General features: G+C 64.1%; 42 protein-coding genes and 1 pseudogene. 25 read left to right on the forward strand and 18 right to left on the reverse strand.

The window, feature by feature from the left end:
- The 6 genes and pseudogenes from H926_RS0118095 to H926_RS0118120 form a co-directional block, all read left to right on the forward strand.
- A pseudogene (locus H926_RS0118095) lies at positions 1–238 on the forward strand (hypothetical protein); the annotation flags it as partial.
- 10 nt (positions 239–248) lie between these two features.
- Positions 249–1,004: a hypothetical protein gene (locus tag H926_RS32645; RefSeq protein ID WP_022677556.1), complete on the forward strand. Its 756-nt coding sequence runs from the start codon at positions 249–251 to the stop codon at positions 1,002–1,004.
- Positions 1,005–1,011: 7 nt separating this feature from the next.
- Entirely contained in the window at positions 1,012–1,143 is a 132-nt protein-coding gene (locus H926_RS34305) for a hypothetical protein (RefSeq protein WP_022677557.1), read from the forward strand.
- A gap of 4 nt (positions 1,144–1,147) precedes the next feature.
- Positions 1,148–2,158 (forward strand): dihydrodipicolinate synthase family protein, encoded by a 1,011-nt coding sequence (locus H926_RS0118110; RefSeq protein ID WP_022677558.1) that lies wholly within the window; start codon positions 1,148–1,150, stop codon positions 2,156–2,158.
- 11 nt (positions 2,159–2,169) lie between these two features.
- The gene (locus H926_RS0118115; RefSeq protein ID WP_022677559.1) at positions 2,170–3,639 is read left to right on the forward strand and encodes an NAD-dependent succinate-semialdehyde dehydrogenase; all 1,470 of its coding nucleotides are present in this window, start codon (positions 2,170–2,172) and stop codon (positions 3,637–3,639) included.
- A gap of 105 nt (positions 3,640–3,744) precedes the next feature.
- A complete protein-coding gene (locus H926_RS0118120) occupies positions 3,745–4,401 on the forward strand; it encodes a FadR/GntR family transcriptional regulator (protein ID WP_022677560.1) in 657 nt (218 codons plus the stop codon).
- 36 nt (positions 4,402–4,437) lie between these two features.
- Here H926_RS0118120 and H926_RS0118125 read toward each other — a convergent pair whose 3' ends face one another.
- From H926_RS0118125 to H926_RS31045, 4 genes are all read right to left on the reverse strand, one after another.
- Complete coding sequence (locus H926_RS0118125; RefSeq protein WP_022677561.1) at positions 4,438–5,988, reverse strand: FAD-binding oxidoreductase; 1,551 nt, start codon at positions 5,986–5,988, stop codon at positions 4,438–4,440.
- Positions 5,985–6,476: a hypothetical protein gene (locus H926_RS0118130; RefSeq protein ID WP_022677562.1), complete on the reverse strand. Its 492-nt coding sequence runs from the start codon at positions 6,474–6,476 to the stop codon at positions 5,985–5,987. The genes H926_RS0118125 and H926_RS0118130 overlap by 4 nt, the downstream gene beginning before the upstream one ends.
- Entirely contained in the window at positions 6,473–6,871 is a 399-nt protein-coding gene (locus H926_RS31040) for a cytochrome c (RefSeq protein ID WP_197279190.1), read from the reverse strand. Before H926_RS31040 ends, H926_RS0118130 begins: the two co-directional genes overlap by 4 nt.
- Positions 6,872–7,028: 157 nt before the next feature.
- Positions 7,029–8,117: an aromatic ring-hydroxylating dioxygenase subunit alpha gene (locus tag H926_RS31045; RefSeq protein WP_022677564.1), complete on the reverse strand. Its 1,089-nt coding sequence runs from the start codon at positions 8,115–8,117 to the stop codon at positions 7,029–7,031.
- Positions 8,118–8,218: 101 nt separating this feature from the next.
- Between H926_RS31045 and H926_RS0118145 the strand changes: the two genes are divergently transcribed.
- Positions 8,219–9,148 carry a LysR family transcriptional regulator gene (locus H926_RS0118145; RefSeq protein WP_022677565.1) on the forward strand — a complete coding sequence of 310 codons (930 nt, stop codon included), beginning with the start codon at positions 8,219–8,221 and terminating at the stop codon, positions 9,146–9,148.
- A gap of 26 nt (positions 9,149–9,174) precedes the next feature.
- On the opposite strand, the gene H926_RS31050 is transcribed toward H926_RS0118145, so the two are convergent.
- Positions 9,175–10,206: a helix-turn-helix domain-containing protein gene (locus H926_RS31050; protein WP_022677566.1), complete on the reverse strand. Its 1,032-nt coding sequence runs from the start codon at positions 10,204–10,206 to the stop codon at positions 9,175–9,177.
- 82 nt (positions 10,207–10,288) lie between these two features.
- Between H926_RS31050 and H926_RS28700 the strand changes: the two genes are divergently transcribed.
- Complete coding sequence (locus H926_RS28700; protein ID WP_022677567.1) at positions 10,289–11,308, forward strand: aromatic ring-hydroxylating dioxygenase subunit alpha; 1,020 nt, start codon at positions 10,289–10,291, stop codon at positions 11,306–11,308.
- Positions 11,309–11,334: 26 nt separating this feature from the next.
- Here the strand turns inward: H926_RS28700 and H926_RS0118160 are convergent, their stop codons facing one another.
- Entirely contained in the window at positions 11,335–12,279 is a 945-nt protein-coding gene (locus H926_RS0118160; protein WP_022677568.1) for a LysR family transcriptional regulator, read from the reverse strand.
- 99 nt (positions 12,280–12,378) lie between these two features.
- Here H926_RS0118160 and H926_RS0118165 point away from each other — a divergent pair, with 99 nt between their 5' ends.
- Positions 12,379–13,428: an aromatic ring-hydroxylating dioxygenase subunit alpha gene (locus H926_RS0118165; protein ID WP_022677569.1), complete on the forward strand. Its 1,050-nt coding sequence runs from the start codon at positions 12,379–12,381 to the stop codon at positions 13,426–13,428.
- 72 nt (positions 13,429–13,500) lie between these two features.
- On the opposite strand, the gene H926_RS0118170 is transcribed toward H926_RS0118165, so the two are convergent.
- Both H926_RS0118170 and H926_RS0118175 read right to left on the reverse strand, forming a co-directional pair.
- The gene (locus tag H926_RS0118170) at positions 13,501–13,950 is read right to left on the reverse strand and encodes a DoxX family membrane protein (RefSeq protein ID WP_022677570.1); all 450 of its coding nucleotides are present in this window, start codon (positions 13,948–13,950) and stop codon (positions 13,501–13,503) included.
- Positions 13,950–16,049 carry a TonB-dependent receptor gene (locus tag H926_RS0118175; protein WP_022677571.1) on the reverse strand — a complete coding sequence of 700 codons (2,100 nt, stop codon included), beginning with the start codon at positions 16,047–16,049 and terminating at the stop codon, positions 13,950–13,952. Before H926_RS0118175 ends, H926_RS0118170 begins: the two co-directional genes overlap by 1 nt.
- Positions 16,050–16,497: 448 nt before the next feature.
- On the opposite strand from H926_RS0118175, the gene H926_RS28705 reads away from it, so the two are divergent.
- The 3 genes from H926_RS28705 to H926_RS28715 all read left to right on the forward strand — a co-directional run bounded on the left by H926_RS28705 (position 16,498) and on the right by H926_RS28715 (position 21,124).
- Positions 16,498–17,520: an aromatic ring-hydroxylating dioxygenase subunit alpha gene (locus H926_RS28705; RefSeq protein ID WP_237741093.1), complete on the forward strand. Its 1,023-nt coding sequence runs from the start codon at positions 16,498–16,500 to the stop codon at positions 17,518–17,520.
- A complete protein-coding gene (locus H926_RS28710) occupies positions 17,517–18,599 on the forward strand; it encodes an amidohydrolase family protein (RefSeq protein WP_043610369.1) in 1,083 nt (360 codons plus the stop codon). Before H926_RS28705 ends, H926_RS28710 begins: the two co-directional genes overlap by 4 nt.
- 128 nt (positions 18,600–18,727) lie before the next feature.
- Positions 18,728–21,124, forward strand: a complete 2,397-nt coding sequence (locus H926_RS28715; protein WP_022677574.1) for a TonB-dependent receptor — start codon at positions 18,728–18,730, stop codon at positions 21,122–21,124.
- A gap of 52 nt (positions 21,125–21,176) precedes the next feature.
- On the opposite strand, the gene H926_RS0118195 is transcribed toward H926_RS28715, so the two are convergent.
- Positions 21,177–22,082: a LysR family transcriptional regulator gene (locus H926_RS0118195; RefSeq protein WP_022677575.1), complete on the reverse strand. Its 906-nt coding sequence runs from the start codon at positions 22,080–22,082 to the stop codon at positions 21,177–21,179.
- Between the two features lie 146 nt (positions 22,083–22,228).
- Here H926_RS0118195 and H926_RS28720 point away from each other — a divergent pair, with 146 nt between their 5' ends.
- From H926_RS28720 to H926_RS0118210, 3 genes are all read left to right on the forward strand, one after another.
- A complete protein-coding gene (locus H926_RS28720) occupies positions 22,229–23,167 on the forward strand; it encodes a VOC family protein (protein WP_082209229.1) in 939 nt (312 codons plus the stop codon).
- A gap of 38 nt (positions 23,168–23,205) precedes the next feature.
- Positions 23,206–24,282, forward strand: a complete 1,077-nt coding sequence (locus H926_RS0118205) for a fumarylacetoacetate hydrolase family protein (protein ID WP_022677577.1) — start codon at positions 23,206–23,208, stop codon at positions 24,280–24,282.
- Positions 24,283–24,526: 244 nt separating this feature from the next.
- The gene (locus tag H926_RS0118210; RefSeq protein WP_051146429.1) at positions 24,527–24,988 is read left to right on the forward strand and encodes an Lrp/AsnC family transcriptional regulator; all 462 of its coding nucleotides are present in this window, start codon (positions 24,527–24,529) and stop codon (positions 24,986–24,988) included.
- Positions 24,989–25,022: 34 nt separating this feature from the next.
- On the opposite strand, the gene H926_RS0118215 is transcribed toward H926_RS0118210, so the two are convergent.
- Entirely contained in the window at positions 25,023–27,362 is a 2,340-nt protein-coding gene (locus tag H926_RS0118215; protein ID WP_022677579.1) for a transketolase, read from the reverse strand.
- A 342-nt stretch (positions 27,363–27,704) separates the two neighbouring features.
- On the opposite strand from H926_RS0118215, the gene H926_RS0118220 reads away from it, so the two are divergent.
- Both H926_RS0118220 and sigJ read left to right on the forward strand, forming a co-directional pair.
- Complete coding sequence (locus H926_RS0118220) at positions 27,705–28,157, forward strand: carboxymuconolactone decarboxylase family protein (protein WP_028658206.1); 453 nt, start codon at positions 27,705–27,707, stop codon at positions 28,155–28,157.
- Positions 28,154–28,996 (forward strand): RNA polymerase sigma factor SigJ, encoded by an 843-nt coding sequence (gene sigJ / locus H926_RS0118225; RefSeq protein WP_022677581.1) that lies wholly within the window; start codon positions 28,154–28,156, stop codon positions 28,994–28,996. The genes H926_RS0118220 and sigJ overlap by 4 nt, the downstream gene beginning before the upstream one ends.
- A gap of 66 nt (positions 28,997–29,062) precedes the next feature.
- On the opposite strand, the gene H926_RS0118230 is transcribed toward sigJ, so the two are convergent.
- Positions 29,063–29,818, reverse strand: a complete 756-nt coding sequence (locus H926_RS0118230) for an SDR family NAD(P)-dependent oxidoreductase (protein ID WP_022677582.1) — start codon at positions 29,816–29,818, stop codon at positions 29,063–29,065.
- A 121-nt stretch (positions 29,819–29,939) separates the two neighbouring features.
- On the opposite strand from H926_RS0118230, the gene H926_RS0118235 reads away from it, so the two are divergent.
- The 7 genes from H926_RS0118235 to H926_RS0118265 all read left to right on the forward strand — a co-directional run bounded on the left by H926_RS0118235 (position 29,940) and on the right by H926_RS0118265 (position 41,196).
- On the forward strand, positions 29,940–30,827 hold the full coding sequence (locus H926_RS0118235) for a LysR substrate-binding domain-containing protein (RefSeq protein WP_022677583.1): 888 nt from the start codon (positions 29,940–29,942) through the stop codon (positions 30,825–30,827).
- 93 nt (positions 30,828–30,920) lie between these two features.
- Complete coding sequence (locus tag H926_RS0118240) at positions 30,921–31,817, forward strand: ABC transporter ATP-binding protein (RefSeq protein ID WP_022677584.1); 897 nt, start codon at positions 30,921–30,923, stop codon at positions 31,815–31,817.
- Between the two features lie 20 nt (positions 31,818–31,837).
- Complete coding sequence (locus tag H926_RS0118245; protein WP_022677585.1) at positions 31,838–35,431, forward strand: aminopeptidase N; 3,594 nt, start codon at positions 31,838–31,840, stop codon at positions 35,429–35,431.
- Between the two features lie 147 nt (positions 35,432–35,578).
- A complete protein-coding gene (locus H926_RS0118250) occupies positions 35,579–36,193 on the forward strand; it encodes a hypothetical protein (RefSeq protein WP_022677586.1) in 615 nt (204 codons plus the stop codon).
- 87 nt (positions 36,194–36,280) lie between these two features.
- Positions 36,281–36,493 (forward strand): hypothetical protein, encoded by a 213-nt coding sequence (locus H926_RS0118255; protein WP_022677587.1) that lies wholly within the window; start codon positions 36,281–36,283, stop codon positions 36,491–36,493.
- Between the two features lie 157 nt (positions 36,494–36,650).
- Positions 36,651–38,795, forward strand: a complete 2,145-nt coding sequence (locus tag H926_RS0118260) for a catalase (RefSeq protein WP_028658208.1) — start codon at positions 36,651–36,653, stop codon at positions 38,793–38,795.
- A gap of 121 nt (positions 38,796–38,916) precedes the next feature.
- On the forward strand, positions 38,917–41,196 hold the full coding sequence (locus H926_RS0118265) for an FdhF/YdeP family oxidoreductase (protein ID WP_022677589.1): 2,280 nt from the start codon (positions 38,917–38,919) through the stop codon (positions 41,194–41,196).
- Between the two features lie 21 nt (positions 41,197–41,217).
- Here the strand turns inward: H926_RS0118265 and H926_RS28725 are convergent, their stop codons facing one another.
- From H926_RS28725 to H926_RS28730, 4 genes are read right to left on the reverse strand one after another with little or no spacing between them, the layout of a single operon-like run.
- On the reverse strand, positions 41,218–42,315 hold the full coding sequence (locus H926_RS28725) for a catalase family protein (protein WP_022677590.1): 1,098 nt from the start codon (positions 42,313–42,315) through the stop codon (positions 41,218–41,220).
- A gap of 14 nt (positions 42,316–42,329) precedes the next feature.
- On the reverse strand, positions 42,330–44,582 hold the full coding sequence (locus tag H926_RS0118275; RefSeq protein WP_028658210.1) for a xanthine dehydrogenase family protein molybdopterin-binding subunit: 2,253 nt from the start codon (positions 44,580–44,582) through the stop codon (positions 42,330–42,332).
- Positions 44,583–44,587: 5 nt separating this feature from the next.
- Positions 44,588–45,559 carry a xanthine dehydrogenase family protein subunit M gene (locus H926_RS0118280; RefSeq protein WP_022677592.1) on the reverse strand — a complete coding sequence of 324 codons (972 nt, stop codon included), beginning with the start codon at positions 45,557–45,559 and terminating at the stop codon, positions 44,588–44,590.
- A complete protein-coding gene (locus H926_RS28730) occupies positions 45,556–46,077 on the reverse strand; it encodes a 2Fe-2S iron-sulfur cluster-binding protein (protein WP_022677593.1) in 522 nt (173 codons plus the stop codon). The genes H926_RS0118280 and H926_RS28730 overlap by 4 nt, the downstream gene beginning before the upstream one ends.
- A gap of 149 nt (positions 46,078–46,226) precedes the next feature.
- Between H926_RS28730 and H926_RS28735 the strand changes: the two genes are divergently transcribed.
- Positions 46,227–47,621: a nicotinate phosphoribosyltransferase gene (locus H926_RS28735; RefSeq protein ID WP_022677594.1), complete on the forward strand. Its 1,395-nt coding sequence runs from the start codon at positions 46,227–46,229 to the stop codon at positions 47,619–47,621.
- Positions 47,622–47,735: 114 nt separating this feature from the next.
- On the opposite strand, the gene H926_RS32650 is transcribed toward H926_RS28735, so the two are convergent.
- The 3 genes from H926_RS32650 to H926_RS0118305 form a co-directional block, all read right to left on the reverse strand.
- Complete coding sequence (locus H926_RS32650) at positions 47,736–48,020, reverse strand: hypothetical protein (RefSeq protein WP_133726790.1); 285 nt, start codon at positions 48,018–48,020, stop codon at positions 47,736–47,738.
- Positions 48,021–48,112: 92 nt separating this feature from the next.
- Positions 48,113–49,417 (reverse strand): nicotinate phosphoribosyltransferase, encoded by a 1,305-nt coding sequence (pncB, locus tag H926_RS0118300; protein WP_022677596.1) that lies wholly within the window; start codon positions 49,415–49,417, stop codon positions 48,113–48,115.
- Positions 49,418–49,495: 78 nt separating this feature from the next.
- Positions 49,496–50,447, reverse strand: a 952-nt coding sequence (locus H926_RS0118305; RefSeq protein WP_022677597.1) for an aldehyde dehydrogenase family protein, incomplete at its 5' end; no start/stop codon positions are given.

The raw sequence follows: 50,447 nt of genomic DNA on the forward strand, positions 1-50,447 counted from the left end.
GTGGTTTCCGCCGCTGGTCCTGGTCCTGATCCTCTGGCTGTTTCCGGTGGTGCTGCGCGATTTCCGCTGGACGGCATGGTTGTGCGACCGCCTGCTGGTGGCGCTGACGCTGCTCGTGGTGGGGCTGTTCATGCCGCTGGAAACGGGCCTGCGGGTGATCGTCGTCGTGCTGCTTGCCACGGCCTTGGCACAGGCGCATGGTCTGTTTCCTAACCGCTTGCTAACCAATGGAACCTAGAACCACGGGCATGCAGCACCCCGCGCCCCTTTCGCACGAAGACGATGCCTGGCTTGCCGCTGGCCTGGCGCGTGCCGGTGCCGCGCTCGACAGCACGGCCCCGATTCTGCGCCATCTGGTCTTGCAGGAAGAGCGCGCGGTGTTCGGCGATACGGTGATCGCCCATGTGCGCGGCATGATCGATGATGTCGCCCGGCAACTGGCGGTGGCCCAGGCTCAGGCCGGTGGCGCAGGCGAAGGGGTTGAGCCCGACATTGACGAGGTGGCCGGGTTTGCCAGCCTGCTCAGTGCCAATGGAGCGTTCCTGGCCGCCGTGCATGGCCAGGCATTGGAATGGCAGCTTGCCTGCCGGCTTGAGCAGGATCACGGCGTGGACATGGTGGTCGCGCCCTTGGTTGAAGCGGCGATTGCGGCGCAGGACGGGGATCGCTCCGCCGCAGCCATGGCGGCCCTGGTGGCGCAGGCCCGGTTCTGCCAGGCACAGCGGCGCATGCAGCTTCCGCTGGGTGAACTGCCGCAAGACTTGCTGCGTATTGCCCTGGTCACGCTGCACGCCCGCGCACAAGACGATGCCGAGGCGCAAAGCCGTGCAATCATTGCCGAACGGTCGTTGCGCCTGCGTTTCGATGCCGAGCGCGGGCGCCTCGCGCTGCTGCGCCGCCTGGTCGATACGCTGCCCGATCTGGCGCTGGCGCTCGACCCGCTGCACGCTGGACCGGCGCTGTTCCTCACCGCGCTCCCCCCGCCCCGGGCGCACGTCACCTGATCAGATCATGCTCTACAAGTCGGTCGGCGCGGCGATCCAGGACCTGACCGTTGCCGCCATGTGCGTCGAACGCGCGCGGGCGCTGAGCCTTGGCACCGAAATTCTGGCTCCTATTCAACCCGTTAACAAGGGGAAGTGAGATCATGCCCAGCTACACCAAGAGCGAAGCCCGCGCCTGGGCGCGCGAAAAGATGCTTGGCGTTGCCAACGTCACCATCCCGACGATGACCAACGACTTTGCCGGCCTGAATGAAAAGGCCGCGCGCCACGATATCGAGACGACCATTGCGCATGGCTTTGTCGGCACGCTGGCCTGTTCGGAAGTGGCCGTGACCATGGCCGAATACCAGCGCTTTGTCGAAGTGATGGTAGAGCAGTCCGCCGGGCGGATCTTCGTGGTCCACCACGCCGTGTTCAACACGCTGGAGGACAACATTGCGGCGGCAAAGCTGGCCCAGGCCGCGGGGGCGGAGCTGATCCTGCTGGGCTATCCGCCCTATTTCTTCCCCAAATCGCTCGACGATATCTATGCCTATACCAAGGCGTTCTGCGATGCGACCGACCTGGCGGTCATGCTCTTCCCGATCCCGACCTGGGGTTTTTCGCGCCTGAGCCCGACTGACATGCCGATCGAACTGCTGCGCCGCCTGGTCGACGATTGCCCCAACGTGGTATCGATCAAGGCCGAGGGTGGGGCGCCGTTCATCATGGGCGCGATCGAGGCGCAGCGCGCGTTCGGCAACGAAGTGGTGATCTCCTATCCGCTTGAGCATGAGTTCGTGCCGCTGGCCCAACTGATCGACGTGCCGTTCTGCGGCACCAACTTCTCGGCCTATTTCGGGCCCTGGCTGCCCAAGGTGTTCCAGCTTATCCGCGAAAAGCGCTTTGACGAGGCGACGGCCGAATTTCACCGTGTCGATCCTGCGCGTCGTGCGTTTGCCGGGGTTCCCCAGGCTGGCAATGGCCTGATCAACCGCATGATGTGGAAGTATGAAGCCTGGTTGCAGGGCTATAACGGTGGCCCGCTGCGCCATCCCACGGCGCGGGTTTACCAGCGCGACATGACCGCGCTGCGCCGTGGGCAGGAAGCCGCTGGCCTCAATCCGACTACCGATGCCGACGAGCTGTTCTTCATCGGCCGCAACCCCTGCTGAAAGGCGTAACCATGGAACAACCGACCCCGCTTGCGCTGAACGACCCGTCGCTGCTTAGGCAGGCGATGCTGATCGATGGCGAATGGGTGCAGGCAGACGATGGCGCAACGTTCGATGTGCGCAATCCGGCGACCAACGCGCTCATCGCCCGCGTGCCCAAGGCTGGCGCGCAGGAAACGCGCCGTGCCATCGCGGCCGCTGCGTCGGCCCTGCCGGCCTGGCGGGGTCTGCTGGCCAAGGAACGTGGCGCCATCCTGCGCAACCTGTTCGACCTGATGATCGAGAATATCGATGATCTTGCTCTGCTGATTACGTCCGAGCAAGGCAAACCGCTGAGCGAGGGGCGCGGCGAGGTGCTCTATGCCGCCAGCTTTATCGAGTGGTTTTCGGAAGAGGCGAAGCGCGTCAACGGCGCGATCATCCCGCAGAACATGCAGGGCCGGCGCATTCTGGTGCAAAAGGCGCCAGTGGGCGTGTTTGCCGCCATCACGCCGTGGAATTTCCCTGCGGCGATGTTGACGCGCAAAGCCGGGCCAGGCTGGGCCGCAGGCTGCACCGGGGTGATCAAGCCTGCCAGCCAGACCCCGTTGACCACGCTGGCGCTGGCCGTGCTGGCCGAGCGCGCGGGACTGCCCAAGGGTGTGTGCAACGTGGTGACCGGGTCTGCCGGGGCAATCGGGGGCGAGATCACTGCCAATCCCACCGTGCGCAAGCTGTCGTTCACCGGATCGACCGAGATCGGCGCGTTGCTGCTGGAACAATGCGCGCCGACCATCAAGCGCACCAGCATGGAACTGGGCGGAAATGCGCCGTTCATCGTGTTCGACGATGCCGACCTGGACGTGGCGGTCAAGGCGGCGCTGGTCGCCAAATATCGCAACAGTGGCCAATCGTGCATCGGCGCGAACCGCTTTCTGGTCCAGGCCGGCGTCCACGATGCGTTCGCCCGGCGTCTGGCGGAGGAGACCGCCAAGCTCAAGGTGGCGGAAGGCACCCAGCCCGATGCGGCGATCGGCCCACTGATCGACGCGGCCGCGCTCGCCAAGGTGGAGGAGCATATCGCCGACGCGGTGGCCAAGGGCGCCAGCGTGGCGGCGGGTGGCCGGCGCCACGCGCTGGGCGGCAATTTCTTCGAGCCGACGGTCCTGGTCAATGTGCCGCACGATGCGCAGATCTTTGGCGAGGAAACCTTTGGCCCGGTAGCGCCGGTGTTCCGCTTTGAAACCGAGGAACAGGCGATTGCCCTCGCCAACGATACCCCGTTCGGTCTTGCCGCCTATGTCTGTGCGCGCGATGCCGGGCGGATCTTCCGCGTGGTCGAAGGGCTGGAATTCGGGATGGTCGGGGTCAACGAAGGCCTGATCTCTACCGAGGTGGCCCCGTTCGGCGGGGTCAAGGCATCGGGGCTCGGGCGCGAGGGCTCCCAGGTCGGTATCGAGGAATACCTCGAAACCAAGTACGTGGCCCTGGGCGGGATTTGACAGCTGCCGCCCGCGCCTTTCCCGCGCCCGTGCTATTGATCGGCACGGGCGCATACCGCATGGGAGAGGCGTGGCGAAAGCAGCGACAGCGATGGGGAGTGCAGGGTGATCAAGGACGATCTGGTCCGTCTCAGGGCCCTTCTCGACCAGACGGTGGAGCGCGGCGAAGATCGCTTGCCGCCCGAGCCGAAGCTTAGCGACGAACTCGGCATCTCGCGCGGGCGGTTGCGTACCTTGCTCAAGCGGTTGGAAAGTGAAGGCGAGATCTGGCGCCATGTTGGCAAGGGCACCTTTGTTGGCCCGCGCAAGCTGATCGACAGCAATCCCGTTGCCGTCTCGTTCAGCGTCGACGATATCCTTCAGGCACGAACCGCGCTCGAGCCGCAACTCGCCGCGCTGGCCGCCATTCACAGCACCCCGGAGGACGTGGCAGAGATGGACGCCTGCCTTGCGGAGATGAAGCTCGCCCCATCCATGCTCCACTGGAAGCGACTGGACGAGCGGTTGCACCGCGCCATCGCGCAGGCGACCCGCAACAATCTGCTGCTCACGCTGTATGACACGCTGCGCACGCAAATGAAGTTCACGCTCGATAGCCGCATCGACCAGGTGTTTGGCGCCGAGCCAGGACCCAAGGCGGATACCGACAGCGAGCACGCCCAAGTGGTCGACGCGATCCGCCGGCACGACCCCGCTGGCGCCGAGACCTTGATGCGCGAGCACCTGTTCCAGCTGCGTGGCAAGCTGTTCGGTTTGCGCTGAGGGGCGATACGCCCCCCAGCGCAACGATCGATGTATTCAGAGATGGATGCCTGACTTCCCCGGGGCGATGATGCCGTTGGGATCGAGCGCGCGCTTTAGCGTGCGGTTGACGTTCATCCGCACCGGACCCTGCAGGGCCGCTGCCGCATCCATGAAGGCAATGTTGGTGCGATAGATGCCATAGCCGCGCTTGCCGAACTCGCTCATCAGGCGGGCAAAGCAATCGTGGGCGCGCTTGCGTTCATCGGGCGAAGACCTGTCGAACAGCAGGTCCATCACTGCGATCATGTTGCGCTGCTGCACCATGAAGCCGCCGAGATAATCGAAGCCGAACTCGGCAAGGATCTGCTTGCCCAGCGTGACGATCGCGGTTGCGTCGGCGCCGGTGGCGCGGGCAACCGGCGCGAACCAGGCCGATCCGCCGCCGCCGCGCCAGTTGTAGAGCCCGAATTCGTCGAGATCGAGTTCGCCGGCCATCAGCCGCTTGGCATGCTGCCAGGTGGGCTCGTCGCCCAGTTCGCGGTCTGTCAGCAGCATCGCGCCGCTCTTGGCATAGGCCTGCTCTATCAGCGCCCAGTCTGCAGCGACCTGCGCCGCGGAGCCATAGAGCGCGGCCTGCATCACCCAGATGCCGAGATGATGATCCCGCGTGAATTGCGTGATCCATTCGTCGGTGACAGAGCCTTCGCCGGGAAAGACGTCGGCGCGCCGGGCTTTCATCGCGATCATGTAGAGCACGTGACCCACGACTGGTGTGTTGCGGATCACCCCGCGCAAGCTCAGGTCACGGGCAATCTCTACCGCGCGGGGCAGATCGCCGTGGTTGGGGAACGAGACCAGGAACGGCTTGTAAACCTCGGGCCGCGGCATCAGGCCCAGGCCCATCTTGGTAACCACGCCAAAGTTCGATTGGCTGAAAATCCCGTCGAGATAGGGACCATAGCCATAGCGGTTGGTCTGCCAGCTTTTGGCGCCCGCGATCGAGCCCATGCCGGTCCGCAGGATATCACCATTGGCAAGGACGACTTCCATGCCACAGGCGTGGGCGAAATGATCGCCATAGGGGGTATAGCCGATGCCGCGTTCAAGGATCTGGCCCACAGGGCCGACGATCGGGCCGGGGGCGGGCACGTCGATCCAATAGGGCAGGTCTTGCGCCTTGAGATGATCGAGCAGCGCGCGATAGGTCACGCCCGGTTCGACCAAGGCGGTGCCCAGTTCGCCATCGACCTCGATGATGCGGTTAAACCGCCTGAGATCGAGCACAACCGTGCCGCGCATGGCCGGCGCGGCGGTGCCATAGCCGAAGTTCTTGCCGGTGGAGACCGGCCAGACCGGAATCCGGTGGCGGTTGCAGATCGCCAGAATGGCCTGGATTTCGGGAACCGATGCCGGGGCGATCGCTGCCGAGGGCGCATGGTCTGCATCCTCGCCGGGGATCATGATCTTGTTGTAGGGCGCCAGGCGTTCTTCTTCGACGAACACATTGTCCTCGCCGATCGCCTTCCGGAACTCGGCGATGCCGGCCATGAAGCTGCGGCGATCGTGCCCGGGAGGAAGGACCGGCCTGGGGGAATCGACGGTCATCGCGAAATCTCCATTGCGCCTGCCAACAGCGAGCGGCCGGCGAGCGTTGCAGGTGTGGGCAGTTGCGGCGCGAAACCCAACGCCCTGTGCAGGGGAAGTGCAGCCTGGGGCGCCTGGAGGAGATCGGCCGCCCGTTCCAGTTCCAGGTACTGGTGCGCCCCGGCATCGCGCAGGGCCACTTGCACCAGCAGGTGCGAGGAACTGGCGAGAAGGCTGAGAAACGCACCGCGCGGCCGCGCCAGCCGATCGGCGATCAGCGTCATCATGGTCTCGGGCTGCGTTGCCACCACGATTTCGGCCGGGCTGCCGGCCTGCTGGGCAAAGGCGCTGGCAAGCGATTGCAGCCAGGCCTGCGCCGCAGGTGCGTCGGTAAGGAGCAACAAGCCTGGCGTGGGCGGGGCGGCCTTGGCCAGTGCGCTAGTGCTGGCTGCTGCCATGGCCGCGCCGGTGGTAGCGAGAAAGGCGCGGCGGCCAAGCGGAAGGGTCACTTGCTTTGCTCCAGCATGGCTGAGACGGCGGCAAGCTCTGCATCGCTGATTTCGGTGGGGCGGAATGCCGGCATGGCAAGCCCGCCATGCCGCACCATCAGGCGCACCACGGCGGGATCCAACCCACGGTGCGTGATGGCCGGGCCAACCCCATGGTCGTGGCAATAGGCGCAGGTGCGCGCATAGACCTGCACGCCCACCGGATCGCCTGTGCGGACCAGGGCGGAGACCACCGGAACGCCGCGATCAGCGGGTGCGGGAACCTGGCTGTTGCCGGGCGCACCGAACAAGACCAGGCCAGCGGCAGCCCAGGCCGGTGTCCCGATCAGCGCCAGCGTGCGCGCCATGGGTAGCCGCCGCCGCGCAGGGCGAAGGCGGGTGCGGGTCTCTTTCATGCTTGGCCTCCCCCATCGGATGGTATTTCGGCCAGCGCTCCGGTGATGCAGGCGCGGCGCGATCTCGTTGTTGCGGCGTCATAACGCTGCGCCACATGCGAGGTCGAATGACTATGCGTGAGGTCGCGCTATCGACCGCGTCGATGGTCGGCGCGCTTCAGCCTGCGCGTTCGGCGTTGACCATGGCCTGCACCAGCCGGCGCCCCTGGATGGCGGCCTGATCGGCCGATACGCTGAACTCCACCGCCTGATCATGATCGATGGCACAGCGCGCCATCTGCTGGGTCGCCTCGACCATGGCGATGTCTTCGCCAAAGACGATATCGGCCATGCCCCGCGTCGCTTCCACGTCGAACGGCTCGCCATGATCGCGGGCCATCGCCCAGTAATAGTGCGAGCGGGCGATCGACACCGGGGTGGTAAGGTGAACCATGCGGAGCGAGAAATGCGCCAGCCCGCCGTCTTCGGGTGCGGGATCGTGGATCGCGACCTCGGCATGGTGCGCACCGGGTGAAAGCTGGGTGCCAAGCGTGGTGCGATTGGCCAGTTTGCCGATCGGCTTGCCTGCCGGAACGGCATAGACCGGAGCGAGCGGCTCCATGTCGTGCACCTGAACATAGCCGACGCGGCCGTCGCCCATCTCCACCTCTGGCGCGCGATCCCACCCGCTGACCTGCAGCGAGTTTTTGTGCAGGAACGCGAAATGGGTGAGATCGAGGACGTTTTCCTTGAGCTGCATATAGTTGCCGTTAACCGACTTGTAGCCCCAGACGGTGTGCCAGGCAGGATCGGAAAGGTAGGCAAGGTCTGCCGGGATAAGGTTGGGATCGGCCTTTTCCACCTCTCCGGTCCAGATCCACACAAAGCCATAGCGCTCCACCGCAGGGAACGCGCGCACGCGAATGGCCGGTGGGGTGGTGGCCTGGCTGGGCACGCGGACGCACTGTCCGGATGGCGCGAACTGAAAGCCATGGTAGGGGCAGACAAGATCCGCGCCTTCGACATGGCCAAGATGCAGCGGTGCCCAGCGATGGGGGCAGCGGTTGTGCAGTGCCGAGACCACGCCCGCCTCGCTGCGATAGAGCGCAACCGGCATTTCAAGGATCCAGCGCAGGATCGGCTTGTCCGTCACCTCGCTGCCATGCGCAGCGACCCACCAGCTGTTGTTCGGCCAATTGCGCTCTGGTCCGGTGGTGCTGATGCCGTCACGCACGGGTTCGGGTGCGGTGGCGCTCGCATCGTCCATGATCTTCTCCCGTTTTGCTGTTGCAGACATCTTGGGTGTGCGTCATGTCTCAGGCAAATCGAAAGGTTTGAGGATAAATCCTCACAAAATCAGAGGATGGCATGCGCTTCAAAGGCCTGGATCTCAACCTGCTGGTGGCCCTTGAAGTGCTGCTGACCACACGCAGCATCACCGAGACGGCAAAGCGGATGAACTTGTCGCAACCCGCTGTCAGTGCAGCGCTTGGCCGTCTGCGGGATCATTTCGGCGATCCGTTGCTGGTGTTGAATGGCAAGCGCTTCCTGCCCACCACAACCGCCGAGACACTGCTGCCCCTGGTGCGGCAATTGCTGCGCGATGCCGAGACCATGCTGCAGGCTGGCCAGCGGTTCGAACCTGCCAGCAGCCAGCGCACCTTTCGCATCATCGCGTCCGACTACATGGCCGTGGTACTGCTCACCCGCGTGGCGGCGCGATTGGGCGAGGTGGCGCCGCATGTCTGCCTTGATATCATTCCTCCCTCGCAACAATCCGGGCTGGCGCTCGACAACGGGCAGGTGGACTTACTGATCGGGCCCGATGCCTTTGTGCTGGCGCGGTTTCCGTCAGAACTGCTGTTCGAAGAGCGGCACGTGATCGTCGGCTGCGCGAATAACCCGCTGTTCTCTGGACCGATTGCGATGGTCGACTATGCCGCTGCCGGGCATGTCGTCGCCACGTTCGGACCCAACCGCGAGGCTTCGTTTGCCGATCAGGTGATCGAGAAACTGGGGATCGAGCGTCGCATCGCGGTGACGACAAGTTCGTTCGCGTCGCTGCCGTGGTTCCTGGTCGGCACGCCGCGGCTTGCGCTCATGCATGGGCGCCTGGCCGCCTTCTTTGCGCGGATCGCCCCGCTTGCCGTGGCGGAGCCACCCTTTGCCATGCCCCTGCAGCAAGTGATGATGCAGCACCATCCGGCGCGGAGGGGCGACATGGGCCTGCAATGGTTGACGGGCTTGATCCGGGACGAGGCGGCGGTCTGGACGGAGGATGGCACGCCGGCAGGATAAGCCCACCCGGCCGGGCTCGCCCCACATCACGCCCTGGCGATCGCATCATCCTTCGCCCGCTGTGCCTTGCGAAAGGCGAGTGGGCGCATGCTGTGAGCCTGGACGAACGCGTCCCGAAATGCCCGTTCCGAACGATAGCCACAGCGATCGGCCACATCGGTTATGGGCAGATCGGTATTGCGCAACAAATCGGCCGCAGCATTGATGCGACACCCGGTGAGATAGCGAAAAGGTGTCGTGCCCGTCGCGCGCGCAAACACTTCGGCAAAGGCGGTGCGAGACATACCGGCCGCCTTGGCCATGTCGGTCAGGGTCCAGGCGTTTTCGGGGTGGCGTTGCAGCCGGCGCATCAGGCTGGCGAGCGCGCTGGAGCGGCCCTTGTCGAGGATGTCGCTCAACGCCGGGGCATTGGCAGCAAGGTGGGTGCGCAGGATTTGCGCCATGAGGAACTGCGAGGTCATCGTGCTGATCGCGGCAAATCCGTCTGACGGCTTGGCGCTTTCCGCGTCGAGCATCTGCACAAGCGCCGCGGTCCAAAAACGCAGCCGCGTCTCGCTGTCGCGCGCGAGCAGCACCGCAGGGAGCGTTTTCTGCACGGGCGGTGTTCCCGCGCGGTGCGACAGGGTCATCGCGCTGCCGATGAGGACGCAGCCGACGGGGCCATCGCCCCAGGCAATATCGACCGGGCGTTCATAGCCCTCAAGCGAGGTCGGCGGTCCGGCATTGGCGTCCCAGACTTCGCCCATGTCCGCGTAGCTGGACACTCTGCCACCAACAGCCAGCTGGGTGGGGGCGCCACCCAGTGCCATCACGGCATCGCCTGGCTCCAGCTTGATGGTTCGCGCATCGGGAAGACCGACGCGGCAATGTCCTTCTGCCACGATGAACATGTAGGGCATGCCGCTCATGACAAACCCCTTTCGCGCACGCAGCGTGAACCGGGTAAGCGAGGCGCCCACCAGCCGGAAATCCGCTAGCAGGCTGCTGGTGATCGAGGGTGCTGCAAAATCCGGACGGAGCAGCCGTTTTTCCGTACGCATAACCATCACGGCCAGCATCCGAAGGATTTAGGCTCCACGCAACGAAAATCGTCTGGCGCGCGATCACGCCGTGCCCGTACAACAACAAGGGAGTGGGATAATGCCGTTCATCCGCGAGAGTTGGTATCCGGCAAGCTGGTCGTCGTCGCTTGGGGCAGAGCCGGTTGCCCGCACGTTCCTGGGCGAGGAGGTGGTGCTCTATCGCGATAGCCAGGGCACGGCGGTCGCCTTGTCCAATATCTGCCCCCACCGTTTTGCCGCCCTGGCCAAGGGCAAGCTGCATGGTGATGCCATTGCCTGCCCTTACCATGGCTTGCGGTTTGGCCCCGACGGGCGCTGCGTGCACAATCCACATGGACCGGCGACCGGCGCAATCCGGGTGCGGTCATACAGCCTGGTCGAACGCCATGGCATGGTGTGGATCTGGATGGGGCAGGCGGAAAATGCCGACCCTGCGAAAATCCCCGTGCTGTCGGCGCGCGAGGACGCGCAGTTTGACTGGGTGGAGGGCTACCTTCATGTCGAAGGCAATTACCAACTCGTCATCGACAATCTGCTGGACCTGACCCATGTCGAGTTCCTGCATCCATTCCTTGCAGACCCTTCGGACACGTTCCCCACGGAAGTGACCTGTCATGAAGAGGGAGAGCAGGTGATTTCGCAATACAACCGCCCCCAGTGCAAGCGCACGCCGCTGGTCGCAGGCCTGTGGAACGACGCCCCCGAGGTGATCAGCCTGCTGTCCGTCATGCGCTGGCAGGCACCTGCCAATCTCGTGCAACGCAATTGCTTTGACGTTGCCCGGCACGCCGACATGGCAAATGCCCATGTGCAGGTTCCGTTCTGCCACCTGCTGACGCCAGAGACCGAAACCACGACGCACTATTTCTGGGCGGGTGGCCGCAACCAGTTGCAGGGCGTGCCGGCTGTTTCCGAAGGATTCCGGCTGGGCGTCGAGGGCGCGTTCAAGAACGAGGACGAACCGATGATCGCGGATATCCAAGGGCGCATGAAGGGACGCGAACTGTTCGACATGAAGCCCCTGCTGCTGCCGATCGACAAGTCAGCCGTGCTGGCGCGCCGGCGGGTGAGCGCCCTGTTGAAGACAGAGCTGGCATAGCCCTGCGCCTGCGCGCAGCAGCGGTCTTACCGCTTGTTGCGCGCAGGTGTTGCCGGCGAAGGGTCGCGATTGAGGAACAATTCGCAGATCAGCCCTCTCAGCCACCGGTTCGACGGCTCGTCGTGGACGCGGCGGTGCCAGAATTGCTGAATGTTGATACGCGGCAGCGCGAGCGGCGGCGCGACCACCCGCAGCCGGGCCATGGTGGCGAATATCCCTGCCACTGCCGCTGGAACGGTGCTGATCAGTTCGGATTCGGCAACCAGCAGGGGCACGCTCATGAAGTGTGGCGACTGGAGCTGCACGCGCCGCTCCAGCCCCTTGCGGCGCATCTCCTGCTCCACCAGTTCCTGGCTTCGCCCCGACTGCGCCACCACGATATGGCCCAGTCTCAGGAACGTATCGAGCGTCCAGCCGGGTCTGGCATGCGGGTGGTCAGCCGCCGCGATGCAGGCAAAGTCGTGATCGAACAGCTTCTGCGTCATGAAGTTGCTGCCGTTCAGATCGGGAAAATAGCCGAGCGCGAGATCGACCTTGCCCTCGGCCATCGCGGTCTCGAGTTCGATCGGCGTCATGGAACGGGACTGGAGCGTTGCCTGCGGCGCAAGCCGCGACAGCGCCGCCATCAGCCGCGGCAGAAAGATCAATTCACCGATATCCGACGTGCTGATGACGAAGCGGCGCTGGCAACTGGCCGGCTCGAATTTCCGTTCCGCCAGGACGTCGGTTTGCACACCGTCAAGCACGCGCCGGAGCGGCTCTTGCAGCCGTTCGGCCAGCGGCGTCAACTGCATCGTATTGCCGCAGCGGAGTAGCAGTTGATCCTTGAACTGCACCCGCAATTTGTTGAGCGAAAAGCTCACGTTGGGCTGGCTGACGCCCAGCCGCCTTGCCGCGGCGCTGACGCTGCGCTCTTCGATCAGCGCATCGAGAACCACGAGCAGATTGAGGTCAAAATCGCGCACGCTCATGGGTTATAAGATATCTGGATATCGGAAATAACGCCATACAGTGATGTGGATTTCCTCTGCCCTTGCTAGAACCGCGCGCATGATCCGGGAGAGCGTGCTGTGAGCCAATCCACATTCCTGAAGAACGTTTGGTATGCTGCGGGATGGAGTGCCGATCTGGCGCCCGGCGCCCGGATCGCGCGCACCATCCTGAACCGGCCGGTCGTGCTGTGGCGATCGGAGGAAGGCACGGCCAGCGCGCTTGAAGATCGCTGTGTCCACCGCGCCATGGCCCTGTCGGCCGGTGTCGTCACCGGCTCGCATCTGCGCTGTGCCTACCATGGCCTGGAATTTGCGGCGGACGGGCGCTGCGTGCGGATTCCGACGCAGGATCGCATTCCCGAGACGGCGCGCGTGCGGCACTATCCGCTGGTCGAACGACAGGCTTTGATGTGGATTTGGATGGGCGATGCCGAACAGGCAGACCCCAGCCTGATCCCCGATTACCCTATTCACGAGGACGCCAGCTACGCCTGGCGTGGCGCGCACTTGCAGGTCAATGGCAACTGGCAGTTGCTGGTCGACAACCTGATGGACCTGTCACACTTGCCATACATTCACGCCCGCACGATCGGCGGCGATCCGGATCTCCACTTCCGCACGAAGACCAAGTCCGAGAAGCGTGGCCAGACAGTGCGGGTCACCCGGCTCATGCCCGATTCAGAGCCGCCGCCGACCTATGTCGACGCTGCCAATTTCCAGGGCAAGGTCGACCGTTGGCAGGAAGTCATCTTTGAACCCGTGTTCATTCGCATCCACACCGGCGCGTGCGACGCGGGCACGGGGGCATATGACGGGCCGGATTATGGCGCGTTGGGCACGACGCGGTTTTCCATGCGCGGCTGCCACGCGATCACGCCTGAAACGGAAACGACCACGCATTACTTCTGGTCGATGGCGACCAACATTCTCGACAATGGCGTGCCGGACGAAGTGTTTGAACAGACCGCGCGCACGTTTCGCGAAGACCAGGAGGTCCTGGAACTGCAGCAGCGCCGGATGCTCGAGTGTCCCGACGAACCGCTGATTGACATCGCCAGCGACGTGGGTGGGCGCCATACGCGCCAGCTTATCGCGAACTTGCGGCGGGAAAACAGCGGCATGGGGTGATAGCGCCGAAGCAGAACAGCCTGCACCAGGCGGGAGCGTCCCCCCCGGTGCAGGCATCCTGTGGAAAGCCTGTCAGAGCCTCGAATTGCCGGGCCATGACCCGGCGAGCAGCAGCGCCCCGGTAATCGCCAGATCCTTGTAGAAAAAGAACATGTCCGGTCCGTGCCCATAGATCGGGTTGTGCATCAACCACGATACGGCAATGCTGTAGACCGCCAGGACCAGGGCGGGCCAGCGGCCGCCCATTCGGAACACCAGGGCAAGAGAGGCGATGACGGACACGGCCATGCCGATGGCCAGGCCAAGGGCAGGGGCGGGCACGCCCCTCGCAGTCATGTCGCTCAAGGTATCGGCATAGTGGGCGCTGGAAAGGTGATAGCGCGCCGCACCGATGAAAAACCATGCGATGATCGCCCGGCCGGCCAGGGAAATGCCATTTTCAAACCATGTTCCCTGCGGGTCGAGCACCCGCGGCATCAGGGGGTGTCCGGTCGCCGGACGTGCGGTGTCAGCGTGTTGCATCAGATGTGTACTCCGAAGCGCAGACCAAAGGTGCGAGGCGGCTCGATAATGCCGGTGGTTGGCGTGGCATCGCTGGAAGGCTGCGAAATCGCGTTGTAGCGGGCAGTATTCTCGATGTTTTTGACCCATGCAGCGACGGTCCAGCGCTTGTCGGCGGTGGTATAGGTCAGCGTGGCGTTCGACCGCGTATAGGCAGGCGAAAGCGTCTGCGGGTTGTGCGTATAGACTTCCCAATAGCTGCTTGAGAAATACAGATCACCCGCCAGCGCCAGGGTCGCGCCATTGCTGAAGTCCCAGATGTGGGTGTAATCGGCGTTGAGCGTGGTGGTGGGCGCCTGGGGCAAAGCCAGGCCACTGCAGGCGCAGGCATTGCCGGCGCCAACCGCCGAGGCCGGAACATCGAAGTCCAGTCCGCGCGCGGATTCGAGGCCGAGGCCCAGGCCGAGCGTGTCGTGCACGGTCGCCTTGAAGCGCACGGTCAGGTCGTTGCCCACCATCTGTGCCGACTTGGCATTGACGATGATCAGGCCGCCGATCGCCTGGTTGAACGCGCTGACCTGGTAATCGGAAAAGGCGTAGTAATAGAGTTCGTCATTGATCTCGAGGCGGCCGCCCCAGAAGCGGTTTTTCGTGCCGACCGTGACCGCCTTGAGCGTTTGCGGCCGGAACGTCAGCGCCTTGCCGTTCGCGTCCACCGTGGGGACGAACCCGCCCTCGTTATAGCCGGTGGCAAAGTTGGCATAGACCATGTTGTCGCGCGAAATGTCATACTGCACGCCGACCCGGTAATCGACGTTGCTGGAGCTCAACGCGGTGGTAAACGTGGTGGGGAAACTCACGCCTGGCGCAGGCCCGAACCCGTTGACCCCGCCGCCGCTGCGCTTGTCGTATGAATAGCGGATGCCGCCGGTCAACTTCAGGCCGTCGTGCAGCGTGTACGTCGCCTGTCCGAACCCGGCATAGCTGACCGAATGCACGTTGAAATTCTGGGTGACCTGCGGATACCGGGCGGGGATGGGCGCCAGCGTGAGGATGCTGGTGGTTAAACCATCGTTGAGATAGGCATAGCCACCGGCAACCCAGTTCAGGTGCTCACCCTGGTGCGACAGCCGCAATTCATGGGTATATTGCGTGGCCGAGGGATCGAGTTCCAGCGTGCCCGGCCCGTTGTAGAAGTTCGAGCGGCTGCTGTAATGCAGGTAGGCCGGGATGTAGATCAGGCTGGTTCCACCGCCCAGGTCATATTCGAACTTGGCATGGACAAGATCATACCATGACTTGTTGAAGAAATTGGCCGCCGTGGGGTCGACATTGAATTGCCAGGGGCTGGCATCAGACGGAAACTGCGCGCTGGGGGTGACCGGCTTGGGCGTCAAGCCCAGCCCGCCGCTGTGATAGTATTCACCCGAAAGGGTGACGGTCAAACGCTCCGTTGGCGTCATCTTGACCTTGAGCCGGCCGGCAATGCTCTTCTGATCGTTCAAGCCATTGCTCAGGTAGCCGTCGTGATCCTGGTAATCAAAGGCGGCACGCACTGCGACATCGTCGCCGACCGGGACATTGACGGCGCCGGTGGTGTGGATGAAATTGTAATTGCCGCCTTCGGCCATCATGTTGATGCCGAAGTTATGGGTTGGGTCTTTTGTCGAGATGTTGACCGCGCCGCCCGCGGCGTTGCGACCATAGAGCGTGCCCTGTGGGCCGGAGATCACTTCAACGTCGTTGAGATCGAACAGTGCGCCACCGGTGATTTCGCGCGGTGCGTAGACTTCATCGATGTTCATCGCCACGGCCGGATCGGTGCTGTCGACGTCAAGGAAGGTGCCAACGCCGCGCAGATACACCTTGGTTGCGCCGCGTTCGGCCTGGAACTGTGCCGAAGGAACCAGGCTGGCGACGCCGCGGATATCGGTGATCCCGGCGGTGGTGAGGGCATCTTGGGAAAGCGCGGTCACGGCCGCGGGCGTGCCATGAAGCGGTTGGCTCTGCTTTTGCGCCGTCACGATGATTTCCGGCGTTGCCTGGGCAATCGGGGCGGCGCTGGTGGTGGCCTGTGGCGCCGCTTGCGCGTCATCCGCCAGGGCGGGGGTCGCCAACATGCACGCCGCATGCAAGGCCGTGGTGGTCAAAAGCAGTCGCTTCATAATGCCTCCTCTCAGATCCCCTTCTTTCGGTCGGTGCACGTCACACGGGGCACCTAGGGGGGTACGGGGCGGTTGATGACGGAGGCGGTGCATTCTCGTCAAATCAATAGATGCCGCATTAGCTATCGTTAAAAATTATACCTTGGGGTCGTGCAACGATGTGTGTCGGTGGTGCCGGTTCGCAGCATCCGCGCGCATTCTTGACGGTCGCTGGCGCTGCGCTGCCATCGACGAGCGGCGCCAGCCCAAGGCGAACACGCCGGTGGCATATCCATCATTTTGGCTGATAGAACGCCAATATATTATCGATTATATTTCCCAAACGCCTGCCTGTAGCGTCCCGCGCAAAGAATGCTGATGGGAGCGATCGAGGATGTATCCGTTTGGAAGTGATCGGCCTTTTGTGAAGAATCGCTGGTATATCGCTGCGTTCTCGGACGAGGTGAGCAGCCAGCCGCTCGCGCGCACGATCCTGGATATACCGCTCGCTCTTTATCGCACCACGCAGGGCAAGGTAGTGGCTATGTATGGCCTATGCCCGCATCGCTATTTCCCGCTGGCGAAAGGCAAGGTCGAAGGCGATGCACTGGTGTGCGGTTATCATGGCTTCGTGTTCGAGGCGGACGGCAAGTGCAGCGCCATCCCCTCGCAGGGCACCGGCGCCGGCTTTTGCCAACCGACCTACCGCATCGAGGAGCGCGGCCCGCTGTGCTGGATCTGGATGGGCGACGCCGCCGCGTGCGATCCGTCGCTGATCCCGCCCTACGCAGATTTCGGCCTTGGTGAGCCGGGGTGGCGCTACAGCTCGCAGAACCATTTCATCGTGAAGGCGCGCGCGCAGCTGATCATCGATAACCTGATGGATCTGACACATCTTCCCTACCTGCATTACCACGTCGCCGGTGGCGAGGCGATGAAGTCCATGCCCATGCGCGAGGAGCAGCGGGAGGAAAGCTATCGCCTGATCCGAACCGGCAAGCTGCCGTGGGGCGGCTTCCACGATCTGCTCTGGGGCGCGGAAAATCGCTATGAGGGCCTGGCCGACTGGGAATCGATCACTGATTTCTATGGGCCCGAGTTCATCCGCACCAACATGCCGCTGTTCACCCGAATTCCGGGGCACGAAGAGGTGCCGGCGGCGCTTGGGCATTTGCACATCTTGCACGGGATCACCCCGGAAACGGCGAACAGCACGCACTATTTCGGCTTCGCCAACCGCAATTTCCGGCTCGACGATCCGGCGCTGGACGCGTTCCAGTTGGAGTCTGACAAAAAGATCCGGCAACAGGATATCGATGCGGTGGAAGCGATCGAACCGCATGTCGATGCCGCCGCACGGGTGCAGCAGGAATTGCTGGCCAAGTCCGATGCCCCGGCGGTGAAAGTGCGCCGCCAGATCGCCCTCATGATGGAGGCCGAAGCATGAGCAACGGCACAACCTTGACGACGTGTGGGCCCGAACGTGCCCCTATTCCTGTAGCGCAGCGCGGCCAGCATCTCGTGGTCGATCTGCATTGCCATTTGAACGTGGCGTCGGCCGAAGCGCTTGTACGCCGCGAGGTTCCCGATCTGCCCAACCCGTTCGCCTTCATGTCGGACGCGTCGAAGGCAACCAATGCAAAGCTGTTTGGCGCGATCGGGCGCAAGCTCAACGGGATCGACGAGCGCCTTGAGGACATGGATCGTCTGGGCGTCGACGTGCAGGCGATCAGTCCATCGCCAGGGCAATATTACTATGCCGTACCGCCGGAAGTCGGCCGCGAGGCCTCGCGGCTGATCAACGACGGCATGGCGGACGCGGCGGCCAAGCATCCCGACCGGCTGGTCGGCATGGGCACGGTACCGCTGCAGAACGTTGGCATGGCGGTGGAGGAATTGCGGCGCTGCGTGGGCGAACTGGGCCTGCGCGGCGTGGAAATCGGCTCCAACGTGGCGGGCAAGGAACTGGCTGACGCAGAATTCCGGCCGTTCTTTGCCGCGGCCGAGGAACTGGACGTGCTGGTGTTCCTGCATCCGCTGGGCTTTACCCACGGTTCCCGGCTGGCCGAGCATTACCTCGACAACATCATCGGCAATCCCCTGGAATCGACGATAGCGTTAAGCCACTTGATCTTTGGCGGCGTACTGGAAGCGCATGCCGGCCTGAAGCTGTGCGTCGCGCATGGTGGTGGGTATCTTCCTGCCTATTGGGGGCGCATGGATCACGCCTTCCGCGCCAGGGAAGACTGCCGCCAGTTCATTTCGCGAGAGCCATCGTCCTATCTGCGCAACGTCTGGCTCGACACCCTGGTGTTCGATCGCGACCAGCTCGACAGCCTGGTGCGCACCCATGGCGCCAGTCGCCTGTGCCTGGGCACCGATTATCCGTTCGATATGGGCGAGCCGGACCCGCTGGGTTTTCACGACCATTTGCCGGACGACATCAAGGCGCGCTTGCTCGGGCTGAATGCAGCAGACCTGCTCGGCTTGTCGGCGTGCCCCCACGGCTGCGCCCATCACACCTAGCACAGTTCAATAAATTTCAGTGATATTAAACCGGCTAATTATTGATTGGACGGCGTTCTGCTGACGTGAAATTCCAGATGAAATAATCCGCCCTTGCACAAAAGGGCAGTAACATCGGAGGGGAGAAGATGAAGTCGGGATATCTCATCGCGGCCAGTTGCCTTGCGCTTGCGCTTCCAAACGTGGCACTGGCTGACGAAGCGCGCAGCGATGGCGCACAAACTGCTGCGCCCAGCGTCGAAGAGATCATTGTGACCGCCCAGCGGCGCAACGAAAACCTGCAGAAAGCGGCCATCGCGGTGTCGGCAGTGACGGGGGATGCACTGCGCGCGTCTGGGATCACCCAGCCAACCGGGCTGACCAGCGTGGTGCCGTCTCTGCAGGTTGCTCCCGCGGCTGGGCCTTATAACCTGTTTTACTTGCGCGGGGTTGGTAATTTCAACGGCAACGCGTTTTCCGATTCCGCCATCGCGTTCAATTTCGCCGGTGTCTACATCGGGCGCCCGTCTGCCACGACCGGCTTTTTCTATGACCTTGACCGGATCGAGGTGGTCAAGGGGCCGCAAGGCACGCTCTATGGCCGCAATGCCACCGGTGGCGCGATCAACGTTTTGCCCAAGAAGCCTGAACTGGGCGTCTGGAGCGGATTTGGCGCGGTCGATGTGGGCAATTATTCGGCCGTGCGGCTCGATGCCGCGCTGAATATCCCGCTGGGCGACAAGGCCGCCGCACGCTTTGCCGTCGTGCGCGTCAAGCACGATGGCTACATGAACGACGGCACTGACGATCAGGATGACGTCGGCGTGCGTGGTTCTTTGCGGTTCGAGCCGACCAGCAATCTGCATATCGGCGTGGTGGCAGACTATTTCGACCAGGGCGGGCGCGGCGTTGGCATGACCCCGCTGTTGGCGCCGCAGGGAACCCCTGCCGCCACGATGATCTCGCCCGACAGCCGCATCGGCATCTATTCACCGCAAGGCCAGGCGTTTTACTCCAGCCAGTGGGCCGGCACGCTCGGGCGGCCGTTCCAGGCTTTCGCCGCGAATTTCCAGCCTTTCCTGCGCAACCACTTCGTCGGCGTGTCAGCGACGGCGGAATGGCAAAGCGATCTGGGCACGCTGACGATTGTTCCTTCCTATCGAGAGGGGCATCTCAACTTCAACAGCTTCGTGCCCGGCTTCCAGGTCTATTCGGTGGAGCGCAACGCGCAGACGAGCGTCGAAGCACGCTTTGCCACGCCCGATGCCCTGCCGCTTCGGGCGCTGTTCGGCGCGTTTTACTACCATGATCACACCGACAGCCCCTATGGCGATTATGCGTCCAACTGGAACGCCCAGTATGACAAGAACACCTTGCTCAATACCACCAGCAAGGCGCTGTTCGGCCGGCTGACGTATGCGGTCACGCCTGCGCTGCGCCTGACCGTGGGCGGGCGGCAAACCTGGGAAGACAAGGATTTCAGCGGCTCGCGCATATCGCTGACCCGCATTTGCACCGCCGCCTCGTGCCCGACGGCGCCTTCGCTGCCCTATGGCCCCACGGCGCCGGCGCTGGGCGCGTTCCCCTCGGTCGTGGTGCCAGCACTGGGCGCTGCCCCTTATGGTGGCCTGCCCGATGTTGTCGGCAACCCCAACGTCATCCAGGCCGCCACGGTCTTTTCCAACAGCGAGAACAAATCGTTCAGCAAATTCACCTGGCGGGTCGGCGCTGACTGGGATTTGACGCCGCACAACCTGCTGTATGTCTCGTACGAAACCGGGTTCAAGGCCGGCGGCTTTTTCTACAGCCCGAACGGGGCCGGGGGGCAGTTCGCACCCGAGACGCTGGGCGCGCTGACGTTCGGATCGAAGAACCGTTTCTGGAACAACCGGATTCAGCTCAACCTGGAAGTGTTCCGCTGGAAATACAAAGACCAGCAGATCAGCCATCTGCTGACGATCGGCACCGTGCCCACTTTCGTGACCGAAAACGTCGGGCGGGCCACGTTCCAGGGCTTTGAAGTCGAGGGGCAATTCGCCGCGACCGCGTTCACCACGCTGCATGTCGACGCGCAATACCTTGATGCGAAATACGACCAGTTCACGTATCAGAGCCCGAACAGCAATGGCGGAGTCTTCAACGGCACATCCTGCCCGACGGCCGGATTTGCCAACAATGCCTACATCATCAACTGCAGCGGCATGCGGCCGGTCAATGCCCCGAAATGGACGCTTAACCTGGGTGTCGACCAGCGCGTTCCCGTCTCGGTCGGCGAATTCACGCTGAACGCCAAAGCGCATTACCAGACCGCGACGATGACCGGCATGGAATTCGCCCCGGTCGAACAGCAGGCGGCGTATTGGCTGGCCGATGCCCAGGTCAGCTTCAGCCCCAATATCCATGGGCTGACGTTTGGCGTCTACGTCAACAATATTTTCGACAAGACCCTGAAATCGCAATCATATCCAACGCCTGGCACGGCCTTTTACGCCACCACGCTGCGCCCGCCGCGCACCTATGGTGGGCGCGTGTCCTACAGCTTCTAGAAATTCGCGACCGTCATGGCGCAAGGGTGGGGGGAGCATCGCGCTTCCCCCATCATTGCGTTTTTTCCGAGCATCCGTTCTCGAGCATTTCCAGCATCCATTGCACGCCCGGATCGCTGTCGCGCACCTTGTGCCATTGCGCGATCTGGATCACGTCGGGAAACGGTGTCCAGGTCTCATGAATGGCAATGGGATAGAGCTTGGCGAAATGCTCGGCATAGCGCCGGTGCATGGTGGCCAGCCGGCGCGTTCCCACGATGCCGCGGCATAGATCGCCAAAGCTGGGCAGCAGCACTTCGACGCGGCGATCATGCGCCATTTTCGCGATATGCTGATCGGTGACGGAAGGGCGCCGGTCGGGGCCAAAAGTGGCAACCGCATGGCCCGCGGCAAAGAACACCTCTTCACTGATCGTGCCATAATTTGCGTCGCGCCAACTGATGATGACGTCGGTGTCTCGCCACAACTCGCGGGTTGGATAGCGCGAGTTGGCATAGGGCTGCACGGTGATCACGAGATCGACCTCTGCACGCTCGAGCCGTTCGGTTGCGATGCCGCTGGGCGGAATGACTTCAAAAGTCACCAGGGGCGCAATGTGCGAGGCATGGGCGATGATATCGGCCAGGCTGATCGCATAGGCATAGTCCGAGGCCACGAGCAGGAAATGGCGGTTTGATGTCGCAGGATCAAAGTTACCTGCCCTGGTAATTTCGCCGCGAATTTGCAGCAACGCCCGTTTCACCGGGCCGGCAAGCGCCTCTGCCTTGGGCGTGGGGTGCATCTTGCGCCCGTGGAGCACCAGGAGATCATCCTGGAAATAGTCCCTTAGGCGGTTGAGTGCCCCGGTCACCGCAGGCTGGGTCAAATTCAGGCGCCGGGCTGCCGCCGAGACGTTCCTTTCCTCTGACAAGGCTTCAAACGCCACGAGCAGGTTGAGATCGAGACCATCAAATCGCATCCGCGAAACCTATCAGCGCAACCTATAGCTGACAACCGCGATATTCGATTGGACGGTAATTTCCCGATCGACGAAGATGCCCTGGTAAATTTCGTCACGTCTATAGCACGCCGCGAGCGTCAGAAGAAAATCCAGGGAGAACCCTAATGATGCTGCGAAAGCTGCACCATGTTACGTTTCATGTCAGTGATCTTGACGCGACAGAGCGGTTTGCAAACGACTTTGGCCTGCTGACGGTAGAAAAAGCTGGCCAACGACTTGTTATGGCCACGCAGGGCGGCGATTCCTATTCTTATGTCGCCTACCAATCTGACGAACCCAAGTTCATCGGACTTGCTTTCGAGGTTGCCGACGAGGCCGATCTTGCCCAGGCCATTGCCGATCATGGCGCCAGCGATGTGGTCGAGATGGACCTGCCCGGTGGCGGTCGGTCCGTGTCGCTGTTTGACCCCAATGGCTTCCGGGTGGAACTGGTCCACGGAATTGCCAGCAAGCCCGCGCTGCAGTCCTATCCCGAGTGGCAGATGAACTCGCCCTTGGGCTATCCGCGCGCCGGGCGTTTCGAGCCCAAGCGCCCGCTGGCCCCGGCCAAGCTGTTTCGTCTGGGTCATATTGGCCTGTTCGTGCCGAGCTACCTGGCTACCCAGGCCTGGTACAAGGACGTGCTCGGGCTGATCCCCAGCGATGTCTATCACGTTCCGGGCCAGCCCCATGTCCAGATCGTCGGGTTCCTGCGCCTTGACCATGGCGAAGACCTGGTGGATCACCACAGCGTTGCCCTGATGCAGAGCATGGATGGGCGGGTCGACTGCCATCATATCAGCTTCGAAGCACAAGACTTCGAGGCGCAGTTCATGGCGCACCGCTACCTCGAAACCCAGGGGTACGAACTGGTCTGGGGCGTGGGGCGCCACCCCCACGGCAGCCATGTGTTCGACGTGTGGCGCGACCCTGACCGCAACCGCTTCGAGACGTTCAGCGACACCGATCGGTTGAAGAAGTCTGACGGCACGCGAATTCACAATATTCACGATGTCGAGATGGACGTGTGGCGCTCGGACCCGCCCGACCGTTATTTTGCCTGATCCCCAAAATATTCAAACGAAACGTTAGCGAGAAATCCATGTCTGATCATTCCTTCTTGAAGCCGCTGCCCGCCGCACCCCAGCCCGAGGGCATCGATGATGTTACCGGCCTCGTTTCCGGTTCTTTCGGAATTGGCACGTTCCGTGATGGTGATGGCGCCGCGTTTCCCGGTGTCGTCGTGCCGGGCGGCGGCGTGTTCAGCCTTGCCGGCGAATATGCCGATACCCATGCCGTGTTCGAGGATTGGGCGCGCGCTTCCAACCTGGCCAACGATGTTGCGGCCAAGCAGGACCGCAAGGCGCACGATTATCGCGCGCTGACCATCCTGCCCGTTCTGGCCCATCCCAACATGCTGTGTGGCGGATCAAACTATCGCCAGCACGTGGCCGAGATGATGACCTTCAACAAGTTCAACCAGGACAAGCGTGGCGAAGGCGAAAGCGACGAGCAGTTCTTCCAGCGAAATCTGGCCGAAATCGATCGCCGCAGCCGCGAAGGCATGCCGTTCTTCTGGACCGGCCTGCATTCCTCGCTGTGCGGCCCGAATGACGACGTGCCGCTGCCGCTGATCGGCGAAAATCCCGACTGGGACCTGGAGTTCGGCGCGATCGTCGGCAAGACTGGCCGCTATGTCCGCCCGGAAGACGCCCACGAACTGATCGCTGCCTATGTCATGGTCAACGACCTGGGTACGGTCGACGAATTCCGCCGCGTCGATGTGCGCTTCATGTACGATTGGGTCAGCAAGCATCAGCCCAACTTCAAGCCGTTCGGCCCGTTTGCCGTCCCCAAGGAGTTTGTCGATCGCTCGAAGGTGCAGATCCGCCTGAAGGTGAATGGCGAAATCCGGCAGGATTGGCCGATTTCCGACATGATTTTCCAGCCGGAACAGATCCTGTCCTATGCCTCGGAACGCATTCGTCTGGTGCCGGGCGATCTGCTCATCACCGGTTCGCCGCCGGGGAACGGCGCGATGTGGGGCAATGCCTGGCTCAAGCCCGGCGATGTGATGGAAAGCGAGATCACCTACCTGGGCCGCCAGACCAACCACATCGTCGCCGAAGAGGTGGGCGACCGCACGCCAACCTACGGTCCCTTCATCACGGCCTGGTGATACGGGGCGCTGGTGCCACCCTGGATTGCGTGGCTGGCTTTCATGCAGCGCGGGCCGCAAGGCGGCTTGGCTGGCCAGCCCGCAGTCCATCCCCGAACCGGTCGCGATCATCAGGACGCGCGGCCGGAAAGGGGGGAGGGCGGGGCCTTCCAGGTAATAGCCCGAAATCTCAAAAATGCGGCAGCATCTTGCCGTTCAGGTCTATTTTTGAAACATCCATGCTCAATCATGGGCTGAGCATGGAATGACAATCATGGACCAGATCGATCGCCGCATTCTGAACGCCCTGCAAAGCGACGGGCGGATGACCAACCAGGATCTTTCCGAACAGGTTGGCCTCTCGCCCTCTCCGTGCCTGCGCCGGCTGCGCGCCCTGGAAAGCGACGGCGTGATCTTCCGCTATGTCGCGCTGGTCGATCCGATCTCGGTTGGCCTGCCGGTCACCGCTTTCATTCGCGTGCGGCTGGACCGGCAGGACGATCGCCATCTGGCCCAGTTCGAAGCAGCGGTGGCCTCTTTTCCCGAAGTCATGGAATGCTACCTGATGTCGGGCGATTGCGATTACCAGTTGCGCGCCTTGTTCGATTCACTGGGCGCCTTCGAGGATTTCCTGCGGCAGAAGCTGACGCGCATTGAGGGGGTCTCGCAGGTCACCACCAGCTTTGCGCTGCGGCCGGTGGTCTACAAGACCGCGCTGCCAATCTAGGCAATGGACCCAAACGGCATCCTCGCTTGCCACGTCATTGCCCCAGGAACAGTTCTGCCGCGGCATCGATGACGGCTTCGCTGTCCAGCCGGTATTCGCGGTAAAGATCGGGCAGATCGCCGGTCTGGCCAAAACGGTCGGTGCCGAGCGGGCTGACGCGCATGCCCTTTACGCCGCCAAGCCACGACAGCGCGCCGGGCGATCCGTCGATCAGCGTCACCAGGCCGGCGCCCGGCGCAAGCGGTGCCAGCAGGGTTTCGGCATGGCAGGGCGCTGGCGATCCGGTGGTCCAGCGTGTCGCGTGGCGTTCCGACCAGCCGCGATGCAACAGGTCGGGCGAAGTCACGTTGAGCAGGCCCAGGCCCGGGATATCATCGACCAGCTGTTCCCAGGCCGCGAGCGCTTCGGTGGCCACCACGCCGGTAAACACGATCGCCGCATCCGCGCCGTCGGCGGGGCGGCGCAGCCAGTAGCCGCCCTTCAAGGCGTCTTCCCGCCAGCTGTCATCTGTGCGCGTGATCTGCGGGATCGCGCGCGTGGTCAGGCGCAGATAGACCGAGCCGCCATCGACCTGCTGCATGTGATCGAACGCGAACGCCATCATCGCCGCCAGTTCATCGGCATAGGCCGGCTCGAAATAGGTGAGGTTGGGTTGCCCCATGCCGATCAGCGGGGTGTTGATCGATTGGTGCGCGCCGCCCTCTGCGGCCAGCGTCAGGCCCGATGGCGTTCCCACCAGCAGAAAGCGCGAGTCTGAATAGCAACCATAGTTGAGCGCATCGAGGCCGCGCGCAATGAACGGATCATAGACCGTGCCGACCGGCAGCAGGCGGGTGCCGAAATGCGGCGCGGCCAGGCCCAGCGACGCGAGCATGAGGAAGAAGTTGTTTTCGGCAATGCCCAGCTCGATGTGCTGGCCAGCAGCATGCTGCGCCCACTTCTGCGCCGAAGGGATTTTGGCCTTGTGGAACACGTCCGCCAGTTCCTGACGCCGGAACAGCCCACGCTGGTTGACGAAGGCGCCCAAGTTGGTCGTTTGGGTAACATCGGGTGCCGTGGTCACGATGCGATCGGCCAGTTGCTCGCCCGATTTCGCCAATTCGAGCAGGATGCGCCCGAACGCGGCCTGCGTCGATTGGTCGGCGCCCTCGGGCGCGGGGATTGCCGGAACGGGAACGGCAGGCGCAACCGGTTCAGCCTTGGTCCGGGCGATTGGCGAATTGGCCACGAAGGCCTTGAGATCGGTGGCGACATTGTCGCCGAGCGCGCCCCACCGCTCCCACTCGTTGCCCTCGGCAATGCCCAGGCTCAGGCGGAATTGCTCCATCTGCGCCGGGTTCATCATCCCCGAATGGTTGTCCTTGTGGCCGGCGAGCGGCAGCCCGTGGCCCTTGACCGTATAGGCGATGAACAGCGTGGGGCGATCGTCCTGCGCGGCGTCGAAGGCATCCATCAGGGTTTCGACACAATGGCCGCCCAGGTTGGTCATCAGCCGCGCCAGCTCGACATCGTCATAGCTGTCGAGCAGCGTCTTCACGTTGGGCTTGTGGCCAATGTCGGCCAGCAGCCGCTCGCGCCAGGCCGTGCCGCCCTGATAGGTCAGCGCCGCGAATTCGGCATTGGGGCAGCTGTCGATCCACTCTTCCAGCGCCTTGCCGCCCGGCCGCGCGAAGGCGGCCAGTTGCATCTTGCCATACTTGAGCGTGATGACGCGCCAGCCGCAGGTTTCGAAGATATCGTCGAAGCGGCGGAACATGCGATCGGCCGTGGTGGCGTCAAGCGACTGGCGATTGTAGTCCACGATCCACCAGCAGTTGCGCAGGTCGTGCTTGTAGCCCTCGATCAGGCATTCGTAGATATTGCCTTCATCGAGTTCAGCATCGCCCATCAGCGCGATCATGCGCCCGGCGTCTTCCTCGCGCAGTTGCCCATGCGCGATGAGATAATCCTGCACCAGGCTGCTGAAGGCCGTCACTGCCACGCCCAGGCCGACCGAGCCGGTGGAGAAATCGACCGGAATGTTGTCCTTGGTGCGGCTGGGATAGCTCTGCACGCCGCCCAGGCCGCGAAACCGCTCCATCCGCTCGCGCGTCTGGTTGCCCAGCAGATAGTGGATGGCGTGCAGCACCGGTCCGGCGTGCGGCTTTACCGCCACTTTATCCTGCGGACGCAGCGCATGGAAATAGAGCGCCGCCATGATCGCGGTGATCGACGAACAACTGGCCTGATGGCCACCCACTTTCAGGCCATCGCGCTTGGGGCGCAGATGGTTGGCATTGTGGATCATCCACGACGAAAGCCACAACAGGCGCGTGTCGAGATGCTCCAGCGCGCTGATCGTGTCCTGCCGGGAAGGGGAAATCGTCGTGTCCATGAGCGTGTCCTGATGTGGAGCGACAGGTTCTAGCGCTGCGTGGCAGGGCATGTCCTTGCGAAAGGATTGCCCTTAAATCGTCTGAAATGGCATATCCTGCCAATATGCATTGTGATTGATAGGAAATATTGCCGGATTTTCGCCGATGCCATCGGAATGCTTCGGTATCGCGAGCGAGTTTGAGGGTATGGCGATTCCGCTCGGAAGCAGCACCTGGTCCGTCCCGCACGAAGGCCGCCAGCCTTCGCGTGTTTGCAGGTGGAGCAGTAAAATCCAGTGCCCATGTCACAAAGCGTGGAGCGGGTTCGTCATGATGGCATCCCTATCGAAAGGATGCTGACCATGACCCCGCGCCTCAATCTCTACACCGCCGCGCCCGACATTTTCAAAGCCTGGTTTGCCTATTCGCAGAAAGTGGCGGAATGCGGCCTGGAAAAGCCACTGCTCGAACTGGTGAAAATCCGCGCCTCGCAGATCAATGGCTGTGCCAACTGCCTGAATATTCACACGTCTGATGCGCGCAAGGCTGGCGAAACCGAGCAGCGCATCCATCTGGTGGCTGCATGGCGTGATGCGCCGTGCTACACCGATCGCGAACGCGCGGCGCTGGATTGGACCGAACACATGACGCAGATCGCGACCAGTCGCGCGCCCGATGCCGTCCATGCCGCTTTGGCTGCGCAGTTCACCCCGGCCGAGCAAGTGCAACTGACGCTGGCGATCGATGTGATCAACGGATGGAACCGCCTGGCGGTCGGTTTCAATTTCTATGCGCCGGAACTGGGCTGGAAATGAGCCAGACGGCGGGCGAGATTTTTGACGCGCAGCGATCCACCCTGCTGCGTGTTGCCTATCGCATGCTGGGCACGATTGCCGATGCCGAAGACGTGGTGCAGGATGCCTACGTGCGCTGGCAGGCAGTGGATCATGCAGAGGTGGCAGTGCCGGCCGCGTTTCTGCGCCGCATCGTCACGCGGCTGTGCCTCGATCACCTTAAATCGGCGCGGGTCCAGCGCGAAATCTATGTCGGGCCGTGGCTGCCCGAACCGGCCGTGGATGACGCGCTCGATGACGATGTGACCCTGCCGCTGCTGTTGGCGCTCGAGCGGCTTTCCCCGCTCGAGCGGGCAGCCTTTCTGCTGCATGACCTGTTTGGAGAGCGGTTCGAGGATATCGCGCTGGTGCTGGATCGCGATGTGCCCGCCTGCCGCCAGCTTGCCAGCCGCGCGCGGGGGCATGTGCGTGATGCCCGGCCAAGGTTCCCGATCGATCACCAACACGGCAAGGCCATCGCCGCTGCCTTTTTCGAGGCATCGCAGAAGGGAGACATGGCGCAACTGAGCATGTTGCTGGCCCAGGACGTGCAGTTCCATGCAGATGGCGGCGGCAAGCGCCCCGCAGTGGCGCGTATCCTGCAAGGCGCCAGCGAATATCTGCGCGCCCAGGCGGCGCTGATACGGCTGCGCCGCGCCCCTTCCGAACTGGTGCGGTTCACCACGATCAACGGCCTGCCGGGTTTTATCACGAGAGAGCCCGATGGCTTGCTGCAGACCACGGCCCTGTTGGTGGAGGGCCGGCACATCCAGGCCATCTACGTCATCCGCAATCCCGACAAGCTGACGCGCGTGCATTGAGCCTTTGCCCCTTGCCTAAGCCGCGCGGGGCGCACCGCCAATTGCAGCGCGCCCCGCATTTGCGGTTCAGATCTGGGCCATGCCGCCATCGACGAACAGTTCGATGCCGTTGATGAAGCTTGCTTGGTCCGAAGCGAGGAACAAGACAGCCTTGGCGATTTCATCGGGTTGGCCAACCCGGCCGAGCGGAACTTGTCCTGCCATGAAATCGAGCAGGCCCTGCTGCGATGCCGCGTCTGGTCCTGCCAGTTCGACCAGTCCCGTCGTTTCGACCGGCCCCGGGCTGACGGCGTTGACGCGGATCTTGCGGTCCTTAAGGTCGAGCATCCAGTTTCGTGCGAAACTGCGCACCGCCGCCTTGGTCGCGGAATAGACACTGAACGCTGCGGTGCCGGTGATCGCCGCGGTCGAACTGGTAAGAACGACAGAAGCGCCATCGCGCAGCAAGGGTAGCGCTTTTTGTACGGTAAACAGCACGCCCTTCACATTGGTGTCGAAGGTCTGCTGATAATGTTCCTCGCTGATTGCGCCAAGCGGGGCGAAGCTGCCGCCGCCAGCATTGGCGAAGAGCACGTCGATCTGGGCGTGCTGCTGTTGAACGGCATCGTAAAGGCGATCGATATCGGCAAGTTGCGACATATCGCCGCGAACGCCGGTAACCCGCCCGCCGATTGCCTTGACTGCCGCATCCAGCGCTTCCTGGCGGCGTCCGGTGATGAACACCGCTGCGCCAGCTGCTGCGAACGCCTGCGCCGTGGCCAATCCGATACCCGATGTGCCGCCGGTGACCACCACCACCTTGTTGTTGAAATCCTGTGCCATCTTTCATCTCCTGTTGGTTGGAGCGGCGCCATGCTGCGCCGGTGAAAAAGCACATAAGTGTGCAACGATATTGGCTGTAGTCAGCAAAATTGATACGTATCGTTGCATCAAAGGAACGCTGATGCGCGAAGACCTCAACGACTATGCCTACTTTGCCGAGGTGGTGGCGCATGGCGGCTTTGCCGCGGCGGGCCGTGCCCTGCGCGAACCCAAGTCAAAGTTGAGCCGCCGTGTCGCTGCTCTCGAAGCGCGGCTGGGCGTAAGGCTGATCGAGCGATCGAGCCGCCGCTTTCGCGTGACCGACGTCGGCCAGGCATTTTACGAACGCTGCCGTGCCATGATGACAGAGGCGCAGCAGGCCGTCGCCCTGGTGGCCGAGGCGCAGGCCGAACCGCATGGCCGCGTGCGCTTCAGTTGCCCGACCGGCCTGGTCGAGATCCTGTCGGATATTCTGCCCGGATTTCTCGCCCGCTATCCCCGCGTGCGCCTGCAGGTGATCGCCAGCGACCGCGCCGTCGACCTGATCGAAGAACGTATCGACCTTGCCTTGCGCGTCCGCGTGGCCTTGACCAGCGATGCGGCGCTGACGATGCGTTCGTTGGGCACCTCGGCACGTATCCTCGTGGCCGGCCGACAGCTGGCAGAAAGCATGGGCGCGGATCCAGCTGGGCTGGCCACGATGCCGACACTGGGCACTTCTGACGAAATTGGCGAGGTGGAATGGCAGCTGGAGCACATTGATGGCGCAACCCACCGCCTGCGGCACGAGCCCCGCATGACCTGCAGCGACTTTACCGCCGTGCGCGCCGCCGCGATCCGCAACCTGGGCGTGGCGCTGCTGCCCGATCACGTGTGTTCAGAGGCGCTGCGCCAGGGGCAACTGGTGCATGTCCTGCCGCAGTGGCGCGCGCAGATCGGCATCGTGCACCTGGTCTTCACCACCAGGCGGGGGCTGCCGCCGGCGGTGCGCGCGTTGATCGATCACCTCGCGGCGACCTTTCCCAAATGATCGACCAAGGCGTTCGTCGAGCGGGGTTTGCCAAGTGGCGGTGCCCTGCCTAGCCTGCCGCGGTTCGATCACGGCAGCAGGGCACATCAGATCATGCTTGAACTTCAGGGGGTTTCCCACGTCTATGGCAATGGCACGCGCGCGCTCGATGCCGTCAGCCTGACCATTCCCAAGGGCATGTTCGGGCTGCTCGGGCCCAATGGCGCGGGCAAGTCCACCCTGATGCGCACCATCGCCACGCTGCAGATCCCCACCAGCGGGCGGATCATGTTCGACGGCATCGACGTGGTCGGCGATCCTCAGGCGATCCGTGGCCAGCTTGGCTATCTGCCGCAGGATTTCGGCGTCTATCCCCGCGTCAGTGCCTATGACCTGCTCGATCACATGGCCGTGCTCAAGGGTATCGCCGGGCGGGGCGAGCGGCGCGACACGGTCGAGACGCTGCTCGCCCAGGTCAACCTGTGGGACGTGCGGCGCAAGGCCGTGGCGGGGTATTCGGGCGGGATGCGGCAGCGCTTTGGCATTGCCCAAGCCCTGATCGGCAATCCCCGCCTGGTCATCGTCGATGAACCGACTGCCGGACTCGATCCTGAAGAGCGCAACCGCTTCCTCAATCTGCTGGCCGAAATCGGCGAGAACGTGGTGGTGATCCTGTCGACCCACATCGTGGACGACGTGACCGACCTGTGCCCACGCATGGCGATCCTGGGGAAGGGGCAGATCCTGCTGGAAGGCGCGCCCACCGCCCTGATCGGCGCCCTGGCTGGCCAGGTGTGGGAGCGCGCGATCGATCGCGCCGATCTGCCCGCGATCAGCGCGGCGCACCGCGTCATCTCCACCCGCCTGCGTGGTGGCCGCACCGTGGTGCACGTGATTGCCGACACGGCGCCGGGAGAGGGCTTCACCGCCGTTCCCGGCGGGCTTGAGGATGTCTATTTCTCGACGCTGCTTGCCGCGCGCGCACCCGCGCCGGCGGCCGTCGTCGCCTGAGCGGGCAAGGGGGCACAGACATGCTTGGCCGCATCGCCGCGTTCGAAATCCGCTATCAGTTGCGCAGCCCGGTGTTCTGGGTGGTGTTCGCGCTGTTCTTCCTCCTCTCGTTTGGCGCCATGGCCTCGAGCCAGATCTCGATCGGCGGCACGCCCGACAATGCCTGGCAAAACGGCACGCTGTCCCTGGCGATGACCCAGGGTGTGATGACCATCTTTGCGCTGTTTTCCACCACGGCATTCGTCGCCAACGTGATCGTGCGCGATGATGACAGCGGCTTTGGCCCGCTGGTGCGGGCAACCTCGGTGCGCAAGGGCGATTACCTGTTCGGCCGCTTTGCCGGGGCCTATCTCGTCTCGCTGCTGGTCTTTGCCGCGGTGCCGCTGGGCAGCTTCGTCGGTTCGCTGATGCCCTGGCTCGATCCCGAAACGATCGGGCCCAACCGGCTCGGCACCTATCTGCGCCCCTTCGTGCTGGTGGCGATGCCCACGCTGTTGTGGAGTGCGGCGTTTTTCTTTGCCGTGGCCACGCTCACCCGCTCGATGATGGCAACCTATGTGGCGGTGGTGGCCAGCCTGCTGGTCTGGGGCGTGACGCGCGGCATCCTCGCCAGCCATCCCGATCTGCGCACGCTGGCGGCGCTCACCGATCCGTTCGGCGTTGTCGGCATCGCGCTCGAAACCCGCTATTGGACGCTGGCGGAAATCAACGCGCAGCCTTTTCCGTTTTCCGCGCTGATGATGGAAAACCGCGCCATCTGGCTCGCTGTCACGGTTGCAGCGCTGGCGCTGGCATGGTGGCGTTTTAGCTTTGCCACCCCGGCGGCGAGCAAGCGCCAGTTGCGGCGCGAAGCACGGCGCGCGCGCAAGCTTGCCGCTGCCACGCCCAACCGGGTAAGCCGGCTGCCCGATCCTGACCAGGCCCGCGCGCAATGGCCGCGCCTGATCGCGCGCATCACGTTCGAGGCGCGGATGATCCTGCGCAGCCCGGCGTTCCTGGTGCTGGTGGCAGTGGGTGCGATCAACGCGCTGGCGGCCTTGAGCTTCAGCGACAGCATGTATGGCAGCAAGAGCTATCCTGCCACGTTCCTGCAGATCATGGCGCTGCGCAGCGCGTTCACGCTGGGGCCGATCGTGATCGCCGGGTTCTATGCCGGCGAACTGGTCTGGCGCGATCGTGAGCGGCGGATCAGCGCGATCATCGATGCCAGCGCCTTGCCCAGCTGGGCCTTGCTGCTGCCCAAGGTGCTGGCGCTGGTGCTGGTGCTGTTCATCACCGTGGCGCTGGGCACGCTGGTGGGCATTGGCGTGCAACTGGCCAATGGCTTTACCGCGATCGCCCTGGGGCAATATCTGTGGTGGTACCTGGTGCCGACCACGGCCGATATGGTGTTGCTGGCCGGTCTGGCCGTGTTCCTTCAGGTGGTTTCGCCCAGCAAGTATGTCGGTTGGGGCTTGCTGCTGGTGTGGTTCGTGTTCGGCATCGTCGCCTCGGCGATGCATTGGGACCACCCGCTGTACCAATATGCCTCGAGCGTGCCCAATCCGCTGACCGACATCAACGGCGCGCGGGTGGGCTGGGCCACCAACTGGTGGCTGCGGCTCTATTCGGGACTGCTGCTGGTGGCGCTGATGGCGGCAGCGCACCTGTTGTGGCCGCGCGGCGCCAACGATGGCGTCGGCGCGCGCAGCCGCCAGGCGCTGCGCCGGCTGCGCAGCCCAGCCGGCGGCCTGATCCTGGCCGCGCTGGCCGGCATGGCAGCAACCGGCGCCTGGCTCTACTATCAGATGGACGTGCGCAACCATTACGAAAACGGCGCGCAGCAGGAGATCGACGCGGCCGACCTGGAAAAGCTCTATGCCCGCTATGAATATGCGCCCGAGCCGAGCGTCACGCATATCGCGCTCAAGGTCCGCATCGATCCGGCCACGCCGCGGATGGACGCGGAGGGCACCTATGACCTGGTCAACAGCACCGGCGCGCCGCTGTCCACCGTGCACCTGATGCTGCCGCAGCACGATCGCGATGTGCTGGCACTGACGATCGATGGCGCGCGGGTGAGCCATGACGATGATCGGCGCCAGGTGCGCTTCTTCACGTTCGATCACCCGCTGGCGCCGGGCGCCACCACGCGGCTGCATTTCCGCGTGCGGCGCTGGCAGCAGGGTATCAACCCGCTGGGCGATGACACGCGCCTGCTGGCTAATGGCACGTTCCTCGATTCCAGCGAGATCGCGCCCACGATCGGCATCCAGCGCGCGGCCATGTTGAGCGATCCGGTCAAGCGCCGCGAACACGGGCTGCCGGCAGAGCACCGCATGCCCAAGCTGGAAGACCAGGGCGCGCGGCGGTTCAACTACATCGCCAACGCCAGCTGGGTGACGAGCGACATCACCGTCACCACCGCCGCCGACCAGGTGCCGCTGGCGCCGGGCGACAAGGTGGCCGATGCGGTGGCGAGCGGGCAGCGCACCGCGCGCTTTGTCTCGCGTGTGCCCATCCTCAACTTCTGGTCGATCCAGTCGGCCCGCTATGCGATCGACACCCGCGATGCCGATGGCGTACAGGTCTCGATCTATTACGATCCCCAGCATGCCTACAACGTCGCCCGCCTGCAGCGCGCCGCGCGCGTGGCGCTGGGCTATTATCGCAGCAATTTCGGGCCTTATCAGTTCGATTATGCCCGCATTGTTGAATTTCCCGGCTATGCCAGCTTTGCCCAGGCCTTTGCCGGCACGATGCCGTTTTCGGAATCGATCGGGTTCCTGGGTGATTTCAGCGATCCCGACAAGATCGACTACGCCACCTATGTCGCCGCGCACGAGTTGTCGCACCAGTACTGGGCCCACCAGGAAATCAGCGCGGAAATGCAGGGCGGGACGATGATGGTCGAAACGCTGGCGCAATATTCAGCGCTGATGGTGATGAAGCAGCTTTACGGGCCGGACAAGATCCGCCGCTTCCTGCGCTATGAACTCGATCGCTACCTTTCTTCGCGCGGGCGTGAAGCGGTGGAGGAAGTGCCGCTGGCCCGCGTGGAAGACCAGCCCTATATCCACTATCGCAAGGGCGCGGTCGCGCTCTACCTGCTGCAGGACCGCCTGGGCGAAGCGCGGGTCAATGCCATGCTGCGCCAGATATTGGCGCGCTATCGCTTTCAGGGGCCGCCTTATTCCACCTCGATGGATCTGGTGCGCGGCTTCCACGCGCTGGCGCGGACGCCGCAGGAACATGCGCTGGTGCGTGATCTTTTGGAAACCATCACGGTGTGGGATTTCAAGGCGGACAGCGCGAAAACCCAGCGCCGTGCCGATGGCACCTGGCAGACCACGCTGACGCTCAGCGCCAGCATGGCGCGCGACGATGGCAAGGGCGCCAGCACCCCCGTGCCGCTCGATCAGTATGTCGACATTGGCCTGTTCACCGCGCAGCCGGGCGAGGGCGCCTTTGGCAAGGCCGATGTCATCACCATGGAGCGCCACCGCCTGCACGACGGCACCAGCACGATCGTGCTGACCAGCCGCCGCAAGCCGGCCTATGCCGGGGTCGATCCCTACAACACGTTCATCGACCGCAAGAGCGATGACAATGTCATCGCCGTCACGGGCGGCTGATGATCCCCTGTCGCCCCATGCCGCGCTTGCTGGCGTGGCGTGGGGCGCCACTGCTTCACAGCCCGTCGCATCGCCTTTGCTGCTTCATCGCGCGTTCAGCCCGATTGCGGAGATTTCCCGCGCAAACAAGCACAAGGAGCGATATCCATGCCAGGATTTCCCAAGTTTGTGATCGGTGCCGCAGCCTTGAGCGTAGCTGGCGCCTGCGCGGCCCAGGCGGCAACCAATGATCTGCACACGATGCTGGTCAATCTGCCCGATGGCACGGTGGCGCAGGTACAGTACCACGGCGCTGTCGCGCCGCGCATTGCGATCCAGCCGGTGGCCGCGAGGGACGCTGGCGTTGATCCCGCGGCCGACGAGCAGGCCTTGATGGCGGCTGATCCCTTTGCCCACATGGCGCTGGTTTCGGCGATGCTCGATCAGCAGGCCGCCGCGATGATGCAGCAAGCCGCGCTGATGCAGCGCGCTGCCATGGCCCAGGGCACTGCCGCGCCGGCAGACGGCATGCCGGGCATGACGGTGGCGGGGATGACCAACCTGCCCAAGGGCGTGCACATGACCTATGTGTCGAGCACGACCGACGCTTCGGGCTGCACCCGCACGGTATCGTACAGCTCTGAAGGCGGCGCGCATGCGGCCCCGCGCGTAACCCAGGCGGCGTCCGACAGTTGCAGCACGGTCAAGCCCAATAGCCAGGCAATCCCCGCCAAGGCAGAGGCACCGGCCGTTCCCGCGCCCGGTGTCGGCCAGAAGGTCTGATCTGCCGCCAACCGGCGCACGGCGTGGAACGATGGCCGCACGCAGGCGTTAAAGTCCTTGAATTTCCCCAGATCGAAAGGGCGCCCCGTGATTGGCAAGATCGTTTCCGCCGTGGTCGGCAAGAAGATTGCAGAGCGCACCGCCGGGATGAGCGAAGGCAGCGGTGCTCTGCTGGGCGTGGCCGCTGCCACCGTGCTGCGCCGCCTGGGCCCTGTGGGCTTTGTGGCGGCAGCGGCCGGTGGTCTGCTGGCCAAGCGCTACATGGACAAGCGCCAGGCTCGCCGCGCTCCCGCCGTTTAATGTGATACCCAAACAAGCCCCCGTTCCGGCATCGGAACGGGGTTTCGCTTTAACTGAACGCACCCGTTTCATTTTTGGCGTCTGCTGCCGGGCGAAGCCTTTTGCCGCTTTGTCCGGGTGAACGCTCGCGCCTGCCGCCGGTAAAAGGACTATGACCATGACCAAGCCCCCCAAGTCTTCGCCCGCGCAGGACAACGCGCTGCATGACCATCAACCCGGCGCCGGAAACGCAGGATACGAAACTCGCGCCGGCACCGGCGGGGAAACGCATCAGGATGCAGCGGCGGGTGCCCCGGCCGATGGTTATCTGACCGACAACTTTGGCCACCGCCTGGCCGACAACCAGAACAGCCTCAAGGCCGGCGCACGCGGCCCGGCGCTGCTGGAAGACTTCATCCTGCGCGAAAAGATCTTCCACTTCGATCACGAGCGTATCCCTGAGCGCATCGTTCACGCGCGCGGCTCGGGCGCACACGGCGTGTTCGAAGTGACCCGCGCGATCCCCGAATTGACCAAGGCGGGGCTGTTCCAGGAAACGGGCAAGACCTGCCCGGTGTTTGTGCGGTTTTCAACCGTCGCGGGCGGGGCTGGCTCGGTCGATACCCCGCGCGACGTGCGCGGCTTTGCCGTCAAGTTCTACACCGACGAGGGCAACTGGGACCTGGTTGGCAACAACATCCCGGTGTTCTTCATCCAGGATGCGATCAAGTTTCCCGACCTGATCCACTCGGTGAAGATGGAGGCGGATCGCGGCTATCCCCAGGCGGCGAGCGCGCATGACACGTTCTGGGATTTCGTCGGCCTGATGCCGGAATCCATGCACATGATCATGTGGGCGATGAGCGATCGCGCCATTCCGCGCACGCTGCGCACGATGGAAGGGTTCGGCGTCCACACCTTCCGCCTGGTTGATGCCAAGGGCAAGGGCCGCTTCGTCAAGTTCCACTGGAAGCCGGTGCAGGGCCTGGAGTCGCTGATCTGGGACGAAGCCGTGAAGATCGCCGGTGCCGACCCCGATTTCCACCGCCGTGACCTCTATGAAGCGATCGACAGCGGCGCCTATCCCGCTTGGGATCTGGGCGTGCAGGTGTTCGACGAGGAATGGGCGGCCAAGCAGCCCTATGACGTGCTAGACGCGACCAAGCTGGTGCCCGAGGAAGACGTGCCGGTGGAAATCGTCGGGCGCATGACCCTGAACCGCAATGTCGACAATTTCTTTGCCGAGACTGAGCAGGTGGCCTTCCTGCCCACCAACGTTTTGCCCGGCATCGATTTTTCCAACGATCCGCTGCTTCAGGGCCGCCTGTTTTCCTACCTCGACACCCAAAAATCGCGCCTGGGCACGACCAATTTCCACCAGATCCCGATCAACGCGCCCAAATGCCCGTTCCACAACATGCAGCGCGATGGCCTGATGCAGACGCTGGTGCCCACCGGCCGCGCCAATTACGAGCCGAACTCGCTGAATGAAGCGGGCGAAGCCAGCGGGCCACGCGCCGATCCCGATAGCGGGTTCACCTCGTTCCGGGAAAACGGCGAGCGCAACGATCCCACCGAAAAGCTGCGCGTGCGGCCCGAGCTTTTCGCCGATCACTATAGCCAGGCTGCGCTGTTCTTCCATTCGCAGACCGAAAGCGAGCAGGCGCATATCGCCTCTGCCCTGGTGTTCGAACTGTCGAAGGTAAGCCTGGAGCATATCCGCACGCGTGTGCTGTCGCGCCTGCGCAATGTGGACGAGGAACTGGCCAGCCGCGTGGCCGAGGGCCTGGCGATGGACCTGCCGGAAAAGGCACCCGCCGCGCGTGCGCCGACGGCGATGAAGCCGTCAGACGCGCTGTCGATCCAAAAGCAGGCGCGCAAGACCTTTGAAGGCCGCAAGGTGGGCATCCTGTTTGCGGAAGGATCGGACAAGGCGGCGATCGACACGCTCAAGAAAGACATCGAGGGTGCCGGCGGATCGGTATTCCTGGTGGCGCCGAAGGTGGGTGGCATTGCCGTCAAGGGCGGCACGCTCAAGGCCGATGGGCAGCTTGATGGTTCGCCCTCGGTCATGTTCGATGCGGTCGCCTCGGTCCTGATGCCCGAAGCGGCAGCCGAACTGGCCCGCCAAGGCGCAGCGGTGCAATGGTTCATGGACGCCTATGGCCATTGCAAGACGATTGCCCATTGCCCCGGCACCCAGGTGATCCTGGACAAGGCCGGCGTTGAAAAGGACGATGGCGTGGTGCCCAATGCCGACCTGATGTCGGTTGGCCCGGTGCGGCATTTTGCCCGCGAGCCAAAGGTCCGTGCCCTGGCGTGATCCCGTAAGCGGTAAAAGAGTGAAACGTTACCATCACCCCGGATCAAATCCGGGGTGATGGCCGTTGTGATCCATTGAATTTTCTTTGTGCCGCCGACCCTTGAGACAGGATGAGCCTATCATGACCGAGCCCCAGACCCCGGAAGCCAAGGCACAAGCGATCGAGGTGCCCGAAGCGGCCGGGGGATGGGGATCGCTGGAAGGGATTGCCGCCACCGAACTGTCGCAGCGAGCGGGCCCCGGCGCGCTGGAAACACTGGCGCATCTCAACAAGCCGGATGGCACGGCCTGCACCTCGTGCGCGTGGATCAAGCCGCCGACGCCGGCCAAGTTCGAGTTCTGCGAAAACGGCGCGAAGGCAACGCTGTGGGACCTGACCAGCGCGCGCTGCACGCCCGAATTCTTTGAACAGCACACCGTCAGTTCGCTGTGGGGCCTAAGCGCCAATGAGCTTGAGCGCGAAGGCCGCCTGACCGAGCCGCTGCGCTATGACCCTGCCAGCGACCGCTACCTGCGCGCCAGTTGGGCAGAAGCCTTTGCCGCGATCGGCGCGCGGCTGCGCCAGATCGATCCTGCGGCGATGACATTCTACGCCAGCGGCAAGGCGGCGCTTGAGCCGAGCTATCTCTATGCCGCATTCGCGCGCATGCTGGGGCACAACAACCTGCCCGACAGTTCCAACATGTGCCACGAGACCACCTCGGTCGGCCTCAAGAAGGTGATCGGTTCGCCGGTGGGCACCTGCCAGCTGGAAGACCTGGAGCAGTGCGACGCGATCTTTTACTTAGGCCAGAATCCGGGCACCAATTCGCCGCGCATCCTGCATCCGCTGCAACAGGCGGTGAAGCGCGGCTGCAAGATCGTGACGTTCAACCCGCTCAAGGAAGCGGGGCTGGTCGAATTCGTCAATCCGCAAAGCCCGCTGGAAATGCTGACGGGCAAGGCGACGCGGCTGAGCCATCTTTACCTGCAGGTGCGTCCTGGCGGCGATATCGCCGCGCTGATGGGCGTGTGCAAGCATGTGCTGGCGCGTGCCGAGCGAGAAGCGGGCCTGCTCGATCAACAGTTTATCAACGCACATTGCCATGGTTTCGAGGCTTTCCGGGCCAAGCTGGATGCTACCGGCTGGGACGCGCTGGAGGTGGCGAGCGGCGTGACCCGCGCCGAGATGGAAGCAGCCGGCGATGTCTATGCCGATGCCAAGGCGGTGATCGGCATCTATGGCATGGGGCTGACCCAGCAGGTGCACGGCAGCGAAGCGATCGGCATGCTGGTCAACCTGCTCCTGCTGCGCGGCAACATCGGGCGGCCGGGCGCAGGCTGCTCGCCCATTCGCGGCCATTCCAACGTGCAGGGCCAGCGCACCGTGGGCATCACCGAAAAGGTGGCGCTGGCGCCGGTGGAAACCTATCGCACCGTGCTGGGGCTGGAGACACCGCCAGAGGATGGGCACAACACGGCCAAGTTCCTGGAAGCGCTGCAGGCCGGCAAGAACCGGGTCTATGTGGGGCTGGGCGGCAATCTGGCGATGGCCGTGCCGGACCACGGCCAGATCCACGCCGCCTGGCGCGAGATGGACCTGACAGTGCACATCGCCACCCGCCTCAATCACACCCATCTGTTGCCGGGCAAGGAAAGCTGGATCCTGCCCTGCCTGGTCCGCTCGGAAGAGGATATCCAGGACAGCGGCAACCAGTTCGTCAGCATCGAGGACAGTTTCAGCCACATCTATAGCTCGATGGGCAAGCGCAAGCCGGCGAGCGAGCACCTGCTGAGCGAGACGGCGATCATCTGCGAACTGGCCAAGGCCAGCCTGCCGGAAAACCCGCGCTGGCAGTGGGATGCCTGGCGCGGAAATTATGCGCGCATTCGCGATCTGATCGCGCGGACCTATCCCAAGGAGTTCTTCGACATGGACCGGCGCATGCATCAGCCCGGCGGGTTTTTCCGCGGCAACGATGCCCGCCGCCGGGTCTGGCATACGCAAAGCGGGCGGGCCGAGTTTACCGACCCCAGCGTGCTCAACGCCGGCCCGCAGGATGAGGCAGACGATACGCTGCGCCTGGTCACCTTGCGGTCAAACGACCAGTTCAACACCACGGTCTATGGCATGAACGACCGGCTGCGCGGGCTTTCGGGAGAGCGCACGATCGCGTTGATGGCGCCGCAGGAAATCGCCCGGCTGGGCCTCGCCGAAGGGCAGCGCATCACCCTGGTGACGGCCGCCGATCCGGCCACGCGCCGTGCGGTGGGCGGGCTCAAGGTCGTGCCCTATGACCTGCCGGCGGGCACGGTGGCGGGCTATTTCCCCGAACTCAATGCCCTGGTGCCGCTGTCGCTGCGCGAAAAGCTGTCGGACACGCCGGCATCGAAGGGCGTGCCGGTCAGGATCGAGGCCTGACCGGCCGCATTACGGCCGCCGTCAGGCGGCCGGTTCGGATGCCGGCGCCTCGCCATGCGCCACGGGGCAGCCTTGCTGTGCTGCCACCCGGAAATCAGCCGAATGGCGATAGGCGCGCCGGCGCGCGCGGTTGATACCGCCGAGCGGACGGTGCGCTTCCAGCCCGTTCCAAGGCGAAAAGTGCAGGGTTTCATCGATCCGCTGCACCTTGTCGGCGCTCCAGCTGTCTTGCGGCTCCACGCGCAGTGTCGCCACCTGCACGAAAGGCGAGACCTCCTCGGGCCATTCCACGCTGGCATCTTCCACTGGCTGGCGATCGAGATCGCGCAGCAGCTGCACTTCGAACGCCCATTCGCCGGTCAGGTTCGCGGCATCCTCGCGGATGGTTTCGCGCAGGCCATCGGGGCGGCCGCTGGTGTCGATTACTTTGCCTGACAGCGCGGTGAGCGCGGGGGAAAGCGGGCGCAGGCGGAACTTGGCAACGTGCGCGCCATAGCGGAACGGGGTGGTGGAGAAATAGGTTTCGCCCAGCGGGTGAACCTGCGGCGCGCCACCCATGGCGGCAAGGGCGCTTGATTCCAGGCCAACCTTGCCCAGCGCACTGTTGATGAAGCCCAGCACCGTTGACAGCGCCACCTTGGCACCAGGCGCGCGATCAGTTGTGGCGGCCAGCAGTTTGAGCTTGCCGGCAAACTGATCGGCCCGCGCCGTCGCGAACACCGGGCCGTTGACGAACAGGAAGTCCTGCGCGTCCCCTTCCGCGGTTGGCAGGTAGGCCCCCGGCACCCCTTCCACTTTCAGTGCTAGGCCACGGGGCAGCACGACATTGTCATCCAGGATATCACCCGGATTGGTGGAGATGCGCAGCGCCGCGTCATAACGGCCCGCCTGGGCAAACAGCCCCTGGGCAAGCTCGGGCGGCAGGTTGGCATCGACGGTGAACGTGCCTTCAAACAGGCCGTGCGCCTTGGCATGAACCGCGCGCACCGGCCGGCCATAGTCCTGCGCCGTGGTTTCGAGGATATGATCGAACGACTTTTCCAACGAGGCGTCGGTTTCCGCTTCGTTGTCTTCGATCTGTTCGAGGTCGGCAGAGTAGGCGATGGGGGGATTGGTCATCGACGGAATTCCTTTCAAAGCGCAGCGTCTGCACGGCGAGCGAAGGGATCGGGCAGGGCCGGCAGGATCTTGTCGAGCGTGAGCGGGAAGCTGCGCACGCGCACGCCGCAGGCATTATAGACCGCGTTGGCAATCGCGCCGGCTGCGCCGCAAATGCCGAGTTCGCCCACGCCCTTGGCTTGAAGCGGGCTGGCCGCGGCATCGCGTTCTTCCAGCAGGATCACCTCGATCGCCGGCACGTCGGCATGCACCGGCACGTGATATTCGGCCAGGTCATGGTTGACGAGGTGCCCGTCGCGGGTATCGAACGCCAGCTCCTCTGTCAGCGCGCTGCCGATGCCCCAGACCATGCCACCCAGGCATTGCGAGCGCGCGGTCTTGGCATTGAGCACGCGGCCAAAGCCAAACGCGCCGGTCATCCGCCGCACGCGTACCTCGCCGGTGAAGGCATGGACCGCCACCTCGGCAAAGAACGCGCCGTAGCTGGCCTGGGAAAAGGCCTTGGCCGTCTTGCCGGGCTTGATCGTGCCGGTTTCCGCGATGTCTTCACCGTTCAGCAGATCGCGCAGCGCGCGAGGTGATGCGTTGCCGCCGCTGGCCATGCCGTCTTTCAAGGCGAGGTCTTCAGTTTCGCAACCCAGCGCCTTGGCCAGCTTGGCGCGGATCGCCTCGCAGGCATACATCACGGCCGAACCGGTGGAGATGGCGCCGAAGCTGCCGCCCGAACCGGCCCCGGCCGGGTGGACGGTGTCGCCCAACTTCACGTCAACCCGCGCCATTGGCAGGCCCAGCATTTCGCCGGCGATCTGGCCAAGGATGGCATAGGAACCGGTGCCGATATCGGTCTGGTCTGATTCCACCACCGCGCTGCCATCTGCCTTGAGTGTGACCTGGGCCTTGGCCGGAACCATCATGTTGACGCGCGCGGCGCTCGCCACGCCCATGCCGATCCACCAATCGCCGTCCCGCGTCTGGCAGGGACGGTCCTGGCGCGCGCGCCACCCGAACGCTTCAGCCCCCTGTTCCAGCGCCTGTGTCAACATGCGCGACGAATAGGGCGTGCCGGCCACCGGAACTTCGGCCGGCAGATTGCGCTTGCGCAGTTCGATCGGATCAATGCCGATCTTCTCGGCCAGTTCGTCCATCGCCGCTTCGAGCACTTGCATGCCCACCGCTTCACCCGGCGCGCGCACCGATCCGGCGGTCATGCGACTGATCCGCGCCACTTCCACCTTTAGCAGGCGGTTTTCGCCGCCATAAAGGAACTCGGTTGCCTGGGTGACCGGCTCGGCAAACTTTTCCCCGGGCAGGTTGGATACCAGTGCTTCATGCCCCAGGCCGATCAACCGGCCGGCGGGATCGGCCGCCAGGCGCACACGCTGCCGCGTTTCGGAGCGGCGCATCACGGTCTGGAACACCTGTTGCCGGCTCATCACCACGCGCACCGGGCGGCCCAATTCACGCGCGGCGATTGCAGCCGCGACCGCTTCATGGGTGATGCCCAGCTTGGAGCCGAAACCGCCACCAACATAGGGTGCGATGATCCGCACCTTGTCGGCCGAGAGGCCCAGGCAGTCGGCAATTTCCTTCACGTTGTAGGACAGCATCTGATAGCTGCCGTGCAGGATCAGGCTGTCGCCCTGCCATTGCGCGATCGTGGCGTGGGGCTCCATCGCGGCGCTGGCGTGGCCGGGGGTGTCGTATTCCACGTCGACGGAAAAGGCCGCGTCCTGCATTGCCTGGTCAAGGTCACCGCCCTCAACCGGCTTGCTGCTGGATGGCGCTTCCACCTTCACACCCGGCGCGGACGGATCGAACGGCACGGGATCGCCGTCGGCGTCGGTATAGTCGATCGGCAGGGCCAGGGCAGCGTCGCGCGCCTGCTCAAAGGTTTGGGCCACCACCAGCGCCACGGGCTGGCCAAAGTATTCGACCTTCGCCGCATCCTGTTGCGGCGCCTTCGCCGCCATGCCCTGCGCCGGGCGCCGCGTCATCGCCGGATCGGCGATTACCGCAATCACGCCCTCGCGCGCGAGCACGGCGTCGCGGTCGATCCTGCTGACCTGGCCCTGGGAAATGCTGGCCAAGACCAGCACGCCTTCGACGCAGCCATCGATGCGCCATTCGGCGGCATAGGTCGCCGTGCCGCTGACCTTGAGCGGCCCTTCGGGACGATCGAGCGGCTGGCCGATCACGCCTTGACGCATATGGTCGAGCAGGTTGCGTTCGTCGGGCTGGTTATACATGTCTGACAGGGGGAGGTGCATGGTGTTCAACCCTTCGTCGCTTGGGCCAGCGTCGCGGCCAGGGCCCGCGCGGCAAGGGGGATCTTGAAATCGTTGGCGCCAAACCCGCGCGCCTGGCGCAGCAGGATTTCGGCCGCCTGGTCGAACAGCGCGGGCGAGGGCTTCTCCCCGATCAGCGCTGCTTCCACGGCGCTGTCACGCCACGGCACGGTTCCGAGGCTGCCAAAGGCCAGCGCACAGCGCGCGATGCGGCCTTCGTCCATGGTCACGTCTGCCGCGACGGACACGAGGGCAAAGGCATAGGAGGCGCGATCGCGCACCTTGCGATAGACTTGGGTTCCGCCGGTCGGAGCGGGCAGGCGCACCGCCGTGATCAGCTCGCCGGGCTGCAGCACGTTGTCGCGCGTCGGGTCATCGCCCGGCTCGCGGTGGAACATCGCCAGCGGAATCTGGCGGGGGCCGAACGGGCCTTCGGTCAGGACCACGGCATCAAGCGCGAGCAAGGCCACGGCCATGTCGCCGGGATAGGTGGCGATGCATGCATCGCTGGTGCCGAGCACGGCATGGATGCGGTTGAAACCGTCGCGCGCGGCGCAGCCGCTGCCGGGCGCGCGCTTGTTGCAGGCCTGCGTGGTATCATAGAAATAGCCGCAACGGGTACGCTGGCACAGGTTGCCGCCGGTGGTGGCGCGGTTGCGCAGCTGCGGGCTGGCGCCGGCCAGGATCGCCTGGGCCAGCATTGGCCAATCCTGGCGCACGCGCATGTCTGCTGCGCAATCGGCATTGGTGACGAGAGCGCCGATGCGCAGGCCCGTGCCATCGGGCACAATGCTGTCGAGCCCGGTGCGGCGGATCGAGACGAGGCGCTCGGGCGTCGCCACCTGCAGCTTCATCAGATCAACCAGGTTGGTGCCGCCGGCAATCGCCGTCGCGCCCTGGCCCATGGCGCTGAGCGCGGCCGCTGCGTTTGCGGCATGATCGAGAGTGAAGGGCTTCATGCCAGCGCCTCCGCCCCGATGACTTCTTCCAGCGCGGCGATGATGTTGGAATAGGCACCGCAGCGGCAGAGGTTGCCGCTCATCCGCTCGCGCAGTTCTTCGGCGGTGGGGGTGGGGCGGGCGGCCACATCGGCGCTGACCGCGCTGGGCCAGCCTTGGGCCAGTTCGGCCATCAGCGCTTTGGCCGAACAGATCTGCCCCGGTGTGCAATAGCCGCACTGATAGCCATCATGCGATACGAACGCCTTCTGCAGCGGGGCAAGCGCGTCGGGCGTGCCGATGCCCTCGATCGTTTCGATGCTGTCGCCATCATGCAGCGCGGCCAGCGAGAGGCAGGAATTGATGCGCTTGCCATCGACCAGCACGGTGCAGGCGCCGCACTGGCCATGGTCGCAGCCTTTCTTGGTGCCGGTCAGGCCCAGATCGTGGCGCAGCCAATCGAGCAGGGTGCGGCGGGGGTCTAGGGGCAGCGTCTGCGGCTGGCCGTTGACGTGCGCGGTTGGCAAAGTGGGGGCCATGGCCGGGGGCGGTCCTCGTCTTGGGGGAAGAATGTGCGGTTCGAACGCGCAACAGGCTGCAACGATCCTGCACCATGCAGAAAGGGCAGCGGCCGCCGCGTGCGCAGGGCTTGCCGCGCGTGGCCTGGCGTGTGAGGGAAATACCCATCATGACCAATCCGATCCTGGCCACCGACAGCTACAAGCACAGCCACTTTCGCCAATATCCGCCCGAAGCGCGGGTGATCAGCGCCTATGTGGAGGCGCGGCCCGGCGGGGCGAGCGATGTGGTCCTGTTCCTCGGGCTGCAACCCTATCTGATCGATTACCTGGGCCGCGCGGTGACCGGGGCGGATATCGAGGAGGCCGAGGCGGTGTGCGTCGCGCATGGGGTGCCGTTCAACCGCGCCGGATGGCAGGCGATCGTGGATGACCACGGCGGCCACCTGCCGCTGGAAATCCGCGCCTTGCCCGAAGGCAGCGTGGTGCCGGCGGGCGTGCCGCTGGTGCAGGTGGAAAATACCGATCCGCGCATGCCCTGGCTCACCACCTTTGTCGAAACCGCGCTGCTGCGCGCGGTGTGGTATCCCAGCACGGTTGCCACGATGAGCTGGCAATGCCGCCAGGTGATCCGCGCCGGGCTGGAGCAAACGAGCGAGGACGTGGACGGGCAATTGCCGTTCAAGCTGCACGATTTCGGTGCGCGCGGGGTGAGCAGCGGGGAAAGCGCCGGACTGGGCGGCCTGGCGCACCTCGTCAACTTCCAGGGCACCGACACGATGGAAGGGCTGCTCGCCGCGCGGCGTTATTACGGGGCAGACATGCCCGGCTTTTCCATTCCGGCGGCCGAACACAGCACGATGACCAGCTGGGGCGAAGCGCGCGAGGCAGACGCCTATCGCACCATGCTCGATGCGTTCGATGGGCCTGGGCGGTTAGTCGCCGTGGTATCTGACAGCTATGACCTCGATGCGGCGGTGCGCGGCATCTGGGGCGGCACGCTGCGCGACCATGTGCTGGCCCGCCAGGGGACCCTAGTGGTCCGCCCCGACAGCGGCGATCCGATCGAAACCCCGCTGCGCACGATCGCCACGCTATGGGATGCCTTTGGCGGCACAACCAACGCCAAAGGCTTTCGCGTGCTCGACCCCCATGTGCGGGTGATCCAGGGCGATGGCATGACCGCCGAAACCATTGGCCGGTTGATCGAGCGGCTGATCGCGGCAGGCTTTGCCATCGACAACATCGCCTTTGGCATGGGCGCCGGCCTGTTGCAGAAGGTCAACCGCGATACCTTGCGCTTTGCGATGAAAGCCAATGCCATGCTTGATGCGCACGGCGTGTGGCATGACGTGTTCAAGCATCCTGCCACCGATCCCGCCAAGGCCAGCAAGGCCGGGCGCCAGGCGGTGGTGCTGCGCGATGGCGCGATGGTCGCCGCGCGGCGCGATGCGGTGGCGCCCGGTGATGACCTGTTGGTGCCGGTGTGGCGCAATGGCGAAATGCTGGTGCGGCATACATTCGACGCCGTGCGCGCGCGGGCCAAGGCAGGATTGGGTGGGTAGCCGCTCATGCAAAAGATCAAGCGGGACCCCGGACTTGATCCGGGGACCAGCTATTCCGTTTGAAATAAGCAAGCGCATGCGGGCGCGTGGAACTCGCTCGTACGGTTTTGGAGCTTAGCGGTCAATTTCCGGTGCTGAAGCGCGACGACGGGCTCGCACTGGATGAATTACATAAAGGATTATGACAAGCAAGTTGGCTAGTCGCAGGGTCATTTCGAGCGGCTTTCCTACCGCGGATCGAACGACAAAGTGCATTGGGAAAAGAAATTGCCCGATGAACACGGCGCAGAGTGAAATGCCAATCGCAAATCTTGTGCTGCGCTTCCAAGAAAACCTGACAGAAAAATACAGAATCGCGAATAAAATGAATTGCGACATTGCGCCGAAGATATCGGTCATAACGTTTTTCCTGCGGCTGGAGAACCTATCCTAGCGCAGTTTGCAATCCACGCAACTGGCCGCATCCCAGCGCTCAAACGCCGCTCCATCGCTCACACGCTGATCGGCGCCGGCGCGAAGCCTTCGGTGCCGAAGACGCGCAGATAGCGGGCGATTTCGGCTGGATCGCCGGTGGCCTTGGCGGGGTTGTCTGACAGTTTGACTGCGGGGCGGCCATTGGCGCTGGTGACCTTGCAGACCAGCGAGATAGGTTCGAGCGCGGTATCGCCATCGGGGGCGCAGCCGCGGAAATCGTTGGTGAGATTGGTGCCCCAGCCAAAGCTCATCCGCACGCGGCCGTGGAAGTGGCGATAGGTCTGCTCGATCGTGTCCACGTCCATCCCGTCGGAAAAGATCAGCAGGCGTTGGCGCGGATCGACGCCGTGGGCCTGCCACCAGGCGATGATCTGTTCGCCAGCGGGAATGGGCGGCGCGCTGTCAGGGCGAAAGCCGGTCCAGCCGGCCAGCCAATCGGGCGCGTGGCGCAGGAATGCAGTGGTGCCAAAGGCATCGGGCAGGGCAATCAGCAGGTTGCCGTTGTAATGCTGGCGCCATTCTTCCAGCACGCGATAGGGCGCGCGGGCGAGATCGGCATCGCTTTGCGCCAATGCCGCCGCAACCATCGGCAGTTCATGCGCATTGGTGCCGATCGCCTCGAGATCGGCGTCCATCGCCAGGAGCACGTTGGACGTGCCGATGAAGCGCTCGCCCAGGCCTTCTTTCAGCGCCTCGACGCACCAGCGTTGCCACAGGAAACCATGGCGCCGCCGCGTGCCGAAATCGGAAAGGACCAGATCGGGCAGGGTGCGCAGCTGCTCCACCTTGTTCCACAGCTTGGCCTTGGCGCGGGCATAGGTGACATCGAGCGCGAACTTGCCCTTGTCGCGCAGTGCCGCGCGCGAGCGTAGTTCGTTGATGATCGTCAGCGCCGGGATTTCCCACATCGTGGTGTGGGTCCACGGGCCGGCGAAATGCAGTTCGAACTGCCCATCGTGCCGGCGCAATTCGTATTCGGGCAGGCGGAAATCAGCCAGCCACGCGAGGAAATCGGGGCCGAACATCTGCTGGCGGCCGTAGAAGCTGTTGCCGGCCAGCCAGATCAGCTCTTTCTTGGTAAACCGCACGGTGCGCGCGTGATCGAGCTGGGCGCGCAGTTCCGCTTCGTCGATCACATCGGCCAGGCGCACGCTGGTGGTGCGGTTGATCAGCGAAAACGTTGTGGCCACGTCCGGGTGCACATGCCGGATCATCTGCAACATCAGCAGCTTGTAGAAATCGGTATCGAGCAGGCTGCGCACGATCGGATCGAGCCGGAAATTGTGATCGTAAGTGCGCCGGGCAATGTCGGTAAACGTCATGCCCCGTCCATACGCCATTGGCGGCGCATGGGAAGATGCGCCTGCCCACCATGCTGTGCGGGCAGGCGCGGAACGTGGTCAGCTAAAGGTCTGGCGCGGCAGGCCCAGCGGGTTGGCGGCCTGCAGCGCGGTGGGAAGCAGCGCATCGGGCAGTGCCTGATAGCAGACCGGGCGCAGGAAGCGGTGGATCGCCATGGCGCCCACCGAAGTGGTGCGCCCGTCGCTGGTGGCGGGGAACGGCCCCCCATGGACCATGGTCCGGCTCACTTCCACGCCGGTGGGCCAGCCATTGGCGAGGATGCGGCCAACCTTGCGTTCCAGCACCGGGATGAGCGGGGCGGCGAGGGCATGGTCCGCCTCATCCAGGTGCAGCGTGGCGGTCAGCTGGCCTTCCAGCGCTTCGAGAAGCTGGGCGATCTGCTCGGTGCTCTGCGCACGGACCACCAGCGACGAGGGGCCGAACACTTCCTCGGTCAGCGCGGGATTGGCGAGCAGGTGGGCGGCATCGACAGTGAGCAGGCGCGCGGCGCCCTGTTGCGCATCGCCATCGCTTCCGGCGGCCACGACGGTGACGCCCTCGCTGCCAGCAAGCGTGGCGATCCCCTTGGCATAGGCCGCCGCGATCGCGCCGGTCAGCATGACCTGCGGCGCAACGCCGGCCAGCGCCTGTGCGGCCGAGGCGAGGAAGCGATCGAGATCGGGGCTGTCGAGCGCGATGACCAGGCCCGGATTGGTGCAGAACTGCCCGGCAAACAGGCTGAGCGAGCCGACATAGGCCTTGCCCAGGTCTTCGGCGCGGGCGGCCAGCGCGGCGGGGAACAGCAGCACCGGATTGATCGACGACATTTCGGCATAGACCGGGATCGGCTCGGGCCGCGCGGCCGCCACGGCCATCAGCGCCAGGCCACCCCGGCGCGAACCGGTAAAGCCCACCGCCTTGATCGCCGGATCGGCCACCAACGCGGTGCCGATGTCGTTGCCCGGCCCCTGGACCAGGCTGAACACGCCACCGGGCAGGCCGCACGCGGCG

The organism is Novosphingobium sp. B-7 (assembly GCF_000410615.1).
Taxonomy (GTDB): Bacteria; Pseudomonadota; Alphaproteobacteria; order Sphingomonadales; family Sphingomonadaceae; genus Novosphingobium; species Novosphingobium capsulatum.

Bases quoted from the DNA above. Each gene is read 5' to 3' on its own strand.
- H926_RS32645 (WP_022677556.1), top strand. From the start codon at position 249: ATGCAGCACCCCGCGCCCCTTTCGCACGAAGACGATGCCTGGCTTGCC.
- H926_RS34305 (WP_022677557.1), top strand. From the start codon at position 1,012: ATGCTCTACAAGTCGGTCGGCGCGGCGATCCAGGACCTGACCGTTGCC.
- H926_RS0118110 (WP_022677558.1), top strand. From the start codon at position 1,148: ATGCCCAGCTACACCAAGAGCGAAGCCCGCGCCTGGGCGCGCGAAAAG.
- H926_RS0118115 (WP_022677559.1), top strand. From the start codon at position 2,170: ATGGAACAACCGACCCCGCTTGCGCTGAACGACCCGTCGCTGCTTAGG.
- H926_RS0118125 (WP_022677561.1), bottom strand. From the start codon at position 5,988: ATGACCGTCGATTCCCCCAGGCCGGTCCTTCCTCCCGGGCACGATCGC.
- H926_RS31040 (WP_197279190.1), bottom strand. From the start codon at position 6,871: ATGAAAGAGACCCGCACCCGCCTTCGCCCTGCGCGGCGGCGGCTACCC.
- H926_RS31045 (WP_022677564.1), bottom strand. From the start codon at position 8,117: ATGGACGATGCGAGCGCCACCGCACCCGAACCCGTGCGTGACGGCATC.
- H926_RS0118145 (WP_022677565.1), top strand. From the start codon at position 8,219: ATGCGCTTCAAAGGCCTGGATCTCAACCTGCTGGTGGCCCTTGAAGTG.
- H926_RS31050 (WP_022677566.1), bottom strand. From the start codon at position 10,206: ATGCTGGCCGTGATGGTTATGCGTACGGAAAAACGGCTGCTCCGTCCG.
- H926_RS28700 (WP_022677567.1), top strand. From the start codon at position 10,289: ATGCCGTTCATCCGCGAGAGTTGGTATCCGGCAAGCTGGTCGTCGTCG.
- H926_RS0118160 (WP_022677568.1), bottom strand. From the start codon at position 12,279: ATGAGCGTGCGCGATTTTGACCTCAATCTGCTCGTGGTTCTCGATGCG.
- H926_RS0118170 (WP_022677570.1), bottom strand. From the start codon at position 13,950: ATGCAACACGCTGACACCGCACGTCCGGCGACCGGACACCCCCTGATG.
- H926_RS0118175 (WP_022677571.1), bottom strand. From the start codon at position 16,049: ATGTTGGCGACCCCCGCCCTGGCGGATGACGCGCAAGCGGCGCCACAG.
- H926_RS28710 (WP_043610369.1), top strand. From the start codon at position 17,517: ATGAGCAACGGCACAACCTTGACGACGTGTGGGCCCGAACGTGCCCCT.
- H926_RS28715 (WP_022677574.1), top strand. From the start codon at position 18,728: ATGAAGTCGGGATATCTCATCGCGGCCAGTTGCCTTGCGCTTGCGCTT.
- H926_RS0118195 (WP_022677575.1), bottom strand. From the start codon at position 22,082: ATGCGATTTGATGGTCTCGATCTCAACCTGCTCGTGGCGTTTGAAGCC.
- H926_RS28720 (WP_082209229.1), top strand. From the start codon at position 22,229: ATGATGCTGCGAAAGCTGCACCATGTTACGTTTCATGTCAGTGATCTT.
- H926_RS0118205 (WP_022677577.1), top strand. From the start codon at position 23,206: ATGTCTGATCATTCCTTCTTGAAGCCGCTGCCCGCCGCACCCCAGCCC.
- H926_RS0118210 (WP_051146429.1), top strand. From the start codon at position 24,527: ATGACAATCATGGACCAGATCGATCGCCGCATTCTGAACGCCCTGCAA.
- H926_RS0118215 (WP_022677579.1), bottom strand. From the start codon at position 27,362: ATGGACACGACGATTTCCCCTTCCCGGCAGGACACGATCAGCGCGCTG.
- H926_RS0118220 (WP_028658206.1), top strand. From the start codon at position 27,705: ATGACCCCGCGCCTCAATCTCTACACCGCCGCGCCCGACATTTTCAAA.
- sigJ (WP_022677581.1), top strand. From the start codon at position 28,154: ATGAGCCAGACGGCGGGCGAGATTTTTGACGCGCAGCGATCCACCCTG.
- H926_RS0118230 (WP_022677582.1), bottom strand. From the start codon at position 29,818: ATGGCACAGGATTTCAACAACAAGGTGGTGGTGGTCACCGGCGGCACA.
- H926_RS0118235 (WP_022677583.1), top strand. From the start codon at position 29,940: ATGCGCGAAGACCTCAACGACTATGCCTACTTTGCCGAGGTGGTGGCG.
- H926_RS0118240 (WP_022677584.1), top strand. From the start codon at position 30,921: ATGCTTGAACTTCAGGGGGTTTCCCACGTCTATGGCAATGGCACGCGC.
- H926_RS0118245 (WP_022677585.1), top strand. From the start codon at position 31,838: ATGCTTGGCCGCATCGCCGCGTTCGAAATCCGCTATCAGTTGCGCAGC.
- H926_RS0118250 (WP_022677586.1), top strand. From the start codon at position 35,579: ATGCCAGGATTTCCCAAGTTTGTGATCGGTGCCGCAGCCTTGAGCGTA.
- H926_RS0118260 (WP_028658208.1), top strand. From the start codon at position 36,651: ATGACCAAGCCCCCCAAGTCTTCGCCCGCGCAGGACAACGCGCTGCAT.
- H926_RS0118265 (WP_022677589.1), top strand. From the start codon at position 38,917: ATGACCGAGCCCCAGACCCCGGAAGCCAAGGCACAAGCGATCGAGGTG.
- H926_RS28725 (WP_022677590.1), bottom strand. From the start codon at position 42,315: ATGACCAATCCCCCCATCGCCTACTCTGCCGACCTCGAACAGATCGAA.
- H926_RS0118275 (WP_028658210.1), bottom strand. From the start codon at position 44,582: ATGCACCTCCCCCTGTCAGACATGTATAACCAGCCCGACGAACGCAAC.
- H926_RS0118280 (WP_022677592.1), bottom strand. From the start codon at position 45,559: ATGAAGCCCTTCACTCTCGATCATGCCGCAAACGCAGCGGCCGCGCTC.
- H926_RS28730 (WP_022677593.1), bottom strand. From the start codon at position 46,077: ATGGCCCCCACTTTGCCAACCGCGCACGTCAACGGCCAGCCGCAGACG.
- H926_RS28735 (WP_022677594.1), top strand. From the start codon at position 46,227: ATGACCAATCCGATCCTGGCCACCGACAGCTACAAGCACAGCCACTTT.
- H926_RS32650 (WP_133726790.1), bottom strand. From the start codon at position 48,020: ATGACCGATATCTTCGGCGCAATGTCGCAATTCATTTTATTCGCGATT.
- pncB (WP_022677596.1), bottom strand. From the start codon at position 49,417: ATGACGTTTACCGACATTGCCCGGCGCACTTACGATCACAATTTCCGG.